58 protein-coding genes, 1 tRNA gene and 1 other annotated feature (2 of these 60 only partly in view) are annotated in these 57,671 nt (G+C 39.2%); of the genes, 44 read left to right on the top strand and 15 right to left on the bottom strand.

Annotation, left to right across the window (positions count from 1 at the left end; translation table 11 throughout):
• The 3 genes from J4G36_RS08625 to J4G36_RS08615 all read left to right on the top strand — a co-directional run.
• On the top strand, positions 1-645 hold the 3' portion of the coding sequence (locus J4G36_RS08625; RefSeq protein WP_368668738.1) for a prolyl oligopeptidase family serine peptidase. Its footprint begins 120 nt before the window's first position; only the last 645 of its 765 coding nucleotides appear in the window; the start codon falls outside the window, past its left edge; the stop codon is at positions 643-645.
• Between the two features lie 50 nt (positions 646-695).
• Positions 696-1,004 (top strand): metal-sulfur cluster assembly factor, encoded by a 309-nt coding sequence (locus J4G36_RS08620; RefSeq protein WP_210469608.1) that lies wholly within the window; start codon positions 696-698, stop codon positions 1,002-1,004.
• A gap of 209 nt (positions 1,005-1,213) precedes the next feature.
• Positions 1,214-3,349, top strand: coding sequence for an ATP-dependent Clp protease ATP-binding subunit (locus J4G36_RS08615; RefSeq protein WP_210470495.1), 2,136 nt, complete (start codon positions 1,214-1,216; stop codon positions 3,347-3,349).
• 48 nt (positions 3,350-3,397) lie between these two features.
• On the opposite strand, the gene J4G36_RS08610 is transcribed toward J4G36_RS08615, so the two are convergent.
• On the bottom strand, positions 3,398-3,580 hold the full coding sequence (locus tag J4G36_RS08610) for a DUF2929 family protein (RefSeq protein ID WP_210469607.1): 183 nt from the start codon (positions 3,578-3,580) through the stop codon (positions 3,398-3,400).
• 190 nt (positions 3,581-3,770) lie between these two features.
• Here J4G36_RS08610 and J4G36_RS08605 point away from each other — a divergent pair, with 190 nt between their 5' ends.
• The gene (locus J4G36_RS08605; RefSeq protein ID WP_210469606.1) at positions 3,771-4,703 is read left to right on the top strand and encodes a beta-ketoacyl-ACP synthase III; all 933 of its coding nucleotides are present in this window, start codon (positions 3,771-3,773) and stop codon (positions 4,701-4,703) included.
• 79 nt (positions 4,704-4,782) lie between these two features.
• The gene (fabF, locus tag J4G36_RS08600; protein WP_210469605.1) at positions 4,783-6,021 is read left to right on the top strand and encodes a beta-ketoacyl-ACP synthase II; all 1,239 of its coding nucleotides are present in this window, start codon (positions 4,783-4,785) and stop codon (positions 6,019-6,021) included.
• A 48-nt stretch (positions 6,022-6,069) separates the two neighbouring features.
• Here the strand turns inward: fabF and J4G36_RS08595 are convergent, their stop codons facing one another.
• Positions 6,070-8,007, bottom strand: coding sequence for a PTS fructose transporter subunit IIABC (locus tag J4G36_RS08595; protein ID WP_210469604.1), 1,938 nt, complete (start codon positions 8,005-8,007; stop codon positions 6,070-6,072).
• A 106-nt stretch (positions 8,008-8,113) separates the two neighbouring features.
• Complete coding sequence (locus tag J4G36_RS08590) at positions 8,114-9,997, bottom strand: BglG family transcription antiterminator (protein ID WP_210469603.1); 1,884 nt, start codon at positions 9,995-9,997, stop codon at positions 8,114-8,116.
• A gap of 182 nt (positions 9,998-10,179) precedes the next feature.
• Here J4G36_RS08590 and manA point away from each other — a divergent pair, with 182 nt between their 5' ends.
• On the top strand, positions 10,180-11,124 hold the full coding sequence (gene manA / locus J4G36_RS08585) for a mannose-6-phosphate isomerase, class I (RefSeq protein ID WP_210469602.1): 945 nt from the start codon (positions 10,180-10,182) through the stop codon (positions 11,122-11,124).
• Between the two features lie 120 nt (positions 11,125-11,244).
• Positions 11,245-11,469, top strand: coding sequence for a YuzI family membrane protein (locus tag J4G36_RS18935; RefSeq protein ID WP_483315894.1), 225 nt, complete (start codon positions 11,245-11,247; stop codon positions 11,467-11,469).
• Here J4G36_RS18935 and trpS read toward each other — a convergent pair.
• Complete coding sequence (trpS, locus tag J4G36_RS08580) at positions 11,420-12,406, bottom strand: tryptophan--tRNA ligase (protein WP_210469601.1); 987 nt, start codon at positions 12,404-12,406, stop codon at positions 11,420-11,422. The genes J4G36_RS18935 and trpS overlap by 50 nt on opposite strands.
• Positions 12,407-12,504: 98 nt before the next feature.
• Positions 12,505-12,741 (bottom strand) — a binding site (T-box leader).
• 184 nt (positions 12,742-12,925) lie between these two features.
• Here trpS and J4G36_RS08575 point away from each other — a divergent pair.
• The 5 genes from J4G36_RS08575 (at position 12,926) to pepF (ending at position 19,000) form a co-directional block, all read left to right on the top strand.
• The gene (locus J4G36_RS08575; protein WP_210469600.1) at positions 12,926-14,131 is read left to right on the top strand and encodes a putative glycoside hydrolase; all 1,206 of its coding nucleotides are present in this window, start codon (positions 12,926-12,928) and stop codon (positions 14,129-14,131) included.
• A 446-nt stretch (positions 14,132-14,577) separates the two neighbouring features.
• On the top strand, positions 14,578-14,973 hold the full coding sequence (gene spxA, locus J4G36_RS08570; protein WP_166739594.1) for a transcriptional regulator SpxA: 396 nt from the start codon (positions 14,578-14,580) through the stop codon (positions 14,971-14,973).
• Positions 14,974-15,223: 250 nt separating this feature from the next.
• On the top strand, positions 15,224-15,874 hold the full coding sequence (mecA, locus tag J4G36_RS08565) for an adaptor protein MecA (RefSeq protein ID WP_210469599.1): 651 nt from the start codon (positions 15,224-15,226) through the stop codon (positions 15,872-15,874).
• Positions 15,875-15,988: 114 nt separating this feature from the next.
• On the top strand, positions 15,989-17,119 hold the full coding sequence (locus tag J4G36_RS08560) for a competence protein CoiA (RefSeq protein ID WP_210469598.1): 1,131 nt from the start codon (positions 15,989-15,991) through the stop codon (positions 17,117-17,119).
• A 63-nt stretch (positions 17,120-17,182) separates the two neighbouring features.
• A complete protein-coding gene (gene pepF, locus J4G36_RS08555; protein WP_210469597.1) occupies positions 17,183-19,000 on the top strand; it encodes an oligoendopeptidase F in 1,818 nt (605 codons plus the stop codon).
• A gap of 314 nt (positions 19,001-19,314) precedes the next feature.
• Here the strand turns inward: pepF and J4G36_RS08550 are convergent, their stop codons facing one another.
• A complete protein-coding gene (locus J4G36_RS08550; protein WP_368668736.1) occupies positions 19,315-20,121 on the bottom strand; it encodes a DsbA family protein in 807 nt (268 codons plus the stop codon).
• A complete protein-coding gene (locus J4G36_RS08545) occupies positions 20,118-20,504 on the bottom strand; it encodes a globin domain-containing protein (protein WP_210469596.1) in 387 nt (128 codons plus the stop codon). The genes J4G36_RS08550 and J4G36_RS08545 overlap by 4 nt, the downstream gene beginning before the upstream one ends.
• Before the next feature lie 188 nt (positions 20,505-20,692).
• Between J4G36_RS08545 and J4G36_RS08540 the strand changes: the two genes are divergently transcribed.
• Genes J4G36_RS08540 through J4G36_RS08525 form a run of 4 tightly spaced genes read left to right on the top strand, consistent with a single transcriptional unit; the run spans position 20,693 to position 23,485 of the window.
• Entirely contained in the window at positions 20,693-21,082 is a 390-nt protein-coding gene (locus J4G36_RS08540; protein WP_210469595.1) for a UPF0738 family protein, read from the top strand.
• Positions 21,083-21,100: 18 nt separating this feature from the next.
• Positions 21,101-21,778: a GTP diphosphokinase gene (gene yjbM / locus J4G36_RS08535; protein WP_246880446.1), complete on the top strand. Its 678-nt coding sequence runs from the start codon at positions 21,101-21,103 to the stop codon at positions 21,776-21,778.
• Positions 21,775-22,575 carry an NAD kinase gene (locus tag J4G36_RS08530; protein WP_210469594.1) on the top strand — a complete coding sequence of 267 codons (801 nt, stop codon included), beginning with the start codon at positions 21,775-21,777 and terminating at the stop codon, positions 22,573-22,575. Before yjbM ends, J4G36_RS08530 begins: the two co-directional genes overlap by 4 nt.
• Positions 22,568-23,485, top strand: coding sequence for an RluA family pseudouridine synthase (locus J4G36_RS08525; protein ID WP_210469593.1), 918 nt, complete (start codon positions 22,568-22,570; stop codon positions 23,483-23,485). Before J4G36_RS08530 ends, J4G36_RS08525 begins: the two co-directional genes overlap by 8 nt.
• Here the strand turns inward: J4G36_RS08525 and prpE are convergent.
• Positions 23,469-24,218: a bis(5'-nucleosyl)-tetraphosphatase PrpE gene (gene prpE, locus J4G36_RS08520; protein ID WP_210469592.1), complete on the bottom strand. Its 750-nt coding sequence runs from the start codon at positions 24,216-24,218 to the stop codon at positions 23,469-23,471. The genes J4G36_RS08525 and prpE overlap by 17 nt on opposite strands.
• Before the next feature lie 68 nt (positions 24,219-24,286).
• Between prpE and mgtE the strand changes: the two genes are divergently transcribed.
• Together mgtE and J4G36_RS08510 are read left to right on the top strand one after the other, a co-directional pair.
• Complete coding sequence (gene mgtE, locus J4G36_RS08515; RefSeq protein ID WP_210469591.1) at positions 24,287-25,660, top strand: magnesium transporter; 1,374 nt, start codon at positions 24,287-24,289, stop codon at positions 25,658-25,660.
• 59 nt (positions 25,661-25,719) lie between these two features.
• On the top strand, positions 25,720-26,118 hold the full coding sequence (locus J4G36_RS08510) for a hypothetical protein (protein ID WP_210469590.1): 399 nt from the start codon (positions 25,720-25,722) through the stop codon (positions 26,116-26,118).
• Positions 26,119-26,227: 109 nt separating this feature from the next.
• Here J4G36_RS08510 and J4G36_RS08505 read toward each other — a convergent pair whose 3' ends face one another.
• The gene (locus J4G36_RS08505; protein WP_210469589.1) at positions 26,228-26,794 is read right to left on the bottom strand and encodes a CotY/CotZ family spore coat protein; all 567 of its coding nucleotides are present in this window, start codon (positions 26,792-26,794) and stop codon (positions 26,228-26,230) included.
• A 150-nt stretch (positions 26,795-26,944) separates the two neighbouring features.
• Between J4G36_RS08505 and J4G36_RS08500 the strand changes: the two genes are divergently transcribed.
• The 6 genes from J4G36_RS08500 to J4G36_RS08475 all read left to right on the top strand — a co-directional run bounded on the left by J4G36_RS08500 (position 26,945) and on the right by J4G36_RS08475 (position 29,687).
• Positions 26,945-27,322, top strand: coding sequence for a hypothetical protein (locus tag J4G36_RS08500; RefSeq protein WP_210469588.1), 378 nt, complete (start codon positions 26,945-26,947; stop codon positions 27,320-27,322).
• Positions 27,322-27,777, top strand: a complete 456-nt coding sequence (gene spoVAC, locus J4G36_RS08495) for a stage V sporulation protein AC (protein ID WP_210469587.1) — start codon at positions 27,322-27,324, stop codon at positions 27,775-27,777. The genes J4G36_RS08500 and spoVAC overlap by 1 nt, the downstream gene beginning before the upstream one ends.
• The gene (locus tag J4G36_RS08490; RefSeq protein WP_210469586.1) at positions 27,771-28,772 is read left to right on the top strand and encodes a beta-ketoacyl-[acyl-carrier-protein] synthase family protein; all 1,002 of its coding nucleotides are present in this window, start codon (positions 27,771-27,773) and stop codon (positions 28,770-28,772) included. Before spoVAC ends, J4G36_RS08490 begins: the two co-directional genes overlap by 7 nt.
• 9 nt (positions 28,773-28,781) lie before the next feature.
• A complete protein-coding gene (gene spoVAE, locus J4G36_RS08485) occupies positions 28,782-29,144 on the top strand; it encodes a stage V sporulation protein AE (protein WP_210469585.1) in 363 nt (120 codons plus the stop codon).
• A gap of 122 nt (positions 29,145-29,266) precedes the next feature.
• Entirely contained in the window at positions 29,267-29,419 is a 153-nt protein-coding gene (locus J4G36_RS08480; RefSeq protein ID WP_210469584.1) for a YjcZ family sporulation protein, read from the top strand.
• 16 nt (positions 29,420-29,435) lie between these two features.
• A complete protein-coding gene (locus J4G36_RS08475; protein WP_210469583.1) occupies positions 29,436-29,687 on the top strand; it encodes a stage VI sporulation protein F in 252 nt (83 codons plus the stop codon).
• 65 nt (positions 29,688-29,752) lie between these two features.
• Here J4G36_RS08475 and J4G36_RS08470 read toward each other — a convergent pair whose 3' ends face one another.
• The 3 genes from J4G36_RS08470 to J4G36_RS08460 all read right to left on the bottom strand — a co-directional run bounded on the left by J4G36_RS08470 (position 29,753) and on the right by J4G36_RS08460 (position 31,516).
• Entirely contained in the window at positions 29,753-30,187 is a 435-nt protein-coding gene (locus tag J4G36_RS08470; RefSeq protein ID WP_210469582.1) for a GNAT family N-acetyltransferase, read from the bottom strand.
• A 2-nt stretch (positions 30,188-30,189) separates the two neighbouring features.
• Positions 30,190-30,705 carry a YjcG family protein gene (locus J4G36_RS08465; protein ID WP_210469581.1) on the bottom strand — a complete coding sequence of 172 codons (516 nt, stop codon included), beginning with the start codon at positions 30,703-30,705 and terminating at the stop codon, positions 30,190-30,192.
• Between the two features lie 88 nt (positions 30,706-30,793).
• A complete protein-coding gene (locus J4G36_RS08460; RefSeq protein WP_210469580.1) occupies positions 30,794-31,516 on the bottom strand; it encodes an alpha/beta hydrolase in 723 nt (240 codons plus the stop codon).
• Between the two features lie 110 nt (positions 31,517-31,626).
• Between J4G36_RS08460 and J4G36_RS08455 the strand changes: the two genes are divergently transcribed.
• Complete coding sequence (locus tag J4G36_RS08455) at positions 31,627-32,175, top strand: phosphatidylglycerophosphatase A family protein (RefSeq protein WP_210469579.1); 549 nt, start codon at positions 31,627-31,629, stop codon at positions 32,173-32,175.
• Positions 32,176-32,880: 705 nt separating this feature from the next.
• Here J4G36_RS08455 and J4G36_RS08450 read toward each other — a convergent pair.
• Positions 32,881-33,447, bottom strand: coding sequence for a hypothetical protein (locus tag J4G36_RS08450; protein ID WP_210469578.1), 567 nt, complete (start codon positions 33,445-33,447; stop codon positions 32,881-32,883).
• A gap of 91 nt (positions 33,448-33,538) precedes the next feature.
• On the opposite strand from J4G36_RS08450, the gene J4G36_RS08445 reads away from it, so the two are divergent.
• Entirely contained in the window at positions 33,539-34,885 is a 1,347-nt protein-coding gene (locus J4G36_RS08445; RefSeq protein WP_246880445.1) for a PQQ-dependent sugar dehydrogenase, read from the top strand.
• A 237-nt stretch (positions 34,886-35,122) separates the two neighbouring features.
• Positions 35,123-35,500 carry a hotdog domain-containing protein gene (locus J4G36_RS08440; RefSeq protein WP_210469577.1) on the top strand — a complete coding sequence of 126 codons (378 nt, stop codon included), beginning with the start codon at positions 35,123-35,125 and terminating at the stop codon, positions 35,498-35,500.
• Between the two features lie 119 nt (positions 35,501-35,619).
• On the opposite strand, the gene J4G36_RS08435 is transcribed toward J4G36_RS08440, so the two are convergent.
• Positions 35,620-35,692 (bottom strand) — tRNA-Val (locus tag J4G36_RS08435).
• 137 nt (positions 35,693-35,829) lie between these two features.
• Between J4G36_RS08435 and J4G36_RS08430 the strand changes: the two genes are divergently transcribed.
• A complete protein-coding gene (locus J4G36_RS08430) occupies positions 35,830-36,675 on the top strand; it encodes a DNA-3-methyladenine glycosylase family protein (RefSeq protein ID WP_210469576.1) in 846 nt (281 codons plus the stop codon).
• 115 nt (positions 36,676-36,790) lie between these two features.
• Here the strand turns inward: J4G36_RS08430 and J4G36_RS08425 are convergent, their stop codons facing one another.
• Positions 36,791-36,937 (bottom strand): hypothetical protein, encoded by a 147-nt coding sequence (locus J4G36_RS08425; RefSeq protein WP_210469575.1) that lies wholly within the window; start codon positions 36,935-36,937, stop codon positions 36,791-36,793.
• A 144-nt stretch (positions 36,938-37,081) separates the two neighbouring features.
• Between J4G36_RS08425 and J4G36_RS08420 the strand changes: the two genes are divergently transcribed.
• The 5 genes from J4G36_RS08420 (at position 37,082) to J4G36_RS08400 (ending at position 43,874) form a co-directional block, all read left to right on the top strand.
• The gene (locus J4G36_RS08420; protein WP_210469574.1) at positions 37,082-38,026 is read left to right on the top strand and encodes a Gfo/Idh/MocA family protein; all 945 of its coding nucleotides are present in this window, start codon (positions 37,082-37,084) and stop codon (positions 38,024-38,026) included.
• 100 nt (positions 38,027-38,126) lie between these two features.
• The gene (locus J4G36_RS08415; RefSeq protein WP_210469573.1) at positions 38,127-39,515 is read left to right on the top strand and encodes an aldehyde dehydrogenase; all 1,389 of its coding nucleotides are present in this window, start codon (positions 38,127-38,129) and stop codon (positions 39,513-39,515) included.
• A 90-nt stretch (positions 39,516-39,605) separates the two neighbouring features.
• On the top strand, positions 39,606-40,658 hold the full coding sequence (locus tag J4G36_RS08410; RefSeq protein ID WP_210469572.1) for a M42 family metallopeptidase: 1,053 nt from the start codon (positions 39,606-39,608) through the stop codon (positions 40,656-40,658).
• A 14-nt stretch (positions 40,659-40,672) separates the two neighbouring features.
• Positions 40,673-42,157, top strand: a complete 1,485-nt coding sequence (locus tag J4G36_RS08405; RefSeq protein ID WP_210469571.1) for a UDP-N-acetylmuramoyl-L-alanyl-D-glutamate--2,6-diaminopimelate ligase — start codon at positions 40,673-40,675, stop codon at positions 42,155-42,157.
• A 142-nt stretch (positions 42,158-42,299) separates the two neighbouring features.
• Positions 42,300-43,874: a peptide chain release factor 3 gene (locus J4G36_RS08400; RefSeq protein WP_210469570.1), complete on the top strand. Its 1,575-nt coding sequence runs from the start codon at positions 42,300-42,302 to the stop codon at positions 43,872-43,874.
• Between the two features lie 43 nt (positions 43,875-43,917).
• On the opposite strand, the gene J4G36_RS08395 is transcribed toward J4G36_RS08400, so the two are convergent.
• Positions 43,918-44,214: a hypothetical protein gene (locus tag J4G36_RS08395; protein WP_210469569.1), complete on the bottom strand. Its 297-nt coding sequence runs from the start codon at positions 44,212-44,214 to the stop codon at positions 43,918-43,920.
• Positions 44,215-44,394: 180 nt separating this feature from the next.
• On the opposite strand from J4G36_RS08395, the gene J4G36_RS08390 reads away from it, so the two are divergent.
• The 11 genes from J4G36_RS08390 to J4G36_RS08340 all read left to right on the top strand — a co-directional run.
• The gene (locus J4G36_RS08390; protein WP_210469568.1) at positions 44,395-47,460 is read left to right on the top strand and encodes an efflux RND transporter permease subunit; all 3,066 of its coding nucleotides are present in this window, start codon (positions 44,395-44,397) and stop codon (positions 47,458-47,460) included.
• Positions 47,461-47,610: 150 nt separating this feature from the next.
• A complete protein-coding gene (locus J4G36_RS08385) occupies positions 47,611-48,696 on the top strand; it encodes an SDR family oxidoreductase (protein WP_210469567.1) in 1,086 nt (361 codons plus the stop codon).
• 246 nt (positions 48,697-48,942) lie between these two features.
• Entirely contained in the window at positions 48,943-49,707 is a 765-nt protein-coding gene (locus tag J4G36_RS08380; RefSeq protein ID WP_210469566.1) for a TerC family protein, read from the top strand.
• A 41-nt stretch (positions 49,708-49,748) separates the two neighbouring features.
• Complete coding sequence (locus tag J4G36_RS08375) at positions 49,749-51,098, top strand: TrkH family potassium uptake protein (RefSeq protein WP_210470486.1); 1,350 nt, start codon at positions 49,749-49,751, stop codon at positions 51,096-51,098.
• A gap of 328 nt (positions 51,099-51,426) precedes the next feature.
• Positions 51,427-52,866, top strand: a complete 1,440-nt coding sequence (locus J4G36_RS08370; RefSeq protein ID WP_210469565.1) for an ATP-binding protein — start codon at positions 51,427-51,429, stop codon at positions 52,864-52,866.
• Between the two features lie 71 nt (positions 52,867-52,937).
• Positions 52,938-53,381: a MarR family winged helix-turn-helix transcriptional regulator gene (locus tag J4G36_RS08365; RefSeq protein WP_483315893.1), complete on the top strand. Its 444-nt coding sequence runs from the start codon at positions 52,938-52,940 to the stop codon at positions 53,379-53,381.
• 226 nt (positions 53,382-53,607) lie between these two features.
• Positions 53,608-53,814 carry an aspartyl-phosphate phosphatase Spo0E family protein gene (locus J4G36_RS08360; protein WP_246880444.1) on the top strand — a complete coding sequence of 69 codons (207 nt, stop codon included), beginning with the start codon at positions 53,608-53,610 and terminating at the stop codon, positions 53,812-53,814.
• Positions 53,792-54,727, top strand: a complete 936-nt coding sequence (locus tag J4G36_RS08355; protein ID WP_210469563.1) for an AAA family ATPase — start codon at positions 53,792-53,794, stop codon at positions 54,725-54,727. Before J4G36_RS08360 ends, J4G36_RS08355 begins: the two co-directional genes overlap by 23 nt.
• Positions 54,727-55,917 carry a DUF58 domain-containing protein gene (locus J4G36_RS08350; RefSeq protein WP_210469562.1) on the top strand — a complete coding sequence of 397 codons (1,191 nt, stop codon included), beginning with the start codon at positions 54,727-54,729 and terminating at the stop codon, positions 55,915-55,917. The genes J4G36_RS08355 and J4G36_RS08350 overlap by 1 nt, the downstream gene beginning before the upstream one ends.
• Positions 55,878-57,134 carry a hypothetical protein gene (locus J4G36_RS08345; protein WP_210469561.1) on the top strand — a complete coding sequence of 419 codons (1,257 nt, stop codon included), beginning with the start codon at positions 55,878-55,880 and terminating at the stop codon, positions 57,132-57,134. The genes J4G36_RS08350 and J4G36_RS08345 overlap by 40 nt, the downstream gene beginning before the upstream one ends.
• 336 nt (positions 57,135-57,470) lie before the next feature.
• Positions 57,471-57,671: the 5' portion of an NAD(P)-dependent oxidoreductase gene (locus tag J4G36_RS08340; protein WP_210469560.1), read on the top strand. Its footprint extends 669 nt past the window's final position; 201 of the gene's 870 nt are visible here — the first part of the coding sequence; its start codon is at positions 57,471-57,473; its stop codon lies off the right edge, out of view.

Raw genomic sequence — 57,671 nt, 5'->3', positions numbered from 1 at the left:
CTTCACTACGCCTATAATCTTGCAAAAAAGGGGATGCGTGTACTTTTGCCTGACGCTCATTTACACGGCGTTCGTGAAGAAAATTTGGATGAAGCGGAATTATCACTTCGATTTTGGGAAATTGTCATCACCTCCATAGAGGAACTAGGGATAGTTCGTAATGAGTTAACAAGCCGTAATTTATTATCTTCCGCGAAAATTGGCGTTGCCGGAACATCGATGGGTGGAATTACAACTTTAGGTGCGTTGAAAATGTACGAATGGATAGATGCGGCTGCTGTCATGATGGGTGCGGCTGGATTTGTAGAATTAGCAAAAGCTCAAATCAAACAATTTGAATCAGAAGGATTTAAATTGCCTGTGACCAAAAATGAACGAGAGAAATTGTTCACTGATTTAGCTGTATTTGATATTACAAAAAATCAGTCTGTATTGAATCAAAGACCGCTATTCTTCTGGCACGGAAAAAATGATCCAGTTGTTCCTTATAAACCGACATATAAGTTTTATCAAGCTGTAAAAGCTGACTATGCCGCTGTTCCTGACCGACTAAGTTTTGTGACTGATAAATATGCATCCCATGCGGTGACCAGGTCAGGCATGCTTGCTTCTGTAAATTGGCTTGCAAGTCATTTGAATGAATGACAGTTGGCTGTTATGATGAAGGTATCATCTGAATTGGAAGGGGTAAAACAATGAGTCAAGAAATGAAAGACAGTATGATGGGCGCAATTGAAAACGTTATTGACCCTGAGCTTGGGATAGATATAGTAAATCTAGGGCTTGTTTATGATGTTGAATTAGATGAAGATGGTACTGCAAAAGTTACGATGACACTTACATCAATGGGATGTCCAATGGGACCTCAAATTGTTGGAAATATTAAACAAGAACTTATGGAGCTTCCAGAAGTAAAAGATGTAGACGTTAATATTGTTTGGAATCCACCTTGGTCAAAAGACAATATGTCGCGTTATGCAAAAATGGCATTAGGCGTACGATAAGCTTTTTATAAATAACAGACTGTATGACTTATTATTAAGTTGTACAGTCTTTTTTTATGTTTAGGAAACTAAATAATACACGCTACGCCGTGGTTTGCGCTCGCTTTTATTTAAATCAATCTGCTTTACCTAGAGGTTAAATCATTATATAATTTAGTTAGTCAAAGATAGTCAAAGTCAGACGAGAGGAAAGGTGATTATGTATGAGAATGCAAGGACAGCAAGAAGACGAACGGACACCACTTGAACAATTTGGTCGCAACCTTGTAGAAGAAGTGAAAAATGGAAAGATGGATCCTGTCATTGGGCGCGATGAAGAAATTCGTAATACAATTCGTATTTTATCACGGAAAACAAAAAACAATCCGGTCTTGATTGGAGAACCAGGGGTAGGGAAGACGGCAATCGTTGAAGGACTCGCCCAACGAATTGTAAAAGGTGATGTTCCAGAGGGATTAAAGGGACGCGAAATTTTCGAACTTGATATGAGTGCACTTATCGCAGGCGCAAAATACCGGGGTGAATTCGAGGAACGGTTAAAAAGTGTTTTAAAACAAGTAAAAGATAGCGAAGGACAAATTATCCTTTTCATCGATGAAATCCATACAATCGTTGGCGCTGGGAAGTCGGACGGGGCAATGGATGCCGGCAATATGTTAAAGCCTATGTTGGCTCGCGGCGAACTTTATTGTATTGGCGCAACGACACTAGATGAATATCGAATGTATATCGAAAAAGATCCAGCATTGGAGCGTCGTTTTCAGCAAGTCATGGTTCGCGAACCTTCTGTTGAAGATACAGTCTCAATCTTAAGAGGATTAAAAGAAATGTATGAATTGCACCACGGCGTGCGTATCCATGACCGGGCCATTGTAGCAGCAGCCGCTTTGTCGAATCGCTATATTACAGAAAGGTTTTTACCTGACAAAGCCATTGATTTAATCGATGAAGCAAGTGCGATGATTCGAACAGAAATCGATTCGATGCCGCAAGAACTTGACGCCGTTACTCGGAGAATGATGCAACTCGAAATTGAAGAGCAAGCCTTGCAGAAAGAGAAAGATCCAGCGAGTCAAACAAGACTTCAACTTTTACGCGAAGAGTTGCAAGAGCTGAAGGATTCTTCTGCTGATATGCGCGCCCAGTGGGAATCGGAAAAAGAAACTTTAAGTAAAATTCAAGAAAAACGAGAACAGCTTGATCAATTCAGACGAGAGTTAGAAGATGCAGAAAATCGCTATGATTTGAATAAAGCCGCAGAACTTCGCCACGGAAAAATTCCTGCAATGGAGGCTGAACTTAAAACATTTGAAGCGCCATTACTTGATGGTAAAGAAAATCGACTTTTACGTGAGGAAGTAACTGAGGAAGAAATCGCGACAATTGTTGCCAGATGGACAGGCATTCCGGTAACTAAATTGGTTGAAGGTGAAAGGGAAAAGCTCCTACGTTTACGTGAAACGCTACAAGAGCGCGTTATTGGGCAAGACGATGCCGTTCAACTTGTAACTGAAGCTGTATGGCGAGCACGTGCAGGCATTCAAGATCCCAATAAACCCATTGGCTCATTCCTGTTTCTTGGCCCAACGGGGGTAGGGAAGACGGAGCTCGCGAAAACGTTAGCCGCGACATTATTTGATTCGGAAGATCATTTCATTCGCATTGATATGTCTGAATATATGGAGAAACATAGTGTTTCTCGACTTGTCGGCGCACCCCCTGGATATATTGGTTATGAAGAAGGCGGACAATTAACGGAAGCTGTTCGACGCAATCCTTATTCAGTTGTGCTATTAGATGAAATTGAAAAAGCGCATCCAGATGTGGCTAATATACTTCTACAAGTGCTTGATGATGGCCGCATTACAGACAGCCAAGGAAGGCTAGTCAATTTCACAAATACGGTTATCATAATGACTTCAAATATTGGCTCATCCTATTTGTTACATGGATTAGCGGATACTGAAAACCATGCCGCTGAAGATCTTGTCATGGCTGAGTTAAGAAATCATTTCAAGCCAGAGCTATTGAACCGAATGGATGACATTATTATTTTTCATTCATTAACTGGTAATGCATTTAAGCGAATTGCAGGGAAAATGATTGAAGACCTCGTAATGAGACTTGACGAGCAAGAAGTGACGATGAAATACGAAGAAGCGGTTTTGGATTGGATTGTCGAAGAAGGGACAGATGCGGATTTCGGCGCACGCCCATTGAAACGATTTATCCAAAGGCATGTCGAGACTGTCGTCGCGCGTGAATTAATCAAAGGCGACATTGGCCCGAACGGAGAATTTCTACTTACGATGGCCGACGGTGAACTCGTTGTAAAAAAACAATAGAACTAAAAAGCAGCTATGGCGTATTTCTCCATAGCTGCTTTTTTAAAATCAATTATCCGAAATAGGTCCTTCTGGCATTGATTCACCAACAAGAATGACTAAAACTCCTACAACTGCTGCTATAATTATACCCGCTTCAAAATTGAATGGAACGTTTGCAATCGCTCCAACAACATAATTAAGCAACGTAACTAAAGCGAATGCCCATACAAAAGTTAAAATGAATCTCAATTTAGCTCACCTCTACATTACTATTTCCTCAAACAATCATACCATAGGCTTGACAGTTGGGAAACAATTATTCAATTAATATAAAGTTTATTTTGGCGAATTGGTGTCGGCCTGTTGTAAAAATCATTCGAATCTCTTATGATTAATACCAGGTACTAATATTAGATGATAAAGAACGGAGGATATTTTTATGAATGCAGGTTTATTAGGAGTAGGAAAATACGTTCCGTCACATATATTAACAAACGCGGATCTTGAAAAACGAATGGATACATCCGATGAATGGATTCGTACTATGACAGGTATTGAGGAAAGAAGAATTGCTGCCGATGATATGGATACATCACATATGGCATACAACGCGGCGGTCAATGCGATAGAAAATTCCGGGGTAAGCCCAGATGACATCGGGTTAATACTTGTCGCCACAGTTACACCGGATCGTCCTTTTCCATCCGTTTCGACGATGCTACAAGAACAGTTAGGCGCTAAAAACGCAGCTGCAATGGATATTTCCGCGGCATGCGCGGGCTTTATGTATGGTTTGGTGACTGCGAAACAGTTTGTTGAATCAAGCACATACGATTACGTGCTCGTCGTTGGTGTTGAGAAATTATCCAAAATAACGGATTGGGATGATCGGAATACAGCTGTCCTATTTGGCGACGGTGCAGGCGCAGCGGTTGTTGGAAAAGTAAGTGAAGGTCGCGGAATTTTATCTTTCGAACTAGGTGCAGATGGGTCGGGCGGTAAACATCTTTATCAAGATGAAAAGCTGATTATGAACGGCCGTGAAGTATTTAAATTTGCAGTACGTCAAATGGGGCAGTCTGCATTGAATGTAATCGAGAAGGCTGGCTTGGGTAAAGACGATGTTGATTATTTAATCCCACATCAGGCTAATATTAGAATCATGGAAGCCTCACGTGAACGACTCGGCTTACCAATTGAGAAAATGTCGAAAACGATTCAGAAATACGGAAATACATCTGCTGCATCAATTCCGATTTCACTTGTCGATGATCTTGAAGAGGGTAAAGTTAAAGACGATGATGTTATCGTCTTCGTTGGTTTCGGTGGAGGATTAACTTGGGGCGCAATTTGTATGCGTTGGGGTAAATAATCGTTCTGAATGCTAATATTAAGAACTGCATTTATACTGAATAATAAGCTATATATTTCGTAAAGGAGAGTTTTAAAACATGACTAAAAGACGTGTAGTTATTACGGGAATTGGCGCTATCTCACCGGTAGGGAATACAGCTGAAGAATCTTGGGAAGCTGTTATTAATGGTAAATCAGGTGTTGGACCGCTGACTAGACTAGACAGTGATCAGTTCCCCGTTAAAGTAGCCGCAGAAGTAAAAGATTTTAATATTGAAGACTATATTGAGCGTAAAGAAGCGCGGAAAATGGACCGTTTCACTCACTACGCGCTTGCAGCATCGATTATGGCAATGAAAGACGCTGGTTTAGAAGAGCTTGATGAAGAACTTAAACTTCGTACAGGCGTATGGATTGGATCAGGAATCGGCGGCATGGAGACACATGAACAGCAGTTTTTAACATTCCAAGAAAGAGGCTATCGCCGTGTAAGTCCTTTCTTTGTACCAATGATGATTCCGGATATGGCTTCTGGTCAGGTTTCGATTCATTTTGGCGCGAAAGGGATTAACTCTTGTACAGTAACTGCTTGTGCATCTGGAACGAATTCGATTGGCGATGCATTCGAGGTGATTCGACGTGGGGATGCAGACGTTATGATTTCAGGTGGTGCTGAAGCGCCAATTACAACGATGTCTGTCGCTGGATTTTGTGCAAACAAAGCACTGTCCTTAAATCCCGATCCAACTCAAGCATCTCGTCCTTTCGATGCCGAACGTGACGGCTTCGTAATCGGTGAAGGTGCGGGAATCGTTATCCTTGAAGAATACGAACATGCAGTCAAGCGTGGAGCGAAAATTTACGCGGAACTTATCGGATACGGCTCAACTGGGGATGCGCATCATATTACAGCTCCAGCTCCAGAAGGCGAAGGTGCGGCACGTGCGATGAGGCAGGCAATAGAAGAAGGAGAGATTTCTCCAGATAAAATCGACTATATTAATGCGCACGGTACAAGTACACCTTATAACGACCAGTTTGAGACGATGGCGGCGAAAACCGTTTTCGGTGACCATGCCTACAAACTTGCGATAAGCTCTACGAAATCGATGACAGGACATCTTCTAGGAGCAGCTGGCGGTCTTGAAGCAATCTTTACAGTCAAAGCACTTCAAGAAGGCATTCTACCACCAACAATGAACTATGTGAATGCTGATCCAGAATGTGACCTGGATGTCGTACCAAACGAAGCACGAAAAGCTAATATCGAATACGCGATGAGCAACTCACTTGGTTTCGGCGGACATAACGCGACACTAATTTTCAAGAAAATATAAAATACAAAAAACGAGTTATTCGATATCGAATAACTCGTTTTTTTATGTTCATTGAATCGTATCCAACAGTCTATATGCTTCTTCTGTGGTAGTTACTGCTAGTAGCTCATTTCTAAAAGTGTCATCCATTAATTTCCGCGAAAGCATTTGTAAGATTTTCAAATGTGCATCGCCGGCACTTTTTTCGGGTACAGCAATCATAAATATTATTTTGGCGTCTGTACCATCAATACTGTTCCAATCAACGCCGGCCTGTTGAAGTCCGAAAACGACGGCAGGACGTTTAACGGCATTGGATTTACCATGCGGAATTGCGATATTTGCACCAATACCTGTCGAACTTTGCGCTTCACGGTTAAAGATGGCTTCTCTGAAAGTCTCTTTTGTATCAAGTACACCGTTAGCATCTAACTTGTTTATTAATTCGTCAATGATGTCATCACGCGTTGTTCCTTGTAAGTTCACATCGATTAAATGTTCATTTGTAATATCTGTTAATTTACGAATCTCACCTTCAGTAGTCGTAGCTTCTGGTGTCACTTCAACATTCTCTTGTGTGTGTGTATCGCCAGCTACTGCAACCGCTGGCTCGAAAGAAACATCTTTCTTTAAAAAGTTTACCATGAATGCCGTTACGAATACCCCGACTGCCGCAGCGATGAAAAACATAACTACATTGTCAACGGCACCAAGAACAGCAACGATTGGTCCGCCGTGAGCAACCTTATTACCAACTTGTCCGATCATCGCAATAACTGCCCCGACCATAGAACCAACCATAATACTTGGAATAACCCGAAGTGGATCTTGTGCGGCAAAGGGAATAGCACCTTCGGTAATCCCGAACAAGCCCATTGTAAACGAGGCTTTTCCTGCTTCTTGTTCCGCTTCACGGTATTTCTTTTTGTTTAAAAATGTTGCAACACCCATGCCGATTGGCGGAATACAAATCGCTACAGCAATGGGTCCCATAATGCCATAATTACCTTCGACAATCATAGCTGCACCGAAGAGGAAGGCAACCTTGTTAAATGGGCCGCCCATATCAAATGAAATCATTGCACCAAGTATAAGTGCAAGTAAAATGGAGCTTGTTCCTTGCATTCCGGCGAGCCAAGTCGTTAACGCCTCAAAAATTCCCGCAACAGGTGCACCGATAATGTAAATGAAAGCTAGTCCAACTATGAGTGAAGCAAAAACCGGGATAATAATAATGGGCATTATGGGTTGTAGCGCCCTTGGAACTTTAATGTTTTTTATAAAGAGCGCAACATAACCCGCCAAGAAACCAGCGATAATTCCGCCGATAAATCCTGCGCCAGCCTCACTACCGTAAAAACTCCCATTGGCAGCGATAAATCCACCGATAAGACCGGGCGCTAGTCCTGGTCTGTCCGCAATACTAACAGCGATAAATCCGGCTAAAATTGGAATCATAAAGGTGAATGCAGTGCCACCTAGGCTTTCAACTGTTTTCCAAACCGAATCTTCAGGGATCACAATCCCGCCAGGCGTTTGCTCTCCACCTAAAGTTAACGCAATCGCAATAAGTAAACCGCCGACAACTATAAACGGTATCATATAGGAAACGCCGTTCATTAAGTGACGATAGATTGGATTTTGCTTGGAACCGTGATCTTCTTGAGAACTTGAAGTTGCGCGTTTACCGGGTTTGTAAACAGGCACTTCACCTGATTTAAATTGGTTGATCAATTCTTTTGGGCGGCGAATTCCATCTTGCACCCCTGTAATGATCACTTTTTTTCCAGCAAATCGTTCTTTATCGATTGTTCTATCAGCAGCAATAATAATTCCGTCTGCTTCTTCAATGTCGCAATCTGTAAGTGCATTTTCAACGCCTGTCGATCCTTGTGTTTCTACTTTTATATCGATGCCAAGCTCTTTACCGGCTTTTTCCAAGTTCTCGGCTGCCATAAACGTATGGGCAATTCCGACTGGACAAGCAGTTACAGCTAGTATTTTCATTTGAACGTCCTCCTTATAGTTACTATGGTTCAACTCTGTCCATATTATATACCCGAATAAGGAAGTAAATAGCTATACTTTTACCGAAACTTCCGGTAAAACACCGTTATTGTGTCAAACTTTTTATAAAAGCGGACGTATTTTTTTGTTGGATTAATTCTTTTACGAGTTCGTCTTGTTCACTTAAAAATGATAATTCATTAAAAAGGCTTTTGGTTACTTTGGTTTCTTCATCAACAACAGCCAGTAAAAATACAAGGGAAACTTTATCTACTCCCCATTCAATTGGCTGTTTCAAAATAGCTACAGCAATACCTGAGTGTAGAATGCCAGATGGATTGCCATGTGGTATCGCAATCGAGGATCCAATTGAAGTCGCTGACGTTCTTTCTCTTAAAACAGCCGTGTGTATGAATTCTTCTTGGACATAACCTCGCTTATATAAGGCGGTAGCTAGCATTTCCACGACTTCATACCGATGTTCTAGATCAATCTGTAAGAAGATAGAGTTTTCATCAATAAAATGAAGCAAAGTAGCATACGCATGTTGTTCGACACTTGCCGGCCCGTCCATGTTAATAAAAGTTTGTAAACGGTCCTGGTCATCTAAATTAAATAAAGGTGAAATAACAATATGCCGAATTGGCATGTCTGGTAACTCAATTGTAGAGATAATAAGGTCCAAGTCATCCGACAAGTAGTTATGTAAATCAGCTTTGCTGATACACTGTACAATTCTTAAATCAGGTAGTTGGCGCTCAACTTTTGATCTTAATAAATTAGACATGCCAATTCCAAGGTGACAAACAATAATTGCGCGTTTTCTCTGTAAAGTTATTTGTTTTTGACGTTCCACCGATGCTTGGAAATGAAGGACAATGTAAGCTACTTCATCTTCAAGTAATATCACCTGGAATAATTCATCAGATTTTTTCAGTGCTAAAATGACCATGCTGAACATATAGGGATACTTATTTTTAATTTCCGTTAGTAATGGGTTTTTAATAGGTAGTTGGTAAGAAAGTCGATTTAGCACTGGTTGTAAGTGAATCATAAGCCCTTGGAATAATGTATGATCACTTGTAAAATCAGTTTTTGTTAACTGCGACATCTCGGTTATTAGTTCAGTGACTAATGTTACGAGAAATGGATTGTTTGTTTCGCCCTCTGTTAGTTTTTTTCCGCTTATTAAGTGCCAGGCTAAGTAAGTTACTTCACTTTCAGGAATTCGGAGCGTGAAAAAAGATTCGATTTCCTTCACCAATTGCTGTGCTTGTTTATATTCCACCCGATTCGTAATGTTTGAATCTTGTCCAGGTAGTGAAATCGGGCTTTTTTGTTTAATTCGCTTAATCGCAATGATTATATGGATGACTAACCTATCAAAAGTTTCATCCGTAAAAACAAACCCGCGCTTTTTAATTATGGATGTTACAAAATTTACTTCATGCTCAGGAAATAGCCGAATAATGGATTGCTGTTCGTGACTATAGGTGGTAACAAGCTGGGCAATTGCGCTACGCCTTTTTGCTTCTTCAGCAATAAGAAACACCCCGACATTCTGTTTTGCTTCTAAAGTAATTTCAAACGGACGAAGCCACCCGGCAATTAATTCTAAATCTTTTTTTATGCTTGTTCTATTTGTAAAGTGCTGTTCAGAAAAGTGTTGCAGTGTCAAGGGATTGACAGCTGTTAAAAGCTCAAAAGTCATGTCAAATATTCGTTCATCAGTTGGTTTCTCACGATTTTTCTGTAATATTGTTAACAATCGGAGTCGGTCTTCTTTTTTCCCAAGTAAAAAAACACCGTAACCTGGTTTTCGGTTGAGTTGAATATTGGAATGTTTGTTAAAAAGATCCGCTGCATATTTCAAGTCATTACGAATTGTTTTTTCTGAGCAGTTTAGTTTCTGTGCCAAGTCATCTACTAGAAGATAGCGCTCTTGGCTAGTTAACAATATATTTATTAATTCAAATTGACGTACATTCATTCATTTCGCCTCTTTAGTTGAAAAATAATCTCCAGTTGTTCTACTTACGAGTATCGTTATTATACCAATGAATACATGACAACTGTATAATTTGGAACAGCATTAGAAAATCCATCGCACATTTCTTTTGAAGAGTAGTTCAAAGTGTGATAAAGATGTAAATGGTGAAAGGATGATTATTTATGAAACAACCATTATTTTTAGAACCGGTATTTCAAGAACGAATATGGGGAGGCTCTGCTTTGAAAGAGCAATTCGGTTACGACACCCCATCAGATAAGACTGGCGAGTGTTGGGCAATTTCTGCACACCCAAACGGGCCATCCATTGTGAAGAATGGTGAATTTGCAGGTCAAACGTTAATTGAACTTTGGGATGAACAACCGGCGTTATTCGGAAGTCATCAGACAGAAGTATTTCCGCTGTTAACAAAAATTTTGGATGCGAATACGAATTTATCTGTTCAAGTTCATCCAGACGATGCGTACGCCAACTTACATGAAAATGGCGAGCTTGGAAAGACCGAGTGCTGGTATATTATCGATTGTGAAGCGGACGCGGAAATCATTTTTGGGCATAATGCCAAGACTAAAGCAGAATTTACTGAGCTGATTAAAAAAGGTGAATGGAATTCTTTACTGCGAAATGTGAAAATTAAACCAGGTGATTTTTTCTACGTGCCAAGCGGAACGATTCATGCGTTGGGTCAAGGAACAGTCGTACTAGAAACACAGCAAAGTTCTGATACAACTTATCGTTTGTATGATTACGACCGAGTTGATCAAGAGGGGCAATTACGTGAATTACATATCGATAAATCGATTGCTGTTTCTACAATTCCCCATAACGACGCTGTAACAACTCCAGAGCAAAGCACTATTTTAGGCGCAAAGATTACAAAGTTTGTTGAAGCAGAGTATTTCACTGTGTATAAATGGGATATCGACGGAACAGCAAATTTCAACTTTAGCCCATTTCTATTGGCAAGTGTCATTGACGGAACGGGCGCCTTAACGATAGGCAATGAATCATACCCGCTTAAAAAGGGTGATCATTTTATCATTCCAGCAAATGCCGGTGATTTTCAGATTGAAGGCAAAGCAACGCTAATTGTTTCGCATATTTAATACGAAAAAGGCAACTCCGCAAATTCCGGAAGTTGCCTTATTTTTATCATTGTCCCTGTACTCGTCTAAAGTGGTGTTACTTGTTCATATAGTGATAGAAAACGTAAAGGGCGATGCGTTATTACACGTGTATTTTTATTTCTCATTAGTTATGGACTACTTGTCGTCAGCATTTCGCATGTCATACTTTATTTTAATTATAGATCGCTTGGTTATGAATGGAGCCAAGTTTTTTATTTTATTTTTCGGACAGCCGATTTTGCATTGTTGGTAATTTCAGCAATTACGCTCACAATTACCGTTGCCTACCGAGGCCCATCGCGTTCTCCATTTTTTTCAGAGTAGCCGATGCAATCGCATTGGCTCTTTCTGCTCCGTCATCTAAAATGCTGTCGAGCTTTGGAGATTCAAGTAAATCATAATACTTTTCTTGGATTGGCGTTAAATGATTGACGACGACTTCTGCTACGCCTGCTTTGAAATCACCATATCTAAGTCCATCATATTTTGAAACGACGTCATCGATTGATAAACCACTTAGGGCAGATTCAATCGTCAATAGATTGGCGACTCCCGGTTTATTTTCTTCATCGAATCGAACGATTCCTTCTGAATCAGTCACTGCACTTTTAATCTTTTTCTCGATTTGTTTAGGCGTGTCGAGTAAGGAAATGGTCGCTCTGTTATTTGGATCGGATTTACTCATTTTCTTCAACGGATCTTGAAGCGATTTTATGCGAGCACCATGTTTTGGAATGCGAATTTCCGGTACTTTTAATGTTTCTCCATAGCGATTATTAAAACGCTCGGCAAGATCACGTGTTAGTTCCAAATGCTGAGTTTGATCATCGCCGACAGGCACAATATCTGTATTATAAAGAAGGATATCGGCAGCCATGAGTGGCGGATACGTGAGTAGTGCAGAAGAAACTCCTTCCTGCCCGTCTGACTTATCTTTAAACTGGGTCATTCGCTCAAGTTCACCAATATAGGATAAGCATTGCATTATCCATCCCGCTTGTGCATGGGCAGGGACTTCTGACTGAATAAATAAGATGGCTTTTTCTGGATCGATGCCGCTCGCGATATAAAGAGCCGCCAGTGAACGAATCGTTTTACTTAATTCTTTAGGATCTTGTTGCACAGTGATTGCATGTTGGTCGACGATGCAAAACAAACAATCATATTCATATTGCAACTCTGTGAATTGGCGGAACGCCCCAATATAATTCCCGATTGTAACTGTTCCTGTAGGTTGTACGCCTGAAAAAATTGTTTTCATTTAAATTCCTCCTCATAATAAAAAGACATCAGGGAAGAATGCAATTCCATTCTTCCTAAGTGAAGAATGTAGTTTCATTCTTCCTTATCATCCCAAATTAAAGGGACGACTGATGTCTTTTTCAACCGCGGTACCACCCAAATTGCCCTAAGGCCTCTCAAAGCTCCTTAACGCGGAGATACGTGACTGACTAGTAAAAAGGTCAATAAATAATTGAACTTTTATTCGTCCGCCAAGCTCAGGAGCCCATTTCACCTCGTGCAGTTATCTGTTTTCACCACCACAGACTCTCTGGGAAGCTAACCCGAGGTTACTTTTTCCTTCAATGCCGATCATTTTCAAGTTATACTCATTATATTCTAAATATGAGCAGAAAGCAAGACTATGCTTATGGCCTAGCCTGCACTTGACCCTTGTCAGAGCTGTACGGGCACCATGTGATTTTGTTCTTTAACACTTTCATTTATGTCGACTTCTTGCTAAACTAGGAGGATAAGATAGGATGGTGTCGAAATCGAAATGAAGATATTGAAATGGGCGCTCGTATTAGTACTTGCTGCGGGAATTGCGATTCCGTCAGGTGTACATGCCGCGGGAAAAAGCAAAGTAGAAAACTTTTCAGAAATGACATATGGTTTCGAAAGCTATGATGAACAACTTGTTGCATCTTCCACATTGTTTCGGTATGACTCAGGGCTAACATTTGACTATCCTGATGCAATTCGAGGCGTATATGTAACCGGACATTCAGCTGGTGGGGCAAGATTTGAAACTTTGGTTAATTTAATGGAGACAACGGATTTAAATGCGATGGTTATCGATATCAAAGATGATTATGGCAACATTACATATGTTCCTGAGGATGACTCGCCGTTGAAAGGCTTGGACATCGGAAAGCCTTATATTAAAAATCCGCGTGCCATGTTAGAAGAAATGGAAGAGAAGCAAATTTATCCAATCGGACGAATTGTCGTTTTTAAAGACAGTGTATTGGCAGAAAAGCGACCTGAGTTATCATTTGTCGATAATGGTGAGGTTTGGAAAAATGGTCGAAAAGAAGCTTTTGTGAATCCCTTTATGAAAGAAGTTTGGGATCATAATATTGAAATTGCGATTGAAGCAGCGAAAATGGGATTCCAAGAAATTCAATTTGATTATGTCCGTTTTCCCGAGGGTTTTGAAAAACGCCATGAATCACTAGCATATGATTTCGAGGATTATAAAGACTCTGAACTTGACCCTGTTCAACGACGTGTAGAGGCAGTAACTGATTTCGTTGCCTATGCTCGCGAAAGGTTGAAACCTTATGGCGTTAAAGTTTCTGTCGATATATTTGGTTATGCTGCAACGCTTGCAGAAGCTCCTGGAATTGGTCAAAACTTCTCGAAAATATCCGAAAATGTGGATGTCATTTCATCGATGATTTACCCAAGTCACTGGACATCATACTTTGGCGTTTCAAAACCGGATACAGAACCGTATAAAATTGTCTCTGAGTATTCAAAAGTAGAGAATAAAGTTCTTGACGCACTTGAAAACAGGCCGATTTCTAGGCCGTGGATTCAAGACTTTAGCGCACCATGGCTCGGCGCAGGAAACTATTTGAATTACGGAAAAAAAGAAGTGGAAGCGCAAATTAAAGCTTTGAAAGACAATGGTATTGATGAGTACTTGCTCTGGAATGCAGGAAACCGATATACATCGGGCGTCAACTATAAACAATAAGTGAAAAAAAGGAAGCACATCGCTGTGTTTCCTTTTTTGTTTCTGCAATACCATTCCGTATAAAAGCCCTATACTAATTGAAGTTTCATTTTATGGAACCTTTTAAGGGTTCATACGTATTAATAGTAGGACAAACTGTATTTTCAATGAATTGAAGCTAAATGAGAAAATGAAATTATGAAAAACACATGTTTATTTTTCCGAGTCGTGGGTATACCATTATATAAGAGTTGAAAGTCAGCGACAAGTCATGAAAAACCTCATTATATTGCGGAATTGTGACAAGTTGTTTATAAAAAGCAAGTAATTTTGAAAAAGTGTTTTATTCATTAATAAAGTTGTGTATAATAATAGATAGGAGTTTAGTTTAAAATAATTCTAATTTAGTTTCATTTTAAATAAGTGCAAATAGAACGAGCCGATTTGAAAGGAAGGGTTTGCGTATGATGGTCACATTATTCACTTCGCCAAGCTGTACGTCATGCAGAAAAGCAAAAGCATGGTTGGAGGAACATGAAATTCCGTATACAGAACGAAACATCTTTTCAGAGCCTTTGAATATTGATGAGATAAAAGAAATTCTTCGAATGACAGAAGATGGTACCGATGAAATTATCTCAACAAGATCAAAAATCTATCAAAAACTTAATGTCGATGTGGAAAGTCTTCCATTACAACGACTCTACGAATTGATTCAAGAGCATCCGGGTCTGTTAAGACGACCAATCATTCTTGATGAAAAAAGGCTTCAAGTAGGATATAATGAAGATGAAATCCGTCGTTTCCTACCAAGAAAAGTTAGGGCCTATCAGCTGCTTGAAGCGCGGCGCATGGTCAACTAAGTGAAAGTTATTAAAAGCTGATAGGGGGACATTGAAAAATGCCGTTCACCTATCAGCTTTTGTCTTTCCCTTGCTTTCCCGACGGGTGTTAATTACAATGGCTTTTACTATCAAAATGTATTGATCTGTGGTTAAACCCTTACAAATCTTGCCGCATGGTCATATAATGAATATAAGCATTGTAGGATTATTTCATTCTTTGACAGGGGAATATTTACAAAACCTATTTTATAGGGAGGGGGAGATAAAGATGGAAATAGAACGGATAAATGAAAATACTGTTAAATTTTTTCTTTCATATATGGATATCGAGGAACGTGGGTTTACCCGTGAAGAGGTATGGTATAACCGGGAAAAGAGTGAAGAGCTTTTCTGGGATATGATGGATGAGATTAATGATGAAGCAGAATTCGAGGCGGAAGGCCCGTTATGGATTCAAGTTCATGCGAAGAAAAATGGCATAGAAGTGACGGTTACACGTGCGAATACGGCCGATGGTCAACTTGGTGAATCCCCGTTTGGTTCAGATGCTGAACATGATGTCTTTCATGATATCGGTGGGGGAAGCTTTCAGTCTATGGAAGACATATTAAGTGCTACGGAAAATAACGTGGAATGGATGGAAAACACGTTTGAATTTAATGAGTTCGAAAATGTTATTCAACTTGCCAGTCGGATGCGCCACTATGAAGCGAAGACATCACTCTACTCTTATAACAACAAATACTATCTACATGTTGTATTTGATTCGGAACAGATGGATGATAAAGAAAAAACAAATATGTTTAGTGTACTATCTGAATTCGGAGTTCCTACTAAGACAACAATCCATCTTCTTGAAGAATATGGCCATATAATTGTTGAATCTGATGTTTTTACGCAAATAACAAAGTACTTTTGATCAAAGAAAATAAATTGCCGCAGCAACTTATAAAAGGTTGTTGCTTTTTTTTGTTCTCATTTGCAAATTAGCATATAGTTTCGTAATATTATGAAAAGGAGCGTGGTTTTTATATTGACTGCAAAAACTGAAGATGGAACAATTATTACCCTTTCAACCAAAATGCGAAGAGAACAATTAAGAGAATGGCGAAACTCGAATTTGTTTTATTGTCCTGGATGCAATGATACTGTGCATTTAAAAGTGGGCGACATAGTAATCCCGCATTTTGCTCATAAAAAAGACAAGTCCTGTTCAGCATCGTTCTCAGAAGGCGAATCGAAAGAACACCTTCAAGGTAAACATGATCTATTCACCTTTTTTGAAAGAATTGGCGTGGAAGTTAAATTAGAACCCTATTTCAATGATTTAGCACAGCGACCTGATCTTCTCGTAACAAACAACACTGGACAAATTCCAATTGAGTTTCAATGTAGCGCTATACCAATCAAACATATTAAGTCAAGAACAGCCGGATATAAAAAAGCGGGTATGGCTCCGATTTGGATCTTACACACGCCTAGAAAAATAATGGCACTCCCCCAAGGTGTCGGTATATTTCAGCTTTCTGAATTTGAAAAAAGTTTTTTAACTGAAACCTTTCCCAAAGGTATTAATTTCCTCACGTATAACCCTCAGTTTGAACGTTTCCATTATTTCAGTAGCCTTCTTCATATAGCAGGTAGACGATATATTGGTTTACACCGAACACTCCCTATCAAGAAACAAATCTTTCCATTCGCTCAACCAAAAAATCCAAATGAAGATGAACTTCAAAACTATGCTACGCTTTTTTTGGCTATGCGTAAAAAGTTTCTGCGAAATCGAATCTTGCATAATCGAAAAGGTGTGAATGATCCATTTCTTCGTAATTGTTATGAACTTAGAATACTACCATCCGAACTTCCGTTATGGATTGGAATTCCCGTCACCCATATAAATCCATTTCGAGAACATCCTTGCGAATGGCAATTAGCATTCGTTCATTTTTTGCATAGTGAGAAATTGACTGTTCATACTATATGTGATGATTTCATATGTAGCTTTGTTAAAAATTTTCAAGGTCCAATAGATACCCAGTTAATCGCATGTATGAACTATCGTGATTTTTTACTGTCGTTGAATATGGAGTCGTTGGATAACATTGCGAACTTTGAAGAAAGGCAATTTATAGAACTACTTTCGCACAAATTCCTTGCAAAGTGAAATGAATATTGAGAAAATGAAAGTTGTTCGTTACTCGAAGTAACGACTAAAGGGGGAAGAAATATGTCGAATGACCAAAAGAATAAAGTATTAACTCGAGACGAAGTAAATGTTGAAGAAACTTGGCGATTAGAAGATATTTTTGCTTCTGACAGTGCCTGGGAACAAGAATATAAAGAAGTTGATGCATTATCTAATAAAGCGGAGTCGTTTAAAGGAAAGCTTGAAGACGGAGCGGATGCTTTATTTGATGCGCTCAAGTACCGTGATGAACTTTCGGAAAAACTACGTCGTTTATATGTGTATTCCCATTTGAAATCAGACCAAGACACGACAAATAGTTTCTATCAAGCAATGGATGGTCGTATCAAAACGCTTTTCGTAAAAGTATCCACTGCACTTTCTTATTTCTTGCCGGAACTCTTATCAATTGATGAAGAAAAACTCAATGCTTGGGTTGAAGAGCATGAGGGGCTTCGTTTGTATAAGCAGGAATTTGAAGAAGTCAATAAGCAACGTCCACATGTATTGCCAGCAGAACAAGAAGCACTTCTGGCACAACTCTCAGAAGTTACAGGTCAATCTTCAGAGACATTCAGCATGTTAAACAATGCGGATCTAAAATTTCCTAAAGTGAAAAATGAAGACGGCGAAGAAGTTGAATTATCGCATGGCCGTTATATCGGATTCTTAGAAAGTGGCGATCCACGCGTTCGTGAAGAAGCATTTAAAGCGATGTATTCGACCTACGATAAGTATTCAAATACTTTTGCCTCAACACTTTCAGGAAATATTAAACGAGATAATGTGAACGCGCGTATCCGGAATTATGCCAATGCCCGAGAAGCCGCCATGTCAAATAATCACATACCAGAGCAAGTATACGATAATCTTGTAAAAACGATTAATGATAATGTTCATTTATTACAAAGGTATGTAGCACTACGTAAAAAAGTTTTCGAACTAGATGAGCTTCATATGTGGGATTTGTTTGCGCCGCTAGTTAAAGACGTAGACATTAAATATTCGTATGAAGAAGCCGCCCAGACAATGATGGAGAGCTTTCACCCATTAGGTGAGGAATATACGTCCATTGTCAAAGAGGGCCTTGACAATCGATGGGTAGACGTTCGAGAAAACGTTGGAAAACGTTCGGGTGCTTATTCATCAGGAGCCTATGGAACAAACCCATATATTTTAATGAACTGGCAAGATAATGTTAGTAACTTATTTACACTCGCTCATGAGTTTGGCCATAGTGTACACAGTTATTATTCACGTAAACATCAACCATTTATCTACAGTGGTTATTCAATATTTGTCGCTGAAGTTGCATCAACAGTGAACGAAGCGATTTTAAACGATCATTTATTGAAAACGACTGAAGATGAACAACAACGAATTTATTTGTTAAATAATTGGTTGGATGGTTTCCGGGGAACTGTTTTCCGTCAAACAATGTTTGCAGAATTTGAACATTTAATTCACGAATTGGATCAACAAGGTGTCGCGTTAACTGCTGAAAAGCTTACAGAAGAATATTACTTATTGAATAAAAAGTACTTTGGTGATGATTTAGTTGTCGATGAGGAAATCGGCGTAGAGTGGGCTAGAATTCCACATTTCTATTATAATTATTATGTTTATCAATACGCAACGGGTTATAGTGCAGCTGTTTCATTAAGCAATCAAATCTTAACGGAAGGCGAGCCTGCTGTCGAACGATATATTAACAACTTCTTGAAAGCAGGGTCATCTGACTATCCAATCGAAGTGCTTAAAAAGGCTGGAGTCGATATGACGAGTTCAGCGCCAATTGAAGAAGCATGCCGCGTCTTCGAAGAGAAGTTAAACGAACTCGAATCACTTTTATTAAAATAAGAAAAAACGAGAAGAAATCCATTCATTTATTGAAATGGATTTCTTCTCATTTTTGTTGATCTTAAACATCATTTGTGACAATCTTGTTAAATCGATTGTGAAATGTTGATGTATCTATTATTTCATGATAAAGTAAGGATGTGAAATAAATCACATATCAAACATACACCCCTTTTGTTTGAACGTGAACATTTCTCCCATTCCCTTTTATAAAAGAGCATCCACTCCCCCCCAGGTGTTGGATGCTCTTTTCGTTTTGCAGATTAACAAATCAAAAAAGAGCTGACCGATTTAAAACGGTCAGCTCTTTTTGATTAATAACATTTTTGTCGCCATAATGTTGTTTCGTTAAACGCTATACGTTGCACATGTTGTTGTAAAAGTCGCTTTTTTAGTTCGCGTTCTGCAGACTTTTCGGTAATGTCGTAAATACTGGCGATTTCCTTTGTCGTAAGTGTATCAAATCGACTAAATAGGGTCTCAAGTGGAGGAGGGCAGTCCGGTATAATGGTTTGACCAATAAGCTCCTCGAGAATTTGAACATATATTTCATATTCATATATGCCACTCACTTTTAATCCTTCATCTTCGATATTTGAATTGAAAAATACGAAAGTAGGTGCGTGTTCGACTTCCATTTCTTGCGCCATGAAAAAATCAATTTGCAATGAGCGATGCACATTTTTTGAAGTGAAATCGCGTATGAATTCATTCACGTCTAAATGGAGTAGCTCTGCGATTTCAACGAGTACTGAAAATGATGTGACATTTCGAGATTTCAAATACGAGTATTCAAATAGCTTTGAAATGAAACGTTGTCCTGCTCGTTTTCCTTGAAATTCTGCGGCTTTAATTGCAATTGAAGGAAACGATGGGTGTGATTTCTCACAAGATTCATAGGAACTATCATTGATTGTACAAGTTAAATTCATCGTTGGTAGAGATGTGCGCAATATAATTCTTAAAGTAAAATACTTTTCGTAGGCAACTTGTAATTTACGTAGTATAGGTTGCAGACCCCAACATTCACTGCATGTCGGATCGATAAAAACATATAATTCAATCGGCCTAGTCAATAAGGATGGATTCAACGGGTTTTCCATCATAGGACGCGAAATCACGAATTATCCCCCTTATTCACCATGTGTCTAGCAGTTAATGCTAGACGCTTATAATAGAATTCACGTAATTGTCCATCGAGTCCGACTTCATCCATTGCCTCAGACATACACGCCAACCAAGCATCAGCACGTACAGGAGTGATTGGAAAAGGATTATGACGTGCTTTCATCATTGGGTGTCCATGTTCATCACTATATAAATTAGGTCCGCCTAAGTATTGAGTTTGAAATTGTTTTTGTTTTCGAGCAGTTTCCGTTAAGTCATCCGGGAAAATAGAGTGTAAATCAGGATGAACGGCCACTTTTTCATAAAATAAATCGATTAGCTCTGATAATTTCTCTTCGCCAATCATTTCATATGGAATCAAAGGTTTACGGGTCATTTTTGATTTATCTCCTTTGCTCTGACTGTATTGATATTCTACCAACGCTTGAGGACTTTCACAAATAAACCGCTCTTTATAGAAGTAAAAGTTCTCCTAAGTTCTTGTGAAAAGTCCTATATTTCGAACTGCAAGACTGGGCGCCATATGATAGACTAAACTTATTGATTGATGAAGGGAAGATTTTTATGCGCACTGAAATTCATATTAATAGCGGGACTCAAAACGGTCCAGTGATCACCTTTCCGATAAGTGATGAAATAAAAGCAACAACTTTAATTCCTTCAGGGAAAATGATTACAGATTCTGAAAAAATGTCGTTTGTCTACTTGTTGGACGAAGAAGAAGAATATGGTCAACTTCATTTTGAACGAGCAGTATGGCCGTTGTTAGTCGATTCAATAAAACTCGATACAAACCCAGTAATAATCTTTGATGGAAATACCATTTCCTTAACTGGATTTATCGAAGAGTTGACGATGTTGATATATAATATTGAAGGAAATAATAATTACGGGGAAGCTTTTACCTCGGCAGTAGAATCAGCTTTTGAAGAAATATTGAAGCGTACTATATAAACGGGGGAGGTAATTGAAATGCCGCAGTGGAATAAATTTCTAGAACCATACAAACAAGCTGTCGATGAATTGAAGATTAAGCTTAAAGGGATTCGTTCACAATATGAGTTAGAGGATATCCATACACCTGTGGAGTTTGTAACCGGCAGAGTGAAACCACGCGCGAGTATTTATGACAAAACCCTTGAAAAAGGAATTCCATTTGAACCTTCCGACGAATTAGCGACTGAACTGCCAGATATTGCTGGCTTGCGAATCATGTGTCAATTTGTTGGCGATATTCAATCAGTTGTTGAAATTTTACGCCAGCGAAATGATCTTGAAGTTATAGAGGAACGCGATTATATTTCAAATAAAAAGGCAAGTGGCTATCGCTCATACCATGTCATTATTAATTATCCTGTTCAAACGATTCAAGGAGAGAAAACTATTTTAGCTGAAATCCAAATTCGGACATTAGCCATGAACTTTTGGGCATCTATCGAACATTCATTAAATTATAAATATGAAAGCGAGCTTCCTGATGAAATCAGCATTCGTTTAGAACGCGCTGCGGAGGCTGCCTTTCGGTTAGATGAAGAAATGTCACTTATCCGAGATGAAATTCAAGATGCACAACAATACTTTAGTACATACAAAGAAGATCCAACCAGGGGATTCGACAATCAAGATCAGAATGCGAGGCGAAAAAAATGAGATTTTGGATACAATCGAGAAATGACGAATTATCAAATCGTCTTTTACTTGAGGCGAAGGATTATTTACTTGGTTTCGGCCTTATCTTTGACGAAGACGAGCCCGATATTGTTCTATCGATTGGTGGTGATGGAACGTTGCTGCATGCTTTCCATAAATACAGTCATCGGTTAAAGAAAACCGCATTTGTCGGGATACATACCGGCCATTTGGGTTTTTATGCTGATTGGAAGCCGTCTGAAATTGAGAAGCTTGTGATTAGCATAGCTAGAAAAGAATATGACGTAATTGAATATCCACTATTGGACGTAACGATTAATTATCAAGGCGATAGAGAAAGTTTGCATTATTTAGCCCTTAACGAATCATCGGTAAAATCTCCTGATGTCACATTAGTGATGGATGTTTTATTGAACGATAAACATTTTGAACGTTTCCGGGGGGACGGGCTCTGTATGTCTACACCATCCGGCTCGACCGCCTATAGCAAATCCAACGGTGGCGCATTGGTTCACCCGTCATTACCTTCGATGCAGCTAACGGAAATGGCTTCCATTAATAACCGTGTGTTTCGTACTGTTGGTTCTCCGCTAGTATTGCCAGATCATCATAAATGTATATTGAAACCAGTAAATGGACCTGATTTCATGGTAACAGTGGATCATCTGCAATTACTACACGAAGACGTCAAGTCAATCGAATATGAAGTATCATCAGAAAGAGTTCGCTTCGCGAGGTTCCGACCATTCCCATTCTGGAAACGCGTTAGAGACTCCTTTATTGATAATAATGATTAAGGTTAATGATATGAGATTTCATCTGTCTTTTAATGTGACCGAGGATGGCATAAAGCTACGTGACTTTTTAGGTGCACAACAAATATCGAAACGTACATTAACAGCAGTCAAATATAACGGCGGCACGCTTTTAGTAAATGGCATTGAAAGAGATGTACGTCACATCCTAAATAGTTCAGACCGGATTGACGTATATTTTCCGCCTGAAGAAACAAGTGACGGGCTAGAGGCAGAAGAGGGGGACTTGGCGCTAGTATTTGAAGATGATTTTTTATTAATACTGGATAAACCCGCACATCAAAGTACAATGCCGTCCTTTAATCATCGCTCAAGAACAATCGCCAACTTTGTTGCACGTAAATTCATAAGTGAGAAAATACCTTCAACTGTACATATTGTAACGAGATTGGATCACAATACTTCAGGCTTAGTGTGTATTGCTAAAAATCGGCATATTCATCATTTGCTTGGCAATCAGGTTAGTAATGGAACTTTTAAACGAGGTTATGCTGCCATCGTTGAAGGTCACTTTTTTCCTGATTACATAATGATTAATGAAGCAATTGGTCGAAAAGATGGTAGTATAATTGAACGAATTGTTCGCAGTGATGGACAAAAGGCTTGTACAGAAGTCCATGTTACTGATAGGTTCGTGATAAACCGACAAAAACTGACAAAAATCGAATTAAAACTTCATACGGGTAGAACACACCAAATTCGGGTACATATGAAGTGGACCGGTCATCCGATACATGGGGATGACTTGTACGGTGGCAGTCAATCATTAATTTCACGGCAAGCTTTGCATTGTGAATCATTGCAATTTAAACATCCAATTACAAATAAGTCTTTGACTTTTACAGCACCCCTACCACTTGATATGAAAAGAATTCTTAGTCATAATCAGTAAAACGATCGGCGATAAACGGATGGGAAGATGGAATCGCCACGATTTCTTTTTCGGGGTAACGGATAGCTGTTAATTGACCGCCAAAAACGCAACCTGTATCGATATTCACCGTATTATGTATGAAACGCACTTCTTTAACAGGCGTATGGCCATAAACAATAAAGGAACGACCATAATATTGTTTCGCCCAGTCTTTGCGTACGGGACGACCATTTGGATGGATTTCACCTGTTGTGTCGCCATATAAAACAAAAGAACGAATTTTTTTCCTATTAGTCGATTCAAGAAGATTTTCACGAATACCTGCATGTGCGATGATGAGCTTTTTATTTTCCAGGGCTTGATATAAAGGTAAAGACTCATAAAATTCGACATAACGCTTTAGAAAAAAATGCCGCTGATTAGATGGAAGCTTCTTAAGCTCAGCTACAGTCGTTTCGATTCCGTGCTGAAGTTGAATTGGATTACCTTTTGCATAACGATAGAACTTGTTGCAATGATTTCCTGGGGAATAGATAAGCTTTCTGGCATCCTGAAGTCGAAACATAAAATTTAATGTCTTTACTGAGTCTGGTCCACGGTCCATGGCATCACCGACAAAGGCTAACTGACGGCCTTCTGGATGAAGAGGAATATCATTTTCATTTTCCATTGTATAACCGAGCTTGTGGATTAAATGAGAAAGCTCATCGAAGCAACCATGTATATCACCAATAATATCGTAACTATTCATATTTATTCATCCCTTTTTAACTTTAATATACCCAGAAATCCCGCGATTATGGAAAGGAAGGTGCGGCAATGGTTGGAAAAATCGACAACGAAGAAGAAATTATTTATGATGAAGAACAACTAATTGAAGCGCTAGAAAACAAAGATATTGAGTCATTTCGTTCTGGTTTCTTAGTGCTTCATCCTTATGATCGAGCAACTTTTTATAAAAAGGTGGATTCGGAATTAAGGAAAATAATTTATTATTATCTATCGCCAAAAGAGCTTGCAGAAATTTTTGAGTTAAGTGAAATTGATGATGAAGATTATAAAAAGTTCCTTTCAGAGATGGACACGACGTATGCCGCAGACATGTTTTCTCATATGTTTGTGGATAACGCGGTAGATGTCTTAAATGAACTTGATAAAGCGCAAGTCGTCAGTTACTTAACTTTGATGAACCAAGAGGCAGCGAACGAAATCAAGGCTCTTTTACATTACGAAGAATATACAGCTGGTTCAATAATGACGACAGAATACGTGGTGATTCCGCAAAATTCGACTGTGCGATCTGCAATGACAATTTTACGTAATGCAGCGCCCGATGCGGAAACAATCTATTATATATTTGTTGTGGACGAAAGTGAAAAATTGACAGGTGTTGTTTCACTTCGTGATTTAATCATCGCCCATGAGGATACTTTCATACATACAATTATGAATGATCGAGTCGTCAGTGTACTTGTTAGCGAAGATCAAGAAGATGTTGCGCGCATGATTAAGGATTATAATTTTCTTGCGGTACCTGTCGTTGACTTTCAACAACATTTGCTCGGTATTATTACGGTAGATGATATTCTAGACGTGCTCGAAGAAGAAGCATCTGATGACTATTCCAAACTTGCAGCTGTTTCGGATATGAGTACATTTGATAAAAATTCATTATCAGCAGCAAAAAAGAGACTTCCATGGCTTCTTATATTATTAGTTTTGGGCATGTTAACAGCGAATTTAATCGGTGCATTTGAAGCAACAATTGAAAAAGTTGCCCTTTTGGCAGCGTTCATCCCATTGATTGCTGGAACCGCGGGTAATAGTGGTACACAAGCACTTGCGGTAGCGGTCCGCGGAATTGCAACGCGCGATATCGAAGACGAAAGCAAGTTTAAATTATTGCTAAGAGAAGCGGGTACTGGACTGATGACGGGATTCGTATGCGCCATTTTTGTTGTCGGGCTAGTTTATATTTGGAAGCAGGAATTCCTGTTAGGACTGCTTGTCGGCGCGGCTATTTTCGTATCAATATTCGTTGCAACAATTTCAGGTTCATTCATTCCGTTATTCATGCACAAAATGAAAGTAGATCCGGCTGTAGCATCAGGTCCTTTTATCACAACATTGAATGATCTATTGAGTACACTTATTTATCTTGGATTGGCAACAGCATTTATTGCTGATTTATAAGTTATTTTCGTCGATGAACATCAAAAATAATCATCGCATATACTAAGTTCAAAAAGGATGTGCGCATTATTTATAAAAATGAACCGTTATTATTCGTTCACGGGCCACCCATTTATTTTCGGGTTGCCACCACGGAGGAGGAAAGCACATCAGTATTTGTGCTGAATGAGGAAGAAATTGAAGATTTTATCGAGGACGCAGAGGAAGTCCAGGAGACAGCTCATAAGAATTCAGAAGTCTTTAACAAGATCATTAGCCTTGGACGCCCATTCCAACGGCAAATTTACAAACCGCTACAATTTGTACTTGAAAATGAAGTACTAAAAGGTGCTATCAATAAAGTCGAAGGCGAAACACTTTTTATTGAACTGGTAGACGAGGAAGATTTAATTGTTGCGATAGAAATTAATGCAATCAACGAAGTATTGTGGCGCGGGAAACCGTTTCAAGAACAATAATAAAAGACCGTTCGGAAAATTATCCGTTCGGTCTTTTTTTGTGCATAAATCAAACGACTGCCCGATTGAGTTTACCAATCGGGCAGTCTGAGCATTGCAGGTTTACCTATTAATCTCTGTCACAGTCGATGAATACATCTTTAACACATTGGACACCGCAGAAACATTTTAAATCAACTGTAATACAAGAATCAGTTTCTCTAAAGTTTTCAACATCACATAATCTGTCAAAGTCAATTTTTCCGTGTTTCAAGATATCGACGCGACGGCCGTCATCATCAAGAGGTTCTAATACTTGTAGTGTTGCACAGCAGTTGTCAAAGACATTCTGTACTCGGAAAAATACCGAGAAACAGTTATTGCAATCAGATCCAACACTCTCTTTTGCGCCGGATTGATGTCCATGATTACCTTTTCTACGTCTTTTTGAGCGTTTAAACATCGCCTTGAATGGATCCCCATCATCCGTTAACAGCATGAATACACGTGTGTTAATTCTTCCACGTGTTGGGCTAACAAGTCCTCCAAGCGGTGCTACGAAGCAATCTGTTACGCAATCATCACAATCATTATCGTCCTGAATTCCTTGAATTCTTTTGATTGCCCGAACTACTTCACAAATACAGTTATCTTGGCATTGGATTCCTTTAACATTATCTTCTCTTCCACATCCCATTAATTCCACCTCCTTTTATCAGTTCTATATACTTTATGCGAATCGGATTGAAACGACAGGGCACACCGACTATTTTTGAATAAAATGAATCGATTTTTGGCATGCTATTAGTAGAGGAGGCGAAGTCATATCCGTAAATTAATTAATTCCTTGCTACTATTACTAGTTCTAGCAGGCTGTGTCCAAATAGAAAAAGGTGTCCATATTCAAAATGACACGAATGAAGATGTTGAAAAAGCAGAAAAAGTATTTGAAGATGATGATCGATTAATAAGTGCTATCGCTATTTTTCATGATAAGGAGATTCTATCTGGTGTTACGGTGAAAACATTTTCAAGATTCCACAAAACTAAAATCGAAAAAGAGTTAACCAAAAAACTAGGGAAACTTTATGAGGACTTTGAAGTTACGGTCTCAGCAGATAGTAAAATCATTCAAGAAACAAAGAAACTCATGGATTCAGCAGATAACGATAAGTTGCCTAAAAAAATCGAGGAATTGAAAAGTTTGTTGGAGGAGGAAACATAATGGATGAAAAAAAATATGCCGAATTAGAAAGTAAAATATCTCCGAAACCTCCGTTGGCACGTAACTTATTTACTGCATTTATTACAGGTGGAACAATATGTTTAATCGGACAAGCCATTTCCTTATTTTATATGACGTTTTTTGATTTCACAGAACGAACAGCAAGTAACCCGACAGTTGCGACGTTAATCTTTTTAGCCATGCTGCTAACCGGGTTTGGACAGTATCGAAAAATTGCTCAATTCGGAGGCGCAGGGTCTGCAGTTCCGATTACCGGATTTGGGAATGCTGTCATTTCGGCTGCCATTGAACATAGAAGTGAAGGTTATGTTCTGGGTGTCGGCGGAAATATGTTCAAGCTTGCAGGCTCAGTTATATTATTTGGCGTCGCTTCTGCATTTATTGTGGCACTCATTAAAACAATTTTAGTAAAGTTTGGTGTCGTCTCATGGTAGTAAAAGGCCTTTTAAAGTTTAGAACAAATCCGACGATTGCTGCCACAGGTGTAGTCGTTGGCCCCCTAGAGAAAAAAAGTCCTTTTGCTTCAATGTTTGATAAAGTATTAGACGATGAACGAAGCGAACAGCTGACAAATGAAAAAGGAAATGCAAAGTTAGTAGAAGATGCTTGCATGATTGCATTGCGTAAAGCAGGTTTTGTGCCAGATGATGCAGACTTTCTATTAATTGGAGATTTGATAAATCAGATGACCCCTTCGAATTTTTGTGCATCTGAGCTTCAAATACCTTATGTAGGGATGTTTTCCGCATGTGCGACTTCTATATCATCGCTTTTGACAGCTGCATTATTAACGGAATCGGGAATGTCCACTTGTTCCATTGCAGGAGCGAGCAGTCAGCATAATGCTGTGGAGCGGCAATTTCGATATCCTGTTGAATACGGTGCACAAAAGCCAGCAACAGCGCAGTGGACAGTGACCGCAGCAGGGGTTGCAGCAGTTACTCCGAATCAGGTTGGTTTTCCTGCAATCGTAAGCGGGACGATTGGCCGTGTAATTGATCTTGGTATGACGGATCCACTAAATATGGGAGCCGCAATGGCGCCCGCTGCGGCAGATACGTTAGAACGCCATTTAAATGGGCATGGAAGAAAAGCGAAGCACTACGATGCCATTATTACAGGTGACTTAGGAAAGATTGGATTTGAAATTTATCAAAAGTTAATTGCTAAAAAGAAGATAGAAACGACGAATAATTTACGTGACGCAGGAGCGGAGTTTTACGGTGGTGATTCGGATTTTCAAGCCGGTGCGAGTGGGACGGGATGTTCGGCGGCGATTTATTTTTCGGATGTCTATGAAAAAATGATGCAAGGAAATTATAAGCGTGTATTGTTAATTGCCACAGGTTCATTACTATCCCCATTATCGTTTCAACAAGGAGATACAATTCCATGCATCGCGCATGCGGTTGAATTAGAAATGAAATGAGTGAATGATATGTTGTCTATATTTATTACCGCATTTGTAGTCGGGGGTCTTATTTGTGTCATTGGTCAATTATTATTTGATGTAGCAAAATTAACGCCCGCGCATACACTTTGCATATTGGTCGTAATAGGTTCCGTTCTTGACGGAGTAGGATTATATGAACCTTTGATCGATTTTGCAGGTGCCGGAGCCACAATTCCGATTACATCATTTGGAAATGCACTAACTCACGGAGCAATGGCGGAAGCAGAAAAGCATGGATTTGTCGGTGTCCTGACGGGAATGTTCGAGGTGACAAGTTCGGGAATTAGTGCCGCAATTTTATTTGGCTTCATTGCAGCGGTTTTTTTCAGGCCAAAAGGAAAGGTTTAACCTGCTGGTATGCATGGTTAAAGATATCTTAGTAAGATTCATCTAATTTAATATCTTGTGCACTTGCCCCGTACCCCTCTTTTTTTCTGCATACACTATGTAGAAGGGAAGGAGGGGTTTTTATGTTTGGATGCAATCCTTACGGAGGCGGCTACGGTGTAGGCGGCTATGGCGGGGAATGTGGACGCGGAAGAGGATCATATGGCGGTTCAACATTCGTTCTCATCGTCGTTCTCTTCATTCTACTCATCATTGTCGGCAGTAGCTTTGTATAAGAAAGGGGAATAGCGGATGAATGATTCATTTTTCCGGAAAATCGAATCAAAGACAGGGGTTCCGATGGAAGAAGTATTTGCACTTGCAAATGCGATCCAGTATGCGGATTTCAGCGACGAGCGTCAAGTAAGAAAAATTATTCGAAACGTCGGTAAGCTCGCGAATAAACAAGTGTCACCGCATATGGAAGATGAACTTGTCAAATCCATTGTGAATGACGGAAAAGCAGTCAATTTTTCAGATATCGAGAAAATGCTCGGTAGATAACCGCAATCACGAAAAAAATAGCTGAAAATCATCTGCTACGAGAGAGACGATGAATCAGCTATTTTTTATTTTTTTAATGTTTTTTCCATTGTGCGATGCGGAATATCTGCATCCATAAATTCCGGCGAAGTAATTACATAACCTATTTTCTCATAAAAGGGAATGGCATAGGATTGGGCGTTTAATACAATCTTTTCGAATTCCTTAGAAGCAGCATGATCCTCAAGAGCTTGCATAATAAGTTTTCCAAGATGTTTTCCGCGGAACTCGGGAAGAATACATACGCGTTCTACTTTTCCGATACCAGAATCGCTTTCTCTGATTCTTCCTGCTCCAATTGGTGTATTTTCTGTATAGACGACAAAATGATCTGCCGTTTTATCAAGTTCGTCAAGCTCAAGGCTTAGTGGAACCCCTTGTTCTTCGACAAACACTTTTCGTCTGACAGAAAACGCATCCTCTTTTTCTTGCGTAGTGGTGACGATTTTAACATCAAACAAATTTAATTAGCTCCTTCAAGACGGAAAGTTTCAAAGACATTCCATGATCCATTTTCTAGTTGATATAATAGGTGGATCCGGTCTATTGTTTCAGTATGATTAACACCGACCATTTTCAATTGACCGATAATATCATCGTGTTCACCTGACGTTAGTTTTTGCGCAATTGTAATATGCGGAATAAACGCGTAAGCAGGTTCGTCGCCAAAGAAGTTATAATTCAAGTCTTTGTGTAAATTCATCAATTCTTCATTCGTTTCAGCTTTAAAATAGATTGCATTTGTAATCGGAGCAAAAGTGCTTACTTTTGAAACGGTTAGCTCAAATGGTCCATGTTTATCGGTTACTTTTTTAATTTCTTTCGCGACTTCTTCAATCTCTTTGTCGTTTGCATCAAATACGCCTTTAATTGTCATGTGCGGAGTAATTTGCGCATAATGTGGGTCATATCGTTTTCGATACCCGTTTGCTAAATCTTGGAGTTCTTTCGATGGAAAAGCTACAATGCCATATTTCATTATGAAAACCTCCTAATTGAATTGTTGTAGATCGAAGCGCTAACAGTAATTATAACAGATGTATCCGTTATCTGTCATATTTCTATTATTACTGACCATACACCATTAAGATTGCTCGACGTACATCGGGTTGCCAGTATTTCCAAGTGTGGTCTCCTTTGAATTCTTCATAGAAGTACGAAAACCCTTTTGATTCGACTAATTTGTTTAATTCGCGATTCGGTTTTAAAAAGTCTTGAATGCCGTCTTTTTGCGTATTTACTTCCGTTTCTTCTTCTCCAATCACGTGATATATCGAAAATGCCGCTGTGTTTTCGACAGCATTTACCTTCTCGAGGACATAATCATTCACATAAGGAGAGTGCAAGATTACTTTTCCAAAAGTATTTGGATATTTAGAAGCCGTTAATAGGGATATTGTTGCTGCAAGTGAATCTCCGATTAAACCTCTACCAGCCCCAACTTGATAGGTAGGGTAGTTATCGTCGATGTAAGGAACGAGTTCGTGCGCTAAAAAACGTATATAGGCTTCATGTTTATCACCGTCGGGATGATACATGCGCCTTCTTTCACTCACGCTCTTATAAGGAATACCAAAGAAGATTATATCTTCAATTTCTCCTGATTCAATAAATTCATCAATCACTCTTCCGACACGACCATATTGTATGTAATCTTTTCCATCTGATGCAATTAGGACTCCATATTTATAAAGTGGGGTATAATTATGAGGTAAATGGACAAGTACCTGCATTTCTTCGCCAAGCGCTTTACTCTGAATTGTAAATTCTTCAATTTTACCTTGCTTCATTTGATTTTAGCCTCCTAGATTCATCTATGTTGAAATTGTAACATATTCACTTTCATTCGGTATAATGGAAGTAGTTCAAATTGATAGTTAGAAAAAAGGGGATGTATTTAATGGTGAAAAAAAGAAAAGTAGTCCATTCACAAGTTGTAAGTGATGCAACGTTAGCTGCATTGGCACGCCGCAGAGTAGAGATTCAAGATATTGCAGATATTGTTTATGAAATGCAATTGCCTTATAATCCGGATTTAGATATGGCTTACTGCATTGAATCTGTTGAAAGTGTGCTTGAAAAACGCGAACTGCAACATGCTATCTTAGTGGGAATTGAACTTGATGAGTTGGCTGAACAAGGAAAACTATCATCTCCGCTTCAAGAAATCGTTGTATCCGATGAAGGCTTGTTCGGTGTTGATGAAACGATTGCATTGGGAGCCGTTTTTACATACGGTTCGATTGCAGTCACAACGTTTGGTCATCTGGATAAAAACAAAATCGGAATCATAAATGAACTCGATACAAAAAAAGGACGCGGAGTCCATACATTCCTTGATGATCTCGTTGCAAGTATAGCCGCCTCAGCTGCGTCTAGAATCGCCCATAAAACAAGAGACATACAAGAAGCAAATAATATAATTGATAAGGATTTACCTAAAACGTAGAACGAAAATATATAAAGATTTATGGAGTACTTGAATGAATCCTATTCAAGTACTTTTTTTGTCTAGGATACCGTCGATTTCCATTCTGGCCTTCGGCTTTAGGGAAGCAATATTTTGAAGGCATTAGGTTAATAATATATAAATAAAAAAAGAATTTAAAAAAGATTTGTTTTATATGTTTAACTATTATTATACAGGGTATACATTAAGTACAAGGCTAAACAACAGCGAAGGGAAGCTAGTAGACGAGTAACCTACAGTGGACTTTGATCTGGAGATTTGCACAGCCTTGGCGGAAAATTTGCTTTACTGGCGAAAGTTATCTCGTCGGGAACCATGTAATTAGGTTTCAACCAATTCGTTCAATACGCAACAATCAATCTGTATGAACGAATAGAACGTGTACCAATTAGCAGTTTAGCGGTAAGCAGTAAGTTTTTTGTTTGAAGTGCAACTTGAAAGCGGACTGTGGAAGGTGCGAGTCACAAAAAGTAACATGTGAACCCCTTGCCAGAAGAGGCTTAAGAAGACAGTCACGCGAGTCAAACTGCACTGACGGGGTATTCAATTAGTCGTCAGAAAGAACAGTTTGTGAATGTGAAAGTGAAATGAAGAACGACAAATTTTCCGCGTAACACCCCCGGAATTATGGGGCAGGGAAAAAGCATGATCCGAAATACTGGATCATGCTTTTTTCATGTTTGTTTATCCGGATTTTAATATAATTTCAATTTTCCGTAGAAAAAACAAACCTAATTCTAACCATAGCCAACAATAGAGAAGGGAAAATCCAAAGATCATAACTAAAATTAAACCATTAAAACTTGATGTGACAGCAGGTCCGAAAACAGGGAAACCGAGTACATACAATGGTATACATATTCCAGTAAATAGTAAAAGGCCATTCACCAGGATAATTTCTAAACGTCGATGCAAAATTCGACACGTCCATCCAAGTCCAACCCCCAGTAATCCGGTTGTAAATGGAAAGATAAATAGTTCACTGGGCTCCATTAATAATAATAGTAAAATCGTTAGGATATAAGTTAAAATCCCTGTACGAATTGAAACGAGCGTACTTACTAATATCGGCAAAGTTGTAAAAGGGCTAAGGAACATACCAATACCTGGCATCAATCCTCCTGCTGCTTGTAAGATTGCCGCAAGCGATGCCATCAATGCGCCGAATAACGTTTGTCTTAAAGGTGACCAACGCAGAAAGATTTGATGAATATCGTTTGGTGATGATGAAATTGATCTTATGAAATACATAAAAATCCTCCTTACGATAAATTATTTTAGGTGTCTGAAAGCCCGACTATTGAATAGATTGATATGTAAACGATGGAGAGGGGATAACTGTATGGCTGAAACAGAATTCTGGGACCACACTCAAATGGAAGGAAATAATAAACCGCAAAGAATGCTTAATCCAGTAGATATACTAGTTCCTACAGGATATGAAATCGATGTATTTGCAGATGGGTTAACTACACCTATAAACTTAACTTTTACAAGCAATGGGGAAATGCTCGTTGCTGATTCGGGTATTACAGATGGGAATGGTAAGGTGTTAAAGCTAACGAGGGATGGGTTTACGCTTGTTGCGGATGGATTTAATCCGCCCTTAACAGGGATTACAGAGCATGAAGGAAATATATATGTCGCACATCGGCGCTATGTAACAATTATTGAAGCGGATGGTACGAAGAAAGACATCATTGAGGGATTACCGAGTAATGGCGATCATCATAATAATCGTGTCGTGTTTGGTCCGGACGGCAAGATGTATTTTGGCCAAGGTACCGCGACGAATAGCGGAGTTGTAGGAACAGATAATGATTGGGCGAAGGAGTATCCGTTTTTTCATGATTATCCCGGTTCAACAGTGAAGTTTCGTGGACAGAATTTTGAATCACCAGGATTTTTAAAGGATTTTCCAAGCCGAAAAGTTACGACGGGCGGATATGTGCCCTTTGGCGTTCCTAGCTATGAGGGGAAAACGGTCGACGGAGTTACCCGAGCAAGCGGTAGCATTTTACGAGCTAATCCAGATGGTTCGGATTTGGAGTTAGTGGCATGGGGACTGCGAAATCCATTTAGGCTACGATTCGACAGTTATAATCGATTATTTGCCGCCAATCATGGGATTGATGTCCGTGGAAGTCGGCCAATCGCGAACTCGCCTGACGAATTTCAGTGGATTCAATCAGGCATGTGGTATGGATTTCCTGACTTTACAGGGGGATTACCGGTCACGATGCCGCAGTTTAAACCGGAAGGAAAACCTCAGCCTGAATTCTTATTAGAAGAACATCCTATGAAGCCACCTCGACCAATCGCTATTTTTCCAGCGCATTCTGCAACGATGGGGTTTAGTTTTAATGTGGATCCCTTATTTGCTCCAATCGGAGATGCATTTATAGCGGAGTTCGGTTCTAATGATCCAACGACAACAGGTGGCAAACCTCTTCCACATGTTGGTCATCGCATTTCCAGAATCGATATGCAGACAGGGAAAGTCCATGTTTTTGCAATAAATCGAACAGGTATGGCTGCATCTGCAACAAATAGTGGCGGTTTTGAACGCCCGATTGACGCCGTATTCGATTCAGGCGGTGTTTTGTATGTACTCGATTTTGGACTGTTCGCTGGTGCAGGCGCAGTCCCTGGAACGGGTGTTATTTGGAGGATTAGGAAGACTGATTGAATAATGAAAAAGCATGATCCATGGAGGAACATGCTTTTTCTTTTTATGTTAGTTTAGCGTGGAAACAAAAATACAACTATTGTGCGTTCATTCAGGTCTTGTGTTTTTTAGTGTTCAATAAATTAAAATCTAAATAAAGGGTTTTGGATCACAATTCTAGAATTCCCTTGGAAAGAAATGAGATATTTGAATAGATATCGCACGCATAGAGGTTTTAGCACTTAAGGAGGAATATAATTGTCGCTTAAAGTAGGAGATATCATTAAATTTGAACGGACTTTCAGAACTGAAACCGTTGAATTGTTTACCAAGCTTTCTGGTGATGAAGGAATCCATCATCTTAGCCCAGATGAACAGGGAAGACTTGTCGTTCAAGGATTACTGACAGCAACTTTGCCGACAAAAGTGGGCGGAGATCATAATGTACTCGCTCGCAATATGAATTTTGAATTTCTAAGGCCAGTGTTTACGGACGATACAATAATTTGTGAAGTTACAATTGAAGAATATGAAAGACAAGAAAATAATAGAAAAGCTATTGCAGCATCCTTTATATGTGAAAATCAAGTGGGAAAAGTAGTACTGAAAGGGGGATTTTCGGGAGTGATACTATGATGTCTTCTGGAACATAACGGACATTCTTTGGAGAAAGAAATAAAAAACACCACCTCCGAAGAGATGGTGTTTATAAGAAAGCCGTGTTCCTACAGCGTTCTTAAGGGTCTAAACCCCAATGGTCCCAGACGGGCTCGAACCGCCGACTTCTACCTTGTCGAGGTAGCGCTCTCCCAGCTGAGCTATGGAACCGGGATGAAAATTATTGTGTCTCGTTTACCGGACAAACTCTATTATAGCCCATGTACATAGTAAGTCAACCCTTTTTCATAAAAACTTATAAAGAAGTATACTAGAACTATAATTATGAGTAAAAGTAGGTGATTTTAATGGACGCTCAAATATCTCTTCCATTCATTTATAATTTTGACCTTGCACTTGATCGTCTCTCAGGGGATCCACTGAATTCAGTCGACTTGGCTAACCGTATTTTACGAATTCCTATGAATGAAGGTAATGTTATTACCGTAATAGCGACTGGAACGAAAGAAAATCCTTCATTTTTACTAAAAGATCTTTTAAATAAAATTCAACTTCAAGAAGTGAAAGAAATCCTTCATTTTAATGAGTCCCTTGATGAAATTTCAGCTCATTTTGCAAATACAGATCTTGCTACAATATTTTTGGAGCATGAAGGAACACCACTAATTCGAAGTTTTTCACTTTACGGGACATTAATAAGGAGTATTATTCATCAACAACTTAATATGTCATTCGCAAATACTTTATCAATGCGCTTTGTTGAAACTTTTGGAAGCAAGATGGACGGTGTTTTGCGGTACCCGTCTCCCGATATAGTCGCAAACCTAGATGTTTCAACACTAAGGGAGATGCAGTTCAGTACAAGAAAAGCTGAATACATGATTGGTTTATCGCAAGCAATTGCTGCCGGTTCCCTTGAATTAGAAGAGCTCGGGCAGATGGATGACGATGAGGTAACTGCAAAACTAACTGCAATTCGTGGTGTCGGTCCATGGACAGCCCAAAGTTTTCTGATGTCTGGACTTGGCCGACCAAATTTATTTCCAATTGCAGACATTGGACTCCAAAATGCACTTAAAATCTTATGGGAACTAGAACGAAAACCAATCAAAGAAGAAATTGTCGCCCGCTTTCCGGATTGGACTCCATTTCTGAGTTATGCTGCATTGTATTTGTGGAGAAGTATTGAGTAAGGGGGATAAAAGGGACCTATTTAAAAATCGAGTCCATGAATAAGGCATCATTCATGGACTCTGCAAGTTATAATTATTAAAGTTCTACAGTAATTGAAAATCCTTTATTTAACAATCATGAAGGCAAATGTTCAGTACTCTCTTCTTCCTCTGAAAAATAGAGGAAATTCTCATCTTCAAGTTCAGAAAGTCTTTCTTTGTTAATTCCAAGAGAAAGATTCCCTTCGAAGATTTCTTCCCACCAGGTTTCTGTCGCTGTCATTGTATTTCCTCCTTAATCGATTGTTTTTTGAATTAAACATTATTTACCCATGGGTGCTATAATAAAAACTGTAATCGGGCAAAAGGATTCGGAAGGCCTACTTTTTATATTTAAAATTTAATTACCGCTAAAGGAGCGCGTCAAATGGGTAAAACAACCTTTGCACTTGTTGGAACAGGCATCGTCGGCGAACGTATCATTAAACAAATTCTTGCGAATGAAAATGCAGAAATCATCGCATTGTTTGACGAAAATACAGAACGGTTAACTGAAATGGCGAATACTTATGGTCTTTTTGCGGCATCCTCCTATGAAGAGGTTTTAGCATTAAAACCGGACTGGATATATATCGGGACACCTCCAGTATCGCATGCATCACTTAGTAAAATGGCGATTGACGCCGGCTTGCATGTTCTTTGTGAAAAACCACTCGCACATGACGCAGAAGATGGATCAGTTATGGCGCATGCTGCAAGCGACAAAACGACATTAACGGCTATGCATTTCCCACTCATGTACAGTCCATCTGTCAGGCATATGATGAAGCTTGTTGAAAAAAGAACAATCGGTGACATTGTCCGTATCGAATTACATACATATTTTCCACACTGGCCGAGACTTTGGCAACAAAATCCGTGGATTGCTTCACGCGAACAAGGTGGATTTACGCGTGAAGTGTTCCCGCATTTTCTGCAAATTATGTATAGAATGTTTGGGAACATAAGGGTCCAAGAACACAAAACGATCTATCCAGTCGATGAAACACTTGCTGAGACAACCGTCATGGCGATGGGTGAAACAGAAAACAAAATTCCTGTACTTTTAAATGGGATTTCAGGAATCGGACAGGAAGAAGAACTGTCTTACATAGTATATGGAACTGAGGGCGTTTTAAAACTGCGTAATTGGTCGGAACTTAGCATCGCACAAAAAGACAGTCCTTTTGAAATATTGACTTCTTTCGATTCAGTAAGGTCACTTATTGAAGAATGTATGTTAGCCTCTAACGGAGAAGCTGAATTACTCGTTCCATTTTCTGAAGGACTCATTGTCCAACTGCTAATTGATGAACTTTTGGCAGAAAAATGATGATGAATATTGGCGTATAAACATAGGCCGTAATAATAAATTTTGCATTTTTCTATAATTCTGTCTATCATTGAAAGTAATACTAGAATGGAGGAATTCGATGAATTTTACGGCGCTTGATGTTGAATCGATGATTGCCCTACAACACCAGTTTTACTTTACTGGACAGACACGGAGTGCAACGTTTCGAAAAGAAATGTTAACGAAATTACGCGATGCCATTCTGGCAAATGAAGATGCAATTTCGGATGCTCTTCAAAAAGACTTGGGAAAAAGTCCATTCGAATCGTATGTAACAGAGATCGGCTTTGTCCTTTCGAGCATTTCGCATATGATTAAAAATGTGGAAGCTTGGATGAAGCCAAAAGTAGCGAAAACACCCATTCATTTGCAACCATCCAAAAGTTTCATCGTTCGTGAACCATATGGCTCTGTCTTAATTATTGCACCCTTTAATTATCCGTTTCAGCTCGTTATGGAACCATTAGTTGGTGCGATCGTAGGCGGAAATTGCGCGGTTGTGAAACCGTCTGAATCTGCACCGCACACAGTTCGAATCGTCAAAAAAATATTAACGGAAACATTTCCACCCGAATATATTCGAGTGGTTGAAGGAGAACGGGATGAAACAACTGCACTGATTCATGCGCCATTCGATTATATATTCTTTACTGGAAGCGTTGCAGTCGGAAAAGTAATCATGAAGGCTGCTGCTGAAAGACTGACACCGATTACGCTTGAACTCGGGGGGAAAAGTCCAGCAATCGTGGACCAAACAGCCGATCTTGTTCACGCCGCTGAACGAATCATTTGGGGGAAGTTTTTAAATACAGGTCAGACATGTGTTGCGCCGGATTATCTACTTGTCCACAAGTCGGTTAAAAAAGAATTTATCGAGATTTTGACTGATACGATACAAGACTTTTACGGCATGGATGCGAAAGAGAGTCCTGATTACGGAAGGGTCATTAATGAACGTGAATTTCTTCGATTAGTGAAAATGATTGAAAGGGAATGGCCACAAATTGTGTTTGGTGGAGATTTTGACCGTTCATCATTATTTATAGAGCCGACGCTACTTGATCGGGTGACTTGGGACAGTCCATCAATGGCAGATGAAATTTTCGGACCGGTATTGCCAATTCTTGAGTACGATAACCTTGGGGATGCTATCCATCGCATTCGTCAATTGCCGAAGCCGCTTGCTGGCTATATGTTTACGGAAAATGAAGAAGCAGCTAATTATTTCATTGAGAGTTTACCGTTTGGCGGCGGCTGTATTAATGATACAGTTTCACATGTCGGCAACACGAATTTGCCATTTGGCGGCGTCGGTTCCTCTGGCATGAATGCTTACCATGGTAAAAATAGTTTTAATGTATTTACCCATGAAAAGGCCATGATGCAAAGAAGCACGAAAATACCTATGCGCTTCGCCTTTCCACCATATGAAAATAAATTAAAGCTAATAAAACCGCTTATCCGTTAATGGATGCGGTTTTTCTTTTCTTTTGGGCTAGAATAAAAGTATACTTACTATATAGTTGAAGTTGAAATTTGATCAAAGGGGATATCAACCATGGCGAATGTATTTAATAAAGTGAAAACAATTGAGCTTTTAAAAAGACTCGTGGAAACACCGAGTCCATCTGGATATACATCGACTGTAATGGCATTAATCGCAAAAGAATTTGAAGCGATTGGCGTTCCTTATAGAACGACAAATAAAGGTGCAATTATTGCAACGATTGAAGGAGCAGATACGACTAAGCATCGTCTGTTAACCGCGCATACGGACACGCTTGGAGCGATGGTGAAGGAAGTTAAAAGCAACGGTCGTTTAAAGTTGACGATGATTGGCGGTTTTAATTGGAACGCGGTGGAAGGGGAATATTGCTTAATTCATACGGCTTCTGGTAAAAAAATTCGCGGAACGATTTTGATGCATCAAACGACTGTTCATGTTTATAGAGACGCAGGTTCGGCGGAAAGAAATGCTGATAATATTGAAGTTCGTATTGACGAAAAGGTATTTAATGCGGACGATACACGTACACTTGGCATTGAAGTGGGCGATTTTGTTTCTTTCGATCCATGTTTTGAGGAGACGGATAGCGGATTTATTAAATCACGTCATTTAGATGATAAAGCGAGCACTGCTTTAGTTGTTGAATTAATCAGGTCATTACAAGAACAAGAAGTTAGACTTCCGCATACTACTCACTTTTATATATCAAATAACGAAGAAATTGGCTACGGTGGAAACTCAAATATCCCAGCCGAAACTGTTGAATACATAGCCGTAGATATGGGCGCGATTGGGGATGGGCAAACGTCTGATGAATATACGGTGTCGATTTGTGCAAAAGATTCAAGCGGGCCGTATCATTATGCGTTAACGCAGCATCTGGTTAGCCTGGCCAAAGAAAAGGAAATTGGGCACAAACTTGATATCTATCCATATTACGGATCGGATGCATCAGCAGCCATTCGGGCAGGATTTGACGTGAAACATGCTTTGTTTGGCCCAGGAATTGAATCATCACATGCACTAGAGCGGACACATATCGACTCATTGCAAGCAACAGCAGAACTTTTATATGCTTATGTCACATCTGACATGATGGATTGAACGGAGGAAACAGGATGGATACAAAAGAATTACTGTCTATATTACCAATAAAAAAGATAGAAGGCGCATTGCCACCAGCAATTTCAGACCTTGCAGTTAATTCACGGGCCATCAATGCGGGAGGGATGTTCGTCTGCATTATAGGGTTTACAGTCGATGGCCATGATTTTGTTCAACAGGCAGTTGCGAACGGCGCGCGTGTCATTGTTGCGTCGAAGCCAGTCGATGTTGATTTGGAAAAGGTGGCCGTTGTAACAGTCGAAGATACATCGCGGGCGATTAGTTTACTAGCAGCGCGTTATTATCAATATCCTTCGAAGAAAATGACGATGATTGGCGTTACAGGAACGAATGGAAAAACAAGCGTGAGCGGAATCATCCACGCAATTTTAAGAGCGTCCGGAGAAAAATCGGCCGTTTCTGGGACAATCGGATTTGACTTAGACGGCACACTTTATGATACGGAAAATACAACGGGCGATGCGCTAACAACACAAGCATTGATCGCGCAAGCTGCAACAGAAGGCTGTAAAACGATGTCGATGGAAGTATCTTCTCATGGACTTGTGGAAGGCAGACTGGCCGGAACCGAGTTTGATATTGCGCTATTTACAAACTTGACGCATGATCATCTTGATTTCCATGGAACAATGGAGAATTACGGGGAAGCGAAAAGCCTTTTATTTTCACAATTAGGCCAAGATCTTGAGCAAAGAAAATTTGCTGTCGTGAATGCGGATGATCCTTGGAGTCAAAAATTGCTTGAAAAAACAAGTTATCCAGTGTTGTCGTACGGTATTAAAAACGCGGCTGAATTCAACGGAGAAGATATCGTATTAACCGCAGAGGGTACAACATTTACATTGAATTCACCAGATGGCAAATTCCCGGTGTCGATGAATTTGATCGGTGAATTCAGCGTGGCAAATGCACTTGCTGCAACTGCAGCACTTTATGCGAAAGGGATGGCGACGGCAGATATCGTAAACTATCTTGGTGAAATTGAGTCCGTAAAAGGGCGCATGGAAAAAGTCGAGACAGAATTGCCGCTTACTATGTACGTCGATTATGCGCATACACCGGACGCTATCAAGAAAGCGATTGAGGCGGTTATTCCATACAAAACAAAAAAACTAATTTTTGTCATTGGAACGGGAGGTAACCGTGATCGTGTAAAACGTCCTGTCATGGCGAAGGAAGCATCCGTGGCAGACTATGTAGTGTTAACGACGGATGATCCTCGCGATGAACCATATGAAACGATTTTGGCGGAGTTAGAAGCTGGAATGGAACATGACAACTATGCTTGCATCGGTGACCGTGCCGAAGCGGTTCGTCATGCAGTCGCTATCGCGAATCCAAATGATATCATCATATTTGCAGGTAAAGGGCATGAAGACTTTCAAATTATCGGAAATACAAAATATCCACATTCCGATGCAGAAATAGCACTTTTAGAAGCAGAGAAAAAGTTTGGCTCGAAAGAAGTAAGAAATTAAGTAGAAGGACGGGCCGTCTAGCTAACTAGGCGGCTCGCTTTTTGGGCAATGAAACATATACTACTTACAAGAAAAAAATGTTGAAATTTACGGTTGTGATCACTATGATTAGACAAGCGGAACAGAAGGAGATTACAAACACATGAAGAACCCAATACATGAAGAAATCGCGTCTAGACGGACATTTGCAATTATATCCCACCCAGATGCCGGTAAGACAACAATTACAGAAAAACTGCTTTATTTCGGTGGCGCCATTCGTGATGCTGGAACTGTAAAAGGTAAAAAGTCAGGCAAGTTTGCGACATCTGACTGGATGGAAATTGAAAAACAACGCGGGATTTCGGTCACGTCGTCTGTCATGCAATTCGATTACCAAGGCAAACGAGTCAATATTTTAGATACACCCGGACATGAAGATTTCAGTGAAGATACTTACCGAACATTGATGGCGGTCGATGCCGCAGTCATGATGGTCGATGTGGCCCGTGGGATTGAACCCCAAACCATTAAACTATTCAAAGTATGCCGCATGCGCGGAATTCCTATCTTTACGTTTATCAATAAAATGGATAGGCAAGGGAAAGAACCTTTAGATTTGATGGAAGAACTTGAAGAAGTGCTTGGGATTGAGTCTTACGCAATGAACTGGCCAATTGGAATGGGGAAAGAATTCCTTGGTATATATGATCGTTTTAACCATCGCATTGAACAAGTTCGCGCCGAGGGAGATGACCGTTTTCTTGAATTAGACGAAGATGGTGGGCTTCTCGAGCCGCATCCGATGACGGAAACATCCTATTATCAACAAACAATAGAAGATGTTTTATTGTTAAATGAAGCTGGTAATGATTTCGACGAGGAACGTATTGCTAAAGGCGAATTGACACCTGTATTTTTTGGAAGTGCATTGACAAGTTTCGGTGTGCAAACATTTTTAGAAACATTTTTACAGTTTGCCCCACCGCCGCAGCCAAGAATAACAAAAGATGAAACTGAAATTAGTCCAGTGTCGGAAGAGTTTTCGGGATTCATCTTTAAAATTCAAGCGAATATGAACCCGGCCCACCGTGATCGAATCGCATTCGTACGAATCGTCTCAGGCGCTTTTGAACGTGGGATGACCGTCTCCGTACCACGAATTTCTCGGACATTTAAACTTACTCAAACGACGCAGTTTTTGGCAGATGACCGTGAAACGGTGAATGAAGCCGTGGCTGGGGACATTATTGGTTTACACGATACGGGAAACTATCAAATAGGCGATACAATTATCGGTGGAAAATCAAACTTTACATTTGACGCTTTGCCTCAATTCACGCCTGAATTATTTGTGCGTGTCACGGCAAAAAACGTGATGAAGTCGAAGCACTTTCATAAGGGCATATTGCAACTCGTACAAGAAGGTGCCATTCAATACTATCGAACGCTCCATACAGAAGAAGTTTTGTTAGGGGCTGTAGGCCAACTTCAATTTGAAGTTTTTGAACATCGTATGAAAAACGAGTACAACGTCGAAGTGCAAATGGAGAATCTTGGTTCGAAAGTTGCCCGATGGATTGAAAATGAAAGCGACGTTAATGAATCCATGGCCGGTCAACGTGCAATGCTCGTGAAGGACCGTTATGAAAAGTTAGTGTTTTTATTTGAAAATGAATTTGCAATGCGTTGGTTCCACGATAAAAATCCGGATATCAACTTATATAGTTTGTTATAAATTAGTGCAGCTAGTAGGGCGGGTTTCCGTTCTGCTAGTTTTTTTATGTGCGCAACGATTTGTACATATCGATAAAGTGAGTTGGATCAGCTTCGACTGCAAACATAAATAGCCCTTGGTTGGTATGAAGATAAAATAGTCCAGCTCCGTTGGAAAATGGCTTAAATGACATGTCATAAATATTTTCTAGTGCAAAATTGTTTTTGGCTGTTGAAATTTTATCGGCATATAGATGGATGCAATGTGTCTTGTGATTTGTTGTCTGCGCATACCAACCCGTAACCTTTTCGACTATTTTATAGGTAAGCGTGCAAACAACTTGGTGGTCGGCTTCATGCATGGGGAATACCTCCAATTTTAAAGTTTCCGTAACGGAAGATGAATAAGTAGATTATCACAGTGTGCCAAATATAGGGCAATTCGTGTTTGTTTTTCATCGACTACGACGTTCTCATTTGAGAAAGGGTTCATCATTCATTATGATTGAAGTAGAGTATCTAATTCAAGAGAGGACGTTCCCATGAAAATTAGTGATTTTTCAATAAGAAGACCGGTTTTTACAATCGTTACCATGTTTCTTGTTATTATTCTAGGCGCGGTATCATTTTTTCGTATACCTGTAACTTTAATTCCCGAATTAAACCCACCCGTAGCCGTAGTGGTGTCGAGCTATCCTGGTGCTTCGCCGACAGAAGTGAATGAAAAAGTCACGAAGCCGTTGGAAAATAGTTTGTCGACCGCACCTGGATTGAAATCCATGCAATCTTCATCTCAAGAAGGTTCGAATTTTATTTTCTTGATGTTTGATTGGTCTACAAAAATTGACGATGTCCAGATGGATTTACTGCAAAGGGTCGACCAAGTTCAAATGCCGGATGGTGCGAATAAACCACGGTTATTAAAATTCGATCCTTCGCAATTTCCGGTCATCCAATTATCATTAAGCGCGAAAAATAATGATGCCGATATTCGTTTAGTAGCTGAACAACTCGAGCAAGAGTTGCGCCGGACAAAAGGTGTTGCAAGCGTTACTGTTTCTGGAAAACTAGTCGAGGAAGTTCAAATCACGCTCGATGAGAGAAGGTTGGAACGGAACGGACTTGCGCAAGAAGACATCGTCCAATTAATTCAATCGAATAACGTTTCAATGCCAGGTGAACCAATCGAGACGAATGAAGGAATGCAACTAACAACCCGGATTGTTAGCATGTTGACGTCAGTCGACGACATTCGGGATTTAACGGTCGCCGTCAATCCCGCGAATGGGAAAAAAATCAAAATTAGTGATGTCGGGGAAGTCAAACTTGCTGAAGCACCTTCTACAACTGAGACTCGTGCAAACGAAGAGCCAGCCGTTCTGATGTCTGTTTTGCAAGAATCAGGGGCAAACACAGCGGACGTTTCAACATCGTTTAAAGCAGCCCTAGATGACCTTCTAGCAACTGAAGAATATAAAGATATCGAATCAAATATACTTTTTGACCAAGGAGATTACGTCAAATTAGCGATTGGAAATATTGGTCAATCACTTATTTTAGGCGGTATATTCGCAATGATTGTCTTATTTCTGTTCCTTCGTGGCATAAAGAGTCCAATTATTATTGGAATTGCGATTCCTTATTCCGTCATCGTCACTTTTGTTTTAATGTATTTTGCAAACTTTTCCTTGAACATAATGACGTTAGGTGCATTAGCACTAGGAATCGGTATGCTTGTGGATAATGCCATAGTCGTTATTGAAAATATCGAACGGCATTTGGCAATGGACAAAAAACCCAAACAAGCGGCAATCGAAGGCACGAAAGAAATTGGTGGCGCAATCACCGCTTCCACATTGACTACATTGGCTGTATTTGTACCTGTCATATTCATTAGCGGATTAATCGGTGAGATTTTTACGGAGTTTGCTTTGACGATTTCGTTTAGTTTGTTAGCATCACTGGTCGTCGCATTAACCGTAGTACCGATGATGGCAGCCCGAATGTTGAAAAAGCCAAAAGGGAATTATGAAGCGAGAAGAAGGCGTTCAAAAACACTGAATCGTTTTGAAAGATCCGTAAAGTGGTCATTGCGTAACCGAATAGTAATGCTAGCTTTCACAACAGCATTACTACTGTTTAGCGGATTTGGTTTATTTAAAGTCGGAACTGAATTTTTACCGGCAACAGATGAAGGGGCGTTCAGCGTTAGCGTAAAACTCCCGAATGGTTCTTCAACAACAGCAACTAATGATGTTGTCAAAAAAATAGAAACAGAGCTTAAGAAACAAGATGATGTTGAGGTTTATGTAAGTCTTGTCGGAGGGACACAAGAGAGTTTAGCCCAAGGTTCATCAAATGCGAATCACGCGGAAGTTTACGTTAAAATGGTTCCCCTAGGTGAGCGAGACCGTTCTGTATTTGAGTTTGTTGATGAAGTTCAGCCAATCGTCTCAAAGGCGGTTGGAAAAGATGCAATCGTTAGTTTCAATATGCAAACGGCATCCGGCTCATCACCGAACACATTGAGTTTTGCGCTTAATGATACCAATGAAAAAAGACTAGATAAAGCAGTCACGCAATTGAATAAAGAGTTAAAGAAAATTGACGCTGTTACGGAAGTAACAAATACGCTTGCCGACACAGTCGAAGAAATTCAGATTACTGTTGATCGAGAAAAAGCTACAGAAAAAGGACTTGTTCCTTATCAACTGGCGCAATCAGTCAACAACATTACCCGCGGTGCTTTAGCAACACAAATCATCAGTGAAGAAAATGAAGTGGTTAGTGTTCTCGTTCAATATGATGAAAAATATCGAGATAGTATTGACAAGTTGCGGAAATTGAAAATTAGAAATCAAACGGGGGAATTTGTTCAGCTGGGCGATGTTGCTAGTATTGAGATAGCTGCTGGCCCTGTTGCGATTCAACGTGTTGACCAGGCTCATTCTGTCACCTTTGATGTGAAGTACGTATCCACCGAAACTTTGGGCCAGATGACCAAAAAAGTAAATGATACGCTTGACAAGATTGATTTGCCTCAAGAGATAGACGTAACGTTTAGCGGCGATCGCGAGTTGTTTGAAAGTGCGATTAATGATATGTTACTAGCACTCGTTCTTGCAGTCGTTCTTGTATACATCGTCATGGCGGCACAATTTGAATCGTTTAAATACCCATTTGTCATCATGTTTTCTGTACCACTTATGATAATTGGTGTTGCCATCGGATTATTTGCCACGAGCACACCAATTAGCGTAACCGCCATTATCGGCATACTTGTTCTTGTCGGAATTGTTGTCAATAATGGGATTGTTTTGGTTGATTATATTAATCAGCGTAAAGAAGCCGGTCTCAGTTCGTATGAAGCAATCATATCATCTGTACGGGATCGGGTTCGACCAATCCTGATGACCGCGTTAACGACCATCCTAGGGCTATTACCACTAGCGCTAGGAATAGGTGAAGGAACCGAAATGAATCAGCCAATGGGAATTGCAGTCATTGGCGGTTTGCTTAGTTCAACATTCCTGACACTTTATATCGTACCGATCATTTACAGTCTATTTGATAGACAAACAAGAAAACGCGCAATCGCAAAAGAATAATATCTAGATCAGAAAGAAGGCTTTCCCTATAGTGGGAAAGCCTTCTTTTCCTATACATTTATATTACAGGACAACACTAATGACTTATCAGAAAATTCTTCCGATATTTAATTATTAATGCTATACTGACATGAAAAAGGGGTGGAATTAATGGGGACACATTTCTTCACCGGTTTTCCAGGTTTTATCGCGAGCCAATTGATTAAAGGATTAATTAAACAAGGTAAATTAGCAAAATTGTACGTACTCGTTCAAGAAAGTCAACTTGCTCAAGCTGCAGAAAGTATACAAGTTATCTTTGATGAATTAGATGTCACACACCCATTCGAAATTATTCCAGGCGATATTACGTTAACGAATTTAGGAATGAAAGAGAAGGAACTAGCTAAGATTCAAGCTGAAACGATCACCATGTGGCATCTGGCTGCAATATATGATCTTGCCGTCAAGAAGGAAATTGCATGGAAGGTAAATGTAGATGGGACGCAAAGGGTCTGTGACTTTATCCGTACACATCCCTCCGTATCTCAATTTATCTATTTCAGCACAGCGTATGTTGCGGGGACACGTGAAGGAAAGATTCTTGAAACAGAACTTATACGTCCGAACGCATTTAAAAATCATTACGAAGAAACAAAATTTGAAGCAGAATGCATCGTCGAACAATTAAAGGGTGAAGGCATAGTTACAATTATCCGGCCGGGTATCGTTAGAGGGCATTCAATAACAGGTGAAACAATCAAGTTTGACGGCCCTTATTTTTTCATGAATATGATTGATAAACTAAAATGGATGCCAGTCATACCTTATGTAGGAAAATCAGATGCGCATATAAATGTCGTACCGATTGATTATATTATTGACGCAACCATCTATTTTGTGAACTTCAATCCAGCATTAGATAAAACCATCCATTTAACAGATCCTTCTCCACATTTAGTTGAAAAAGTTTACGGTGCAATGGTGAAAGAATTTACTGGCAAGGAGCCGAAAGGAAGATTCCCTCGTAAATTGGCAGAGAAGGGGTTAACCTGGAAACAGTTGCAACGCAAGTTAGGGGTCGAAGTAGAAACCCTTGATTATTTAACATGGAACGCCGTTTTTGATACGACAATTGCAGAGGAATTATTAAAAGATAGCGGTATTCAATGTGCTGATTTCATTGCTTCAATTCCCTCCATGTCTAAGTTTTATAATGAAAATAAGCATAGAGCGGAATTTCATATTCTCATCTAGCATAAAAGGAGTTTACATTTTAAGGATGGGTGGTATACTAAATTCAAAGACCCAACTTAATAACTTTTGACTAATGTCAAAGGGGAGTAGCTTTAGGGAAACCTATTTCATAATCGTCAATACATGGCTTGTTTTGCCATCGGTTATGATAGCCGAAATTTTAGATTAAATTTTGACTTTGCGAGACCTTTGCCTATTTATTAGGTGAGGTTTTTTTTATATGAAATAATTGGGAGTTGAATTTTTTTGGAAGCAATATTACTGGAATATGCATGGGTGCTTGTTGTGCTTATTGTTCTGGAAGGATTATTAGCCGCGGATAATGCGGTAGTAATGGCTGTAATGGTAAAACATTTACCCAAATTACAACAGAAAAAAGCTTTGTTTTATGGGTTGTTGGGCGCATTCGTTTTCCGTTTTGCCGCTTTGTTCATGATTACTTTTCTCGTTAACATTTGGCAAATACAAGCACTCGGAGCAGCTTATCTATTATTCATATCCATAAAAAACATTTATGATCAACGGAAAAAGGATAAGCATGGTGACGACTTAACAAAACCGCGTAAACAATCGGGTTTTTGGATGACCGTATTCAAGGTAGAATTAGCTGATATCGCATTTGCTTTAGATTCGATGTTAGCCGCAGTCGCACTTGCGGTGACTCTTCCAGAATTAGGAGATTTCCATATCGGCGGAATCAATGGCGGACAGTTCATTGTTATGTTAATGGGTGGTATAATCGGTTTAATTATTATGCGTTTTGCTGCGCGTCAGTTTGTAGTGTTACTGGAAAAATACCCGTCTCTCGAAACAGCTGCATTCCTCATAGTAGGCTGGGTGGGTATTAAACTGGTCGTCTTAACATTGTCACATGAAAAACTACAAATTCTTAATCCCGCATTTCCGCATTCAACTCTTTGGAAGACCACATTCTGGGTAGTCCTGGTCGGAATTGCATTGTATGGCTATTTCATAGGCGTAAGCAATGACCGGAAAAATAGAAAAGCGTAAAATATAACTAATCATCTGCAGGAGGTAGTCAATTGAATAGGTTGAAAATTAGTCGTGAAAGCTTTCAAAAACTAACTCCAGCTCAGATAATTGTATTTTATTACTTTTTGGCAATCGCCTTTTCCTTTTTATTACTAAATTTGCCGGGGGTATATAAACCAGGCATAAAAATTGAAACGATTGATAGTCTTTTTACAGCGGTTAGCGCGGTTAGTGTGACAGGCTTAACGGCTATAAGCATTTCTGAGACTTACACTCCATTCGGAATTAGTATGATTATGGTCGTGCTACAATTCGGCGGAATCGGAATCATGTCAATCGGTACCTTTTTTTGGTTGCTAATTAGAAAACGCATTGGCATGAAGGAACGTCAATTAATCATGGTGGATCATAATCAGTATAGCCTTTCTGGCGTCGTTTACTTAATAAGAGAAATTGTGAAAATTATTTTCCTGATTGAACTAATCGGCGGATTAATATTCACGTTTTACATTATGAGGTTTTATGATACGTTTAATGAAGCTTTCTTAAATGGATTGTTTATGGCTGTTTCCGCGACGACTAATGCCGGTTTTGATATAACTGGTGAATCTTTACTGCCATATTTTAATGATTATTTCGTTCAAATTATGACGATGTTGCTAATTATTTTAGGTGCCATCGGTTTTCCAGTATTAATTGAAGTGAAAGCTTTTTTCTCGAAAAAAACACCACATTTTCGATTTTCTCTTTTTACAAAAATCACGACATTAACTTTTGGAGCCCTTTTAGTTTTCGGAGCAATCATGATTTTTATTCTTGAGTCATTTAATTCATTCAAAGGAATGGCTTGGCATGAAAAAGTTTTCACTGCCATTTTTCACTCAGTTTCCTCGAGGTCGGCCGGATTAACAACATTCGATGTGACTCAGTTTAGCGATGCGACTGATATTGTGATTAGTTCTTTAATGTTTATCGGTGCATCACCAAGTTCTGTTGGTGGAGGAATACGAACAACAACATTTGCAATCGCTGTGTTATTTCTGATTAATTTCGCTCGTGGACGGGAAGTTATCCATATTTTTAATCGGCAAATAAAACTGATTGATGTGTTTCGGTCATTTGCGGTTATTTTACTTGCAGGTTTAATGGTTATTATCGCGTTGCTTATTCTTTTGATCACTGAACCGAATGTCCCCATCATTGCGTTGTTATTTGAAATAACATCTGCATTTGGTACATGTGGAATGTCACTTGGCATAACGTCCGATCTTTCGACAATCGGCAAACTAATTATTATGGTGTTAATGTTTATTGGCCGAGTTGGACTCATTTCATTTTTATTCACGCTTGGTGGTAAGACAAAGAAACCGCATTACCATTTTCCAAAAGAACGAGTTATTATCGGCTAACGAAAAAAATTAAAATATTTCACCTTTTGCATTTACTGAAAATTAATAATGAAAAGTCCTAAACCGTTCCCAGTTATTACAAACAGGGACGGTTTTTTTCGATTAAAAGACCCAATTATAACTGTCGGAATAATTGAGTAATCAAATTTGTAAATGAAAATGTTGGTAATATAAGAAATAATGCCCGCAACTAGCACTTTGAGCCTATACCAATTTTTGTTTAATTATGGAATAATCAAAATTAAGCGTGTATCGCATTGCGAAAGTTTTTAGCATGAATTATAAGCATTCTTCATACTGTTTTACTAAGGAACTAGGAGGAATGAATTTGAAATTGACAAAAGAAAAGGCGAGTAAATTCATGAAGTTTTTTGAAAATGCACGCAAACCAGCCGCTATTTTAGAGGTTAGTGGCAGGGTAATCCAATTAAATGATGAATTTAAAGAAAAGTTTGGTATGGGGAATATAAATCACATTAAAGACTTGTCGGATGAAATGTCGAATCATTTGTGGGACGAAAAGTTAGCGCTAACGATAAATGAAGGCCACACCTCATCTACTTTCCCCATTGCAATAGAACCGCAAAGCAAAGCGGATTCTGTAAGGGTGCACCTCATACACTGCAATCATTCAAAGAGAATTATTGCACTTATCAATGTGCCTGAAGTACTTAGAGAAGAACCGGATGTAAGTAATTTAAAAATATTTCAGAAGTCTAAAAGTTTATTTATCGCTTATGATCAAACGGGAACGATTCAAAACGTTAATAAACATGCGAATCGCTTTCTTGGGATGTCAGGAAAAAGTCTTATAGGGAAGAGTGCATGTGAATTTTTCGGGTTATTAGGTTTTTCAAAAGAAGAATCGACTCCCTTCATTCAAAAAGTAATTGCCGAAGGGTATGCAGAAACTTTACATGCGTATGAAAAGTCGCCGGAAGAGGTCAGTTATTTTTATATCAAAACCTATTATGACGACTCCATCGGCATGTTTATTACTCGAATCGCTGATCGCACCGAACAAGTTATTTTGGAGAAACGGTTAGCTCATAAAGAATCACTTTATGAAGTGGGGCAGCTTGCAGCGAGTATAGCCCATGAAATTCGTAATCCAATTACCACTCTCAAAGGATTTACTCAGCTATTACGAAATTCGACTGCTGAGGAATCCGAAAAATATTTAACGGTTATAGATGATGAAATTATTCGAATGGAATCTATCTTAAATGAAATGCTCATTTTATCCAAGCCGAGTATTGAAGAAAAAACATTTATTTCTTTACCCAAATTGTTATCCACGATGATCAAGCTATTTCAACCGAAGGCTAGAATTGAAGGAATTTCAATCATACAATATACGGATGATTTAGAAGACGTATTTATTTTCGGGGACGAAGGAAAGCTGAAGCAAGTTCTATTAAACTTAATGAAAAATGCCCTTGAAGCAATGAGCCATGGCGGAAAATTAACAATTGGTTTGGAAGTAATTGAAGATAATCAGGTGAATATTTTAGTGTCAGATACAGGTAAAGGTATGTCGGCTACGCAATTAAAACAAATATTTGTTCCTTTCTTTACCACAGAAACCACCGGTACTGGCCTTGGACTGCCTTTTGTCATGAAAACAATTGAAGAACATGGGGGAACTGTTTCTGTTTCAAGCGAGGTTGGGATAGGTTCCGTATTTACTTTATCCTTTCCATCAGCGACAATCCATGACTCGTCATTAAAGGAAAAGCAAGCTTTACAAGCCGCAACTACACAATGAAATTTTGACAAAGGCCTTTAAATTCCCTTATAATAAAATTAAACAGTTGGGAATTACAGAAGGTGGAAAAAATTATGGAAAATAATACAGACCGTGCTTTAAAGTTATTCATTGTCTTATCACGTTCATGTAAAGTAATTTTAGAAGAAGCGCATCAATTAATTGATCAATACGGATTGAATCCAACCGAGTTTGGTGTTTTGGAATTGCTTTACCATAGAGGAAGACAGCCCATTCAAAAAATTGGCCAGAAAATCTTACTTAGAAGTGGCTCAATGACCTATGTTGTCGATAAACTTGAAAAAAGAGGATTTTTGAAGCGAGTATTCTGTTCAGAAGATAAGCGCGTAACCTATATTTCAATAACGGAGGCTGGAATAGAACTGATAGAATCTATATTCCCCGAACATGCAAAAAACATCGAGTCCCTCATGGGCGGTTTAACTGCCGAAGAGCAAAATACAGCAATTGATTTACTAAAGAAACTCGGTTTATCAGTGAAAGATCTATCTTAAAAAAATGGCAACTCAAAACTGAGTGCTGTTTTTTTTATTATCAAAAACCTATAAATACAAAGTTTTTTTGTTTAACTTACAAATAATTGAGATAAGTTTGGATTAACAGTTTTCAATCTGCTACTATATTAATAAAGCATAATAATTTAATGATTAACAATTACTAGGAATGCATTGATAATTCTAAACGACTAGTTCAAAGTATTGGAACCGCGGAGGGGTACTGGTGGAAAAAGAGATAGAGGAAACCCGTAAATTAATGATTGAAATTGCTGCGGCAACAGGCATAGGTTCAGAGGAAACACTAAAGGTAAGCCAAAAGCTAGATGTTTTGATTAATCAATATGACAGTTATCAAAAGCAAGATAGGAATCTGTTAAAAGAAAAAATTATAATCGGAGGGGTTATGAGTGGTTTCAATCCAAGAATTTAAGCAAGAATTGAATCAGGCTATTATTGGTAGGGAAAAAGAATTTGATTTTATGTTAATTGCATTGTTGCAAGAAGGTCATGTTTTATTAGAAAGTGTTCCGGGTTCAGGTAAAACAATGATGGCAAAAAGCTTTGCTAGTGCATTCAAAGGTGATTTCAGACGTATACAATTTACGCCCGACGTACTTCCATCTGATGTGACGGGAATCCGTTATTATAATCCGCAAACGCAGGATTTTGTATTGAAAGCAGGTCCTGTTACAACGAATATTCTTCTGGCAGACGAAATAAACAGGGCAACACCACGTACGCAGTCAAGTCTTCTGGAGTCAATGGAAGAGAAACAAGTAACAATCGATGGTGAAACGATAAAACTTCCAACCCCATTTATGGTCATAGCAACTCAAAACCCAATCGAGTCTCAACAAGGAACTTTTCCATTACCTGCTGCCCAACTCGATCGTTTTCTGTTCAAACTGAATATAGGTTACCCGTCAATGGAGGAAGAGCAACAGATTTTAAGACAATACGGGAATAATCCAGGTGAAATTACGACTTCATCAGTAATCGGTCCGAACGACGTGCAACTATGGGCCACTGAAGCAGGCAACGTAACGGTCCATGAAGATATTGAACATTATATATTGAAACTTGTCCGGGCGACTCGAGAACATCCTTTCATCGAACTAGGACTTAGCTCGCGTGCAGCACTCGCTATCTTACGTGCTACCAAAGCGTATGCATACATCTCAGGTAGAAATTTTGCGACACCTGATGATGTGAAAGCAATCATTGAACCTGCAGCCTTGCACCGTATGGAGTTGTCAACGGAAGGAATGCTGACAAAAGAATTAGAAGGTGTATTGGATGACATTATTAGTTCAATACCTGCACCGATAGAGGCGGCAATCTGATGAACTGGAATCGCCATGAAGAGGGTTTCAAATCACTTCATATGCTGATGGGAGTCGCACTTGTCTTCTTATTGTTTGCACTCATTTATTTTCAAGTTGTTCTGGCTGCCTGTTTCGCTTCTATTCTGTTAATGGGTATTGTTCAAAATATGTACTATAAAAACGTAGGGAAAGACTTGAAACTATTACCTGTTAAAAATAAAGCACGCTTTTTAATTGGAACTGAATCTGATTTAGTCATGGAGTTTGAAAATGGAAGACTGCCAATTTGGAATGGTAAATTAACACTTTCAATAGAGGATTCTGTGATTCCGACACTCAATGACATGCAACATTTTAGTGGGATTTTTGATTTTACAGTTCCTTTTTCAGTCGGAAGTTATGAAGTGGTTCGGATAACAATTCCGTTGGAAGGCAGGAAAAGAGGGATATCTAGAATAACACGTGTCATCGTTGAAGTTCCCCATATATTTGGGGAAGGTTCGGTTTTGATGGAGCTAGAAGATCCGGTGAATCAAGAAAATCTCGTATATCCAAATATAGTTCCATTTACTGGCCAATTAAATCCGTCACCGTTCAAACCGGGTGAAATTCCACAACGACAATCATTGTTTCACGATAAGTTTCAGCCAGTTGGGACTCGGGACTATGTACCATCTGATCGTTTTGATCAAATTCATTGGACTGCAAGTGCTCGTATGCAAAAGTTGCAAACAAAAGAGTATTTGCCAGTTACCGAACAATCGGTGATGTTTATCCTAAATGCCATTGAAAAATCGCGCACGGATGGCGACTTCGAAAGGAAAGTGGAGCGTCTAGCATCGTATGTTGATTATTGTACAAGTCATGTCATCCCCTATGAAATTATCATCAATATACGCACGTATGGAATGCAACCATACATTCATCAAGCCACCGGGACAGGAAAAATCCAACATCAAAAATCGCTTGAGTTATTAGCGCAAATATCAGAGAAAAATGCAAAAATCCCTTTTGAGAATATACTACAAAGTATTGAGTCGAAAGTACAATTAGCACCAACAATTGTACTCATTACTCACGAGCCCGAACGTTTTCATGCCTTGCATGGTAAATGGTCTAAGCGCAGCGAAGTAATTATCGATAGTTCTTATGAAAGGGGTGAGGCGCAGTGGATCAACGACAAATCGACGATTTCAGTTTTAGGCTGAAGAATGTTGAAAGTTTCATCCTGGAACTCATACTGCTAACTTATCCGCTTCTTTTAATTTCAGAAAACTTGTTCGTGAGTCCACATTATTTACTAATTGTACTTGCCATTTGTATAGGAATTGCATGCTATTTCTTATTTAATATTAAACGATACTCTATTTTAATGGGATTGCTATTTTCATTCTTGCTTGTCGTACCGTTTTATTTTATCGGGATGGCAACACCAATAGTGGTTTTTGTTTTTATGTACACTTGCTGGCGGATACACGCAAATTTTGGTTTGCAACGAAATAGCAGATGGAACTTCCTGGCGATAAATACAATCGTCTTTACGATTTTTTATTTAATAACACGAAGTTATCTACCGAAGGCAGATGCAACTGAAATCAATAAAGAGAATGTACAATTGTTCTTATTAACGACAATTTTATTTATTGTGTTACGTTATCTAACGATATTATTCCTTGGAAGACGCTTGCCAAAATTTGAGTGGTTTGAAATAACTAAAGTATTTGCGGCAATGATAGGCGTGGGAATCACGACCTACTTGTTAATTTATTATCTGATTGAGCCCTTCCGTACAGCGGTACTTGCAATTTTAGGATTTCTATTCGGCGGATTGTTTATGTTCGTGTCAGCAGCGATAACACCATTTATCGATTACATTATTGATTGGATCGATTACTTAAGATGGAAAAGGTATCAAGAGATGGACCCGCCAACAATCTTTAACGATGAAGACCAAATGAATGAAAAACTAGAAATCCTTGCTGCAAGCGCCGAACTGAATATCGGTGTTTACGTAGTCATTGGTGCTGCCATATTAGCTGCTATCGTTCTTTATTTGAATTTCAGACAGAAACAACATCATTACGATGAATCGGAAGGTGCAGCTTATAAAGTTCGTTTATTCGGTCGGGGCGATAAAAAGAAATCGGATGTCGAACAGGTATATGACTATTCAATCGCATCAAATGCTGTGCGAAAGGCTTATCAGAGTTTTGAAAATGATGCCCATGAGGCAAAGTATCCTCGCTTTGCAGGGGAAACGGTAAAAGAATGGTTTTTGAGAATGGGTTGGAGAAATGACGATAATTTATTTGCGACTTATGATAAAGCACGCTACGGGGCAATGACGCTGACGGAAGAAGAAAGTCGTCTATTTGTGGATGAATTAAATGAAATACGTGAAATGTATTTTATTAATCGGAGATAGACATGGTTTCACCCGATGGGATGGGAACAAGATCAATCAGCTCATTTTTGACGAATGACAAAGTTCGATTTAGTAGCTTGACGATTTTTGAAAAGAAAGTCGATATTTTGTAGAAACATTAAATAAAATAAAAAATAATTTTTATAAAAATGTTTAATCACTAGATAATTCGGGGATATTATATTTGAACACAGCAACATTCTCATTTCCCCCTTTTTAGGATGAACTTTGACAAAAAGTTCATCCTCTTTTTTTGTTTAGCCATAAAAACATGTCGGAATCTATAACTTCTGATAGAATAAACAAAATAGTTGAATTACATGGGGAGGAATTGGAATGACTTTAAAGAAAGTTGCCTTTATAGGTACTGGCGTAATGGGCAGCAGCATTATTCGACACTTACTTCAGGCTAAATATGAAGTCACTATTTACACACGCACAAAGGATCGTGCAACGGAACTAATTGATGACGGTGCGAAATGGGCTGAAACGCCAAGCGAAGCAACAGCAGGTGCAGATATCGTGATTACGATGGTC

This window comes from Sporosarcina sp. 6E9 (assembly GCF_017921835.1).
Lineage (GTDB): Bacteria > Bacillota > Bacilli > Bacillales_A > Planococcaceae > Sporosarcina.
Note: the sequence above shows the minus strand (reverse complement) of the source record. Positions and strands in the feature narration are given on the sequence as shown.

Coding starts and splice junctions, on each gene's coding strand:
- J4G36_RS08390 (WP_210469568.1), top strand. CDS start 44,395: ATGAAAATTAGTGATTTTTCAATAAGAAGACCGGTTTTTACAATCGTT.
- J4G36_RS08475 (WP_210469583.1), top strand. CDS start 29,436: ATGAATGATTCATTTTTCCGGAAAATCGAATCAAAGACAGGGGTTCCG.
- pepF (WP_210469597.1), top strand. CDS start 17,183: ATGTCGAATGACCAAAAGAATAAAGTATTAACTCGAGACGAAGTAAAT.
- J4G36_RS08525 (WP_210469593.1), top strand. CDS start 22,568: ATGATTAAGGTTAATGATATGAGATTTCATCTGTCTTTTAATGTGACC.
- J4G36_RS08620 (WP_210469608.1), top strand. CDS start 696: ATGAGTCAAGAAATGAAAGACAGTATGATGGGCGCAATTGAAAACGTT.
- mecA (WP_210469599.1), top strand. CDS start 15,224: ATGGAAATAGAACGGATAAATGAAAATACTGTTAAATTTTTTCTTTCA.
- J4G36_RS08350 (WP_210469562.1), top strand. CDS start 54,727: ATGAACTGGAATCGCCATGAAGAGGGTTTCAAATCACTTCATATGCTG.
- J4G36_RS08445 (WP_246880445.1), top strand. CDS start 33,539: ATGGCTGAAACAGAATTCTGGGACCACACTCAAATGGAAGGAAATAAT.
- spoVAC (WP_210469587.1), top strand. CDS start 27,322: ATGGATGAAAAAAAATATGCCGAATTAGAAAGTAAAATATCTCCGAAA.
- spoVAE (WP_210469585.1), top strand. CDS start 28,782: ATGTTGTCTATATTTATTACCGCATTTGTAGTCGGGGGTCTTATTTGT.
- J4G36_RS08595 (WP_210469604.1), bottom strand. CDS start 8,007: ATGAAAATACTAGCTGTAACTGCTTGTCCAGTCGGAATTGCCCATACG.
- prpE (WP_210469592.1), bottom strand. CDS start 24,218: ATGAATAGTTACGATATTATTGGTGATATACATGGTTGCTTCGATGAG.
- J4G36_RS08505 (WP_210469589.1), bottom strand. CDS start 26,794: ATGGGATGTGGAAGAGAAGATAATGTTAAAGGAATCCAATGCCAAGAT.
- fabF (WP_210469605.1), top strand. CDS start 4,783: ATGACTAAAAGACGTGTAGTTATTACGGGAATTGGCGCTATCTCACCG.
- J4G36_RS08450 (WP_210469578.1), bottom strand. CDS start 33,447: ATGTATTTCATAAGATCAATTTCATCATCACCAAACGATATTCATCAA.
- J4G36_RS08490 (WP_210469586.1), top strand. CDS start 27,771: ATGGTAGTAAAAGGCCTTTTAAAGTTTAGAACAAATCCGACGATTGCT.
- J4G36_RS08395 (WP_210469569.1), bottom strand. CDS start 44,214: ATGCATGAAGCCGACCACCAAGTTGTTTGCACGCTTACCTATAAAATA.
- J4G36_RS08405 (WP_210469571.1), top strand. CDS start 40,673: ATGGATACAAAAGAATTACTGTCTATATTACCAATAAAAAAGATAGAA.
- J4G36_RS08540 (WP_210469595.1), top strand. CDS start 20,693: ATGCGCACTGAAATTCATATTAATAGCGGGACTCAAAACGGTCCAGTG.
- J4G36_RS08415 (WP_210469573.1), top strand. CDS start 38,127: ATGAATTTTACGGCGCTTGATGTTGAATCGATGATTGCCCTACAACAC.
- J4G36_RS08460 (WP_210469580.1), bottom strand. CDS start 31,516: ATGAAGCAAGGTAAAATTGAAGAATTTACAATTCAGAGTAAAGCGCTT.
- J4G36_RS08575 (WP_210469600.1), top strand. CDS start 12,926: ATGAAGATATTGAAATGGGCGCTCGTATTAGTACTTGCTGCGGGAATT.
- trpS (WP_210469601.1), bottom strand. CDS start 12,406: ATGAAAACAATTTTTTCAGGCGTACAACCTACAGGAACAGTTACAATC.
- J4G36_RS08385 (WP_210469567.1), top strand. CDS start 47,611: ATGGGGACACATTTCTTCACCGGTTTTCCAGGTTTTATCGCGAGCCAA.
- J4G36_RS08400 (WP_210469570.1), top strand. CDS start 42,300: ATGAAGAACCCAATACATGAAGAAATCGCGTCTAGACGGACATTTGCA.
- J4G36_RS08590 (WP_210469603.1), bottom strand. CDS start 9,997: ATGAATGTACGTCAATTTGAATTAATAAATATATTGTTAACTAGCCAA.
- J4G36_RS08465 (WP_210469581.1), bottom strand. CDS start 30,705: ATGAAATATGGCATTGTAGCTTTTCCATCGAAAGAACTCCAAGATTTA.
- yjbM (WP_246880446.1), top strand. CDS start 21,101: ATGCCGCAGTGGAATAAATTTCTAGAACCATACAAACAAGCTGTCGAT.
- J4G36_RS08430 (WP_210469576.1), top strand. CDS start 35,830: ATGGACGCTCAAATATCTCTTCCATTCATTTATAATTTTGACCTTGCA.
- manA (WP_210469602.1), top strand. CDS start 10,180: ATGAAACAACCATTATTTTTAGAACCGGTATTTCAAGAACGAATATGG.
- J4G36_RS08425 (WP_210469575.1), bottom strand. CDS start 36,937: ATGACAGCGACAGAAACCTGGTGGGAAGAAATCTTCGAAGGGAATCTT.
- J4G36_RS08410 (WP_210469572.1), top strand. CDS start 39,606: ATGGCGAATGTATTTAATAAAGTGAAAACAATTGAGCTTTTAAAAAGA.
- mgtE (WP_210469591.1), top strand. CDS start 24,287: ATGGTTGGAAAAATCGACAACGAAGAAGAAATTATTTATGATGAAGAA.
- J4G36_RS08530 (WP_210469594.1), top strand. CDS start 21,775: ATGAGATTTTGGATACAATCGAGAAATGACGAATTATCAAATCGTCTT.
- J4G36_RS08615 (WP_210470495.1), top strand. CDS start 1,214: ATGCAAGGACAGCAAGAAGACGAACGGACACCACTTGAACAATTTGGT.
- J4G36_RS08420 (WP_210469574.1), top strand. CDS start 37,082: ATGGGTAAAACAACCTTTGCACTTGTTGGAACAGGCATCGTCGGCGAA.
- spxA (WP_166739594.1), top strand. CDS start 14,578: ATGGTCACATTATTCACTTCGCCAAGCTGTACGTCATGCAGAAAAGCA.
- J4G36_RS08545 (WP_210469596.1), bottom strand. CDS start 20,504: ATGACCCGTAAACCTTTGATTCCATATGAAATGATTGGCGAAGAGAAA.
- J4G36_RS08455 (WP_210469579.1), top strand. CDS start 31,627: ATGGTGAAAAAAAGAAAAGTAGTCCATTCACAAGTTGTAAGTGATGCA.
- J4G36_RS08605 (WP_210469606.1), top strand. CDS start 3,771: ATGAATGCAGGTTTATTAGGAGTAGGAAAATACGTTCCGTCACATATA.
- J4G36_RS08480 (WP_210469584.1), top strand. CDS start 29,267: ATGTTTGGATGCAATCCTTACGGAGGCGGCTACGGTGTAGGCGGCTAT.